The sequence below is a fragment of the Aeromonas sp. R2-2 genome, assembly GCF_040908355.1.
GTDB classification, from domain to species: Bacteria; Pseudomonadota; Gammaproteobacteria; order Enterobacterales; family Aeromonadaceae; genus Aeromonas; species Aeromonas veronii.
Genome location: NZ_JBFODQ010000066.1, coordinates 1 through 57,671 on the forward strand (window position 1 = coordinate 1; position 57,671 = coordinate 57,671).

Below are 57,671 nucleotides of genomic sequence, written 5' to 3' on the forward strand. Positions count from 1 at the left end.
GCCGGCTGGCCGCCAATCTTGCCCGCCACGGCCTGGGGGGGGGGGATACCGCGCTGGTGCAGCTCCCCAACGTGGCCGAGTTCTATCTGGTGTTCTTCGCCCTGCTCAAGGCCGGCATCGCGCCGGTCAACGCGCTCTTTAGTCACAGCCGGCTGGAGCTCCTCTCTTATGCCGAGCAGATCACTCCGCGCCTCTTTATCGGCTCGCTGGCCCATCCGCTGTTTACGAGCAAGGAGCGCGAGAGCGAGCTGCTGACAACCATAGGCGCCGAGCTGGTGCTGCTGGATGGCGATGGTGGGGAGCTGGGGCTGACACGCTGGTTCGGAGAGGGGGATGAGGGGGTCACCCCATCCGTCTCCTTTGCCCCGACCCCGGCGGACGAGGTGGCCTTCTTCCAGCTCTCCGGCGGCAGCACCGGCACCCCCAAGCTCATCCCCCGCACCCACGATGATTACCTGTACAGCGTGCGTCGCAGCAATGAAATCTGTGAATTGGGGCCCCACACCCGCTATCTGTGCGCCCTGCCGGCGCCCCACAACTTCCCCCTGAGCTCCCCGGGCGCCCTGGGGGTGTTCGAGGCGGGCGGTACCGTGGTGCTCGCACCCGATCCCAGCCCCATCAGCTGTTTCCCGCTCATCGCCCGCCACCGGGTCAATCTCACCTCGCTGGTGCCGCCGGCGGTCTCGCTCTGGCTGCAGGCAGCGGAAGCGGATCCCACCGCGTGCACCCAACTGGCGAGCCTCGACTTGCTGCAAGTGGGCGGCGCCAAGCTGGGGGAGGCGGTGGCCAGCAAGATTGGGCCGCTGCTCGGCTGCCGGCTGCAGCAGGTGTTCGGCATGGCGGAAGGGCTGGTCAACTACACCCGGCTGGACGACCCCGACGAGAAGGTGATCCATACCCAGGGCCGCCCCATGAGCCCGGACGACGAGGTGCGCATCCTCGATGAGGCGGGCAATCCGGTTGCCCCCGGCGAGCCTGGCGCCCTGCACACCCGCGGCCCCTATACCTTCCGCGGCTATTACCAGAGCCCGGCCCACAACGCCCGGGTGTTCGATAGCGAGGGGTTCTACTGCTCCGGCGATCTGGTGGTACAGGATGACGATGGTTACCTCACCGTAGTGGGGCGACAGAAGGATCAGATCAACCGGGGCGGCGAGAAGATCGCGGCGGAAGAGGTGGAAAACCAGCTGCTGCACCACCCGGCCATCACCCATGCGGCCCTGGTCTCCATGCCCGACAGCGCCATGGGGGAGAAGAGCTGCGCCTTTATCGTCAGCACGGATCCCGCCTTGAAGCCGCTGGCCTTGCGCAAGTTTCTGCGCGAGCGCGGGGTGGCGGACTTCAAGCTGCCCGACCGTTTCGAAACCCTGGACGCCCTGCCCATGACGGCGGTGGGCAAGATTGACAAGCAGGGGCTGCGGGCGCGCATTGCGCACGCCATCACCGCCAACCAGTCCCTGACAACAGCATAAAACTAAAAGGAATCATGACGTTATGGCTATCCCAACCCTGAACAATTACGCCATGCCCAGCCAGTGGAAGGCCAACAAGGTCAACTGGTCTCTGGATCCCAAACGCGCCACCCTGCTGATCCACGACATGCAGGAGTACTTCACCGCCTTCTATGGCGAAAACAGCCCGCTGATCGCGGCGCTCACCGAGCGCCTGGCCGCCGTGCGCAAGCAGTGCAAGGCCCTCGGCATCCCGGTCTTCTACACCGCCCAGCCCAAGGATCAATCCCCTGAAGATCGCGCCCTGCTTAACGACATGTGGGGCCCGGGTCTCAACAAGCGACCCGAGCAGCAGCAGGTGGTGGCAGCGCTGCGCCCGGAGCGTGACGACACTGTGCTGGTCAAGTGGCGCTACAGCGCCTTCCAGCGCTCCGAGCTGGAGCAGATGCTCAAAGCGCTGGGACGGGATCAGCTGATCATCGGTGGTATCTACGGCCATATCGGCTGCATGATGACAGCCTGTGACGCCTTCATGCGCGACATCCAGCCCTTCTTCCTGGCGGACGGGGTGGCGGACTTCTCCCTGGCCGACCACCAGATGGCGCTCGACTATGTGGCAACCCGCTGCGGCAAGGTGATCCGCTGCGAGGAGGTGCTGGCCCTTGCTCCGGCTTCCGCTTCTGCCGCCCAGCCCACCAATCCCTTGCTGACGTATGAGGGGCTCAAGGCGCGGCTGCTGAGTCATATCGACGAGGACGAAGATGAGTTTGACCCCGACGAGAACCTCATCGACTACGGTCTGGATTCGGTACGGATCATGGCCCTGCTCACCGAGTGGCGCGCCGCCGGGGTGGAGCTCGGCTTCGTGGATCTCGCCAAGCTGCCGACCCTCAACGGCTGGTGGCGCCTCATCGAGGCCAGGCTGGCAGCCCAGGCCCTGGAGGTGACCCCATGAACCGCTTCCCCTTGACCATCCCCCAGCAGGGGCTCTGGTCCGGTCATCTGCTCAATGACGACAAGGCGATGTTCAACACCGCCGAGTGCATCGCCTTCGACGGCAAGGTCGAGGCGGCCGTGCTAGTCGCGGCCCTTGCCAAGGCGGTGGGGGAGTGCGAGGCGCTCAAGGGCCACTTCGAAGACGATAAGGAGGCGGTCTGCTTCGTCTCGCATGAGCTGCCCCTGGCCTATGAAGAGGTCGCCCTCGAGCACGATGACGAGACGCTGGCCCGCGCCTGGGCCTGGGCCGATCTGCGCCGCCCGTTCGAGTTGACCCAAGAGGCGCCCTGCCGTTTCGCCCTGCTGCGCGGCCCCGGCCGCGATTACCTCTACAGCTGCGTGCACCACATCGCCCTCGACGGCTTTGGCACCACCTTGCTGTTCCAGCGCATCTCCGAACTGTATGCACAGGGGCTGGCCGGTGAGATGAACTCCCCATCCCCCTTCGGCTCGTTGGCTGAGGTGCTGGCAGAAGAGGCGAGCCGCGAGCAGAGCGGCAAGAACGCCGCCGCCCGCGCCTTCTGGCAGGAGCAGCTGCATGGCTGGCCTGAGGTGAAGTCCTTTGGCGAGACCCGCGCACCGATTGCCGCCGAATTTATCCGCGAGAGCCGTCCGCTGCCGGCGGCGCTGTGGCAATCCCTGACCGGCTTTGCCGACGAGCACAAGCTGGGCTGGCCCGATCTGCTGCTGGCCGGTCTCTCTGCCCAGCTGTCGCTTTCGAACGGCCAGGATAAGACCCTGCTCGGCCTGATGATGATGAACCGCATCGGGTCTGCCTCCCTGACAGTGCCCTGCATGCAGATGAACATCACCCCGTTGGCGCTGGCGCTCGGTGAAGAACTGGATCTGGCGGGGGCGGCCGGCGCCGTGGCCAAGGCCAAGCGCGGCGTGCGCAAGCACCAGCACTACCGCTACGAGCTGCTGCGCCGCGACCTTGGCCTGGTGGGGGGCGACAAGCGATTGTTCGGCCCCCTTGTCAATATCATGCCGTTCGATCACGCCCGCCGCTTTGGGCCGCTCAGTGCCCATATCCTCAACATCAGCGCCGGGCCGGTGGAGGATCTCACCATAGAGGTGCAGGTCGGCGCCGATGGCCAGCCCAGGCTGGATCTGGATGCCAACCCCGGCTGCTACCAGCAGGCCGAGCTGGCGACCATCGTCGATACTTTGTTCTCCCTGCTGGGCCGCTGGCTCGCCGAGCCCGCCCAGACCCTGGGCAGCCTCAAGGCAGATTGGCTGGCCGGGCAGCGGCTGGGAGCCATGATCACGGCTCCGGCTCACGAAGTGATCAAGGTGCGCCCCGTGCTGGACGCGCTCTGCCACTTCGCCGCCCAGACCCCGGACAAGATTGCCTTGATTCAGAGCACGGTGCAGGGAGAGGTTCGCTTCAGCTACGAGGCGCTGCTGGCCAGAGCCGAACAGATGGCGGCCGCCCTGCAGGCCGAAGGCGTCGCCCCCGGCGACAAGGTGGGGGTCATGCTGGCCCGCACCCCCCAGGCCATCTTCGCCCAGCTTGCGGTACTGCTGGCGGGCGCCGTCTACGTGCCGCTCGACCCCGAGCAGCCGCTGGAGCGTCAGGGCCATATTCTGCGGCTGGGGGAGGTCAAGACCCTGATCACCCAGGCCGAGTACCGTCACAAGCTGGCCAGCCTGTTTGAGGGGCGCACGCTGCTGGCGGGGGATCTGGTGAGCGATGATCGGCTCAACCAGCCGGCCGCCGGCCGTGCCGTCGCCTACCTGATGTTCACCTCGGGCTCGACCGGCCTGCCCAAGGGGGTGGCGGTGAGCCACGGCGCGCTGGATCACTTCGCCGCCGCCGCCCGCTGCCGCTATCACCTGGATGAAGAGGCGCGGATGCTGCAATTCGCCCCCTTCAACTTCGACGCCAGCATCGAGGAGGTGTTCGCCACCCTGAGCGCCGGCGCCACCCTGGTGCTGCGCACCGACGCCCTGCTCGAATCCATGCTCGCCTTTGCGGCCGGGGTGGAGCAGATGGGGATCACCCACCTCGACCTGCCCACCGCGTTCTGGAACGAATGGGTGGTGGCGCTGACGGCGGGTCAGGCCCACATTCCTGCCGGGCTTACCACCGTCATCATCGGCGGCGAGGCGGTCTACCCCGAGCAGCTGGCCCAGTGGCAGCGCCAGGGCCGCTCCGATGTGCGCCTGTTCAACACCTACGGCCCCACCGAGACCACAGTGGTGGTGACCACCCAGGAGCTGCAACAGGAAGACCCGAGCCAGGCCCAGTTGCCCATCGGCCTGCCGCTGCCCGGCATGCAGGCGCTCATTCTGGGGGCGGGGGAGCAACCTGCCGAGGAAGGAGAGTTGGTGCTGCTCGGCCCACAACTGGCCAATGGTTACGTGGGCGGTGTGCAAGGGAGCTTTGGCACCCTGCGGGTTGGAGCGGAGCTGATGCCCGTCTATCGCACCGGCGATCGGGGGCGCTTGGTGGCCGGCCGGCTGGTCTACCTCGGTCGGCGCGACAACGAATTCAAGATAAGCGGCTATCGCATCCAGCCCGGCGAGGTGGAGGCCCAGCTGCTGGCCCTGCCGGGGGTGGACGAGGCGTGCGTGCAGGGGGTGAGCATCGGCAGCGTGCGCCGACTGGTGGCCTTCGTGGCGGGGGCGGAGCGCGACAGCCGGGTCATCAAGGCGCAGCTGGCTAGGGTGCTGCCTGCCGCCATGATCCCCACCGACTATCGCCACTATGACCAGCTGCCCCGCACCGGCTCCAACAAGCTGGATCGCAAGGCCCTGCTCGCCGCCTACCAGGCGGGCGGCGAAGCCCTGACCCTGGGCAGCGAAACCGAGAACCGGGTCGGCGCCATCTGGCAGCAGATCCTGGGGCTCGCCACCATGGCGCCGACCGACAACTTCTTCGAACTGGGGGGCCAGTCCCTGCAGACCATCCAGATCATCAACCGGCTCGGCGCCGAGTTCGGGGGGCAGGTCAAGGTCTCCGACGTGTTCGATCATCCGCGCCTCGATGACTTCTGCCGTTTCCTCGACGGCCTGCTTTCCGAGGACGAAGAGAGTGTGGAGATGCTGTGGTGATTGATAAGGAGCAACAAGCAATGGCCTTTGATTTCACTGGCAAGCGGGTCTGGGTGACCGGAGCAGGGCGCGGCATCGGCCGCGAGGTGGCGACGCAGTTCGTGGCAGCCGGCGCAATCGTTGTGGGGCTGGATCTAGCGTTTCCCGAAGCAAACTACCCCTATGCCACCCGGCTGCTCGATATTGGCGACTCGAAGGCGGTCAACGCCTGCTGCGCAGCGCTGCTGGCGGACGGCGGGCTCGATGTGCTGGTGAACGGGGCCGGGGTCTTGCGCCTCGGCCCCACCGACGCCCTGAGCGATGACGACTGGCACGACTGCATGACGGTCAACGCCAGCGGCGTCTTTTATCTGCTGCGGGCCTTAGTGCCCCACTTCAAGGGACAGCAGCGCGGCGCCATCGTCACCATCGGCTCCAACGCCGCCCATGTGCCGCGCATGCAGATGGCGGCCTATTGTGCCTCCAAGGCGGCGGTCACCAGCCTGACCCAGACGGTGGGGCTGGAGCTGGCCCCCTTCGGCGTCCGCGCCAACCTGGTGTCGCCGGGCTCGACGGATACCCCCATGCTGCGCGGCATGCTGCCAAGCGAGGAGGCAATGGCCCGCACCATTGCCGGGTTGCCGGAGCAATTCAAGCTCGGCATCCCCCTGCGCAAGGTAGCCACCCCGGTGGAGATCGCCCATACCGTCCTCTTCCTGGCCTCGGATCTGGCCAGCCACATCACGCTGCAGGATCTGGTTGTCGACGGCGGCGCCACCCTGAGTGCCTGAGGCTTGAGAAACAGATGAACAATATGATTTTGCTGTTAAAACAGCTGGAACGTCAGGGGGTCAAGCTGGCTCTGAACGACAAGGGCCAGCTTATCTCCCAGTCGAGCAAGGAGGCGGTGACGCCGGCCATCGGCGCCACCATCAAGGCTCACAAAGATGAGCTGGTGCGTTGCCTGGCGGCCCGTGTCGCCTTTGAGGCGCCCATCGTCGCCGAGGGGGCCTTGCAGGGGCCGCTCTCATCGTCCCAGAGCGGGCTCTGGTTTATCGAGCAGTACGAGGAGGCCTCCCACCTCTACAATATGCCGGTCTATTTTCGCGTCAAGGGAGAGCTGGACACGGCGGCGCTGGAGTTTGCCTTCGACCACCTGTTTGCCCGCCACCCCAGCATGCGTACCCGCTTCATCAAGGACGAGGCGGGCAGGGGCGCCCAGGAGATCCTGCCCCACGTGTCCTTCAAGCTGCAGATTGAGGACGTGAGCGCAGAGCCCGCTGCCGAGCGGGAGGCCTATGTGGCCCGCCGGGTGCGCGAAGAGATAGGCCGCCCCTTCTCCCTGACCCAGGGGGATCTCAGTCGGGTGCACCTTATTCGGCTGGGCAGCCACGAGCACGTGCTGCTGATCACCCAGCACCACATCATCTCCGACGGCTGGTCGGTCAAGAACATGTTCGCGGATCTCAAGCGCGCCTTTCTTGCCCACCAGAACCGCGAGCCTCTGCAGGTGAGCGAACTGCCGCTCACCTACATCGACTATGCCCGCTGGTTCAACTCGGACCGTTTTCTCGATTATCACGCCGAGTTCAAGCCGTTCTGGGTCGACCGGCTTGGTGGCAGCCCCGAGGTGCACGGCCTGCCGCTCGACAAGCCGCGCCCGGCCCATCAGGACAGCGGCGGCGAGCTGGTCTTCTCCACCATCGACAACACGCTGTGGGAGAGCTTCAAGCGCCTGTGTCAGCGCCACAGCACTTCCAACTTCATCGGTCTGCACGCCCTGTTTGCATTGCTGATGGTGCGCCAGAGCGGCGAGAAGGAGGTGGTGATCGGCACCCCGCTCGCCTATCGCGAGCGTCACGAAATCGAGTCGCTGGTGGGCTTTTTCGTCAATACCCTGGTGCTGCGCACTCAATTCAGCGGCAAGCCCAGCTTTGTCGATTATCTGCAGCAGTGCCGGGAGGAGGATCTGGCGGCCTTCGATCACCAGCTCTACCGCTTCGAGGCGCTGGCCGAGGCCATCGGCGCCGATCGCACCACCGCCATCAACCCCATCTTCCAGATCATGCTGGTCTATCAGGCCAAGGTGGACTTCAACGATCTCATCCCCGGCTGCCAGCTGGTGGAGGAGACCTCGCCGGTGCTGCCGGCCAAGACCGACATATCGGTCAAGGTGACCGAGCTGATGGACTCCGTCAGGGTGGACTGGCTGTTCGCCACCTCCCTGTTCGAGCGAGAGACCATCCAGGCTTATGCCGATCGCCTGCTGCACCTGATGCGCGCCGTGGTGGCGGCCCCCGAGACCGACATCTGGCAGTTGCCGCTGGAGGCGGGCACCGACCAGGCCGCGCTGGCCGCCGAGCTTGCCGACTTGCCGCCGGATTACCCGAGCCGCGACACCCTGCTCTGTCATATCGAGCGGCGCGCTATTCAGTTGTCGGACGCGTTGGCGGTCAGCGACGGCGCGCAATCGTTGACCTATGGCGAGCTGGAGGTGCGTGCCAACCCGCTGGCCCACTGGCTGCAGGCTCAGGGCGTCACCCCGGGCGCCGCCATCGGCATCCAGGCCAGGCGCGATGTGGCCTTCGTCATCGCCCTGCTCGCCTGCTGGAAGGCGGGGGCGGCCTATGTACCGCTCGATCCTGCCTATCCCGCCGAGCGGCTGGCCCATATCCTTGGCGATGCATCCATCAGCCTGGTGCTGGGTGGCGTGCCGGATCCGCGGCTTGGCGAGGCGCTGGCGGGCACGACTGCCGAGTACCACGATCTGCACGGGCTTGCGCTGGACAAGATGCCAACCAGCACGCCCGCACTGCCTCGCGACGCCGCCATGCTGGCCCAGATCATCTACACCTCCGGCAGCACCGGCTTGCCCAAGGGGGTGATGGTGGAGCAGGGCAGCCTGGTCAACCTGATGGCGGATCACGGTGAGCGCATCGCCCTTGATCAGAATGGGGCCATGTTCAACTGCATGTCCCTCTCGTTCGATGCAGGCAACATGACCAGCTTGCTGCCCCTGTATTGCGGCGCGGCCCTGCACTTCGGCGAGCCGGGCGAGGGGGTAATCGGTGCCGCGATCGCTTGCGGTGCCAGCCATATGATTTTGCCGACCGCCTTGCTCGCGAACCTGCTGCCACCGACGGATCTCGGTTCCCTCAAGGCCATCGGCTTTGGCGGCGAGGCGTGCCCGAGCAGCCTGGTGGAGCGCTGGGGGGAGCGGGTGGCGCTGTTCAACATGTACGGCCCGACCGAGTGCACCGTCACCGCGCTCTGCGCGCGGCTCACCCCGGGGGCGTCCATCACCATAGGTCGCCCCGTCAACAACCTGAAGGCGCTGATCCTGGACGAGGCGGGCAACCTCTGCCCGGTGGGGGTCCCCGGCGAGCTCTGCCTGGCGGGGCTGGGGCTGGCCCGCGGCTACCTCAATCTGCCGGCGCGCACTCAGGAGGCCTTTATCGAGCTGGCCTTTGATGCAACGAATGGGGAACGTACCCATCGCCTCTATCGCACCGGCGATCGGGCCTTGCTGCGCCGCGATGGCAACATCCAGTATCTGGGCCGGATAGACGAGCAGATCAAGCTGCGCAGCTATCGCATCGAGCCGGGGGAGATAGAGACCCGGCTTGCCGAATTGTGCCCGGCCATTCGCCAGATCAAGGTGGTGGTGCAGGAGGGGCGCCTGCTCGCTTACGCCTGTTTGCAGGCCGGGGCGAACGAGCCCGACGGCGATGCCCTGCTGCAGCGGGCCGGCGAGTGCCTGCCCGAATACATGGTGCCGGCGCGCCTCTGCTGGCTGCCCGAGATGCCGCTCACCCCCAACGGCAAGCTGGACTTGCGCCGCCTGCCCGCCATCGTCTGGCAGCAGAGCAAGGGCGAGCCGCAAAACGAACTGGAGCAGACCGTACTCGCCATCTGGCAAGGGGTGCTCAAGCAACCGCTCGGGGTGGAGGATGACTTCTTCCGCTTAGGCGGTGACTCCATCCTCAGCATCCAGCTCACCACCCGGCTGCGGGATGCGGGACTGCACTGCAGCGTGAAGGACGTGTTCGAAGCCAAGACGGTGCGCCGCCTCTGCCGCCAGCTCGGCCAGCAGCAGGCAGTCAGCCACAGGAGCGAACAGGGCAGCCTGACTGGCGAGTTCCCGCTCCACCCCATTCAGCACTGGTTCTTCGAGCAGGGCTTTGCCAAGTCCGGTCACTGGAACCAGGGGGTGATCCTGCGCCTGCCGGCTGGGGTGGACGATGAGGACCTGCGCGGCTGGCTGGGTGCCCTGCGCCAGCACCACGATGCCCTGCGCCTCGCGGTGACCCCGACCGGTCAGCGCTACCTGGCCGAACTGCCATTGCCACCGCTGCCGACCCTGGATGCTGCCAATCTCGATGAGGCCGAGCTGCAGGCCCGCCTGACCGAGCTGCAGGGGGATCTCGACCCCGCCAGAGGCCACACCCAGGCCTGGGCCCGCCTGCGCAATATCTCCCTCAAGGGCGAGTGCGAGACGGTGGAGGGGCTCTTCCTCGCCTTCCATCACCTGGTCATCGATGCGGTCTCCTGGCGCATCCTGGCCGAAGATCTGGCCCGGGTGAGCAGGGGCGAGCCGCTGCCCGCCAAGGGGAGCAGCTATCGCCAGTGGGGCGAGGGGCTGGCGGCCTACGCCAAACGGGAAGAGGATCAGCTTGGCTTCTGGCTGGCTCAGGGGGAGGGCTGCCAGGGTCACCTGCTGGAGGTGGCGCGCGCCGCCGATGGCCGCGCCGCCGCCAGCCTGCTGCAGCTGAGTCAGGAGACCACGGCTCGTCTTATCGACACCGCCAACCAGGCTTACTTCACCCGGGTGCCCGACCTACTTCTGGCGGCACTGACCCGTACCCTGAGCGAGCAGGGTTATGGCAGCCGTCACTGCGTGATGCTGGAAGGACACGGCCGTGAGGCCATCGATGCTGAACTCGACGTGAGCCGTACCCTGGGCTGGTTCACCAGCACCTACCCGCTGGCGCTGGCGGATGCCGGGGCGTGGGATGCGCTGGTGTGCGCCACCAAGGAGCAGCTGCGCGCCGTGCCGGACAATGGGGTGGGCTTCAACGCACTGCGGCTGCACCATCCCCGTGGGGCCGAGCTGCCCAAGGCCCTTATCGTCTTCAACTACCTGGGGGTCAGCCATCAGGGCGAGGCCGCTCAGCCTTGGCAGCCTCTGCCGATGGTACCGGGGGCCCCCACGTCCCCTGACAACCTGCCGCGGGAGCTGGTCAGTCTGCACGGTGGCGTGTTTGATGGCCGCCTCACCCTGCGCCAGGTGGGCGCCCTCCACCAGCAGGCGAGCGACGCCCTGATGGTGCGGCTGGCGGACAACCTGGCGGCGCTGGTGGATCACTGCTGCACGGTGAAGGTGCCGCGTCACACCCCGAGCGACTTCCCGGGGCTTGGCCTCTCGCAAGCCGCGCTCGAGCGGGTGCTGAGCGGACGCGAGGTGGAGACCCTGCTGCCCATGACCTCGCTTCAGCAGAGCATGTTCCATCACAGGGCGCTGCTGCCCCGGGATCACGCCTATCACCTGCAGACCGAGTTTGACTATCACCAGCCGCTGGACGTGGCGGTCTACCGTCAGGCCTGGCAGGGGCAGATCGCCCTCTGGCCGGCCCTTCGCAGCGAGCTGGTGCTGGCGGACGGGGTCGCACTGCAGCGCATCCTCAAGCTCGCCGAGTTGCCATTTCACTATGAGGACTTGTCTGAAGTGGGAAATGCAGAGGCACGGGTCCAGGCCTACCGCCAGCAGGATCTGGCCCGCCCGATCCCGCTCGAGCAGGCTCCCCTGCTGCGCCTTACCTGCTTCAAAGTGGCCCCCGATCACCACAAGGTGATCTTCAGCGCCCACCACAGCGTGCTGGATGGCTGGAGCGGCCCTGTGTTGCTGGGTTCCTTGCATCGCGGCTATCAGGCGCTGATGAACGGCCTGTTGCCACAAGCCGAGCCGGATACCACCTGGCTCGAATTTGGCCGCCATATCGCCAGCCAAGCCCGCAGCGCCGACGCCTATTGGCAGGGGCGGGGCGAACTGCTGGCAACGCCCAACGATCTCGCCTGCCTGTTCGGAGTGACGCTGGACGCTAGCTCAAGCGGGCGCCATACCCAGCAGCGACCGGCGGTGTGCGCCACGGCGTTGCTGGCCGAGGTGGCGACCTTGCTCGCGAGCCGTGCCCGCGAGCTTGGCGTGACCGCGGGCCTGTTGGCCCAATATGCCTGGCACCGTCTGCTGGCACGCCGCTCTGGCGATGCCGTCACCTTGGTGGGCAACGTGACCCCAGGCCGGGATTACCCCATCGAGGGGATCACCGCGAGCGTCGGGCTCTATATCAACAGCCTGCCGTTGGCGCTTGAGTGGCGCACCGAGCTGACCCTGGCCGAGCATATCGCCCGGTTGCAGGCCGACCTGATGGCGCTCAACGAGCACGGCATCCAGTCGCTGGCGGCACTGACCAAAGGCCGGTCGCGTCTGTTCCAGAGTCTGTTCGTGTTCGAGAACTACCCCATGCCGGCGGTCCCTGTCGCCCCCGAACCTCACCAGCTGGTGCCGCGCTTTGGCACCGTGGTGGAGAAGGTGGAGCTGCCTCTCTCCCTGGTGGTCAGCAGCCGAGGTGAGACGCTCCAGCTGCGCCTCGAGTTCGATGGCGAGCAGATCCCCGAGGCACGGGCAGAGGCGGTGCTGGCTGACTGGTTGGCCGAGCTCGACTGGCTGGCGCAGGCGGATCTGAGCCAGCCGGCCAGAGTGGCGGTGGTACAGTCCCCGGTGATGCCGCAGGTGGCCGCCACCAGGGCGGAGCCCGGCCTGGCTCTGCCGCCGGCCGAGGCCCGCGAGCTGGTGGCCCTGTGGGAGCGTCTGTGCGGCGTGCTCGGCATCTGGCAGCAGACCCTGTGTGAACTCGGGGTGGATTCGGTGCAGCAGCTCGCCCTGCTGGCGGCCCTCAACGAGGCATTTGGCCAGGATCGGGCGCCACTTACCCTGCAGATGCTCAAAGCCCACCCATCCCCCAGCCGGCTCTATCGGCATTGGCTGGTGCGCCAAGCGGAGGCCGCGCTATGACGATGACCATCAAGCATGAGGCTCCGCTCGTGCAAACCCGGCCAGCCCCCCGTGAGGGGGCGGCCAACCTGGGTGCGCGGCTGGCGGCCTGTCTGGCCACCAGCCCGCTGGCCCACGCCATCCGTATGGGCGGGGAGGGCATCAGTGAGGGCGGATCAGATGAACAGTGGCTCAGCTACGGCGCGCTCAATGCCAGGGTCGGCGAGATTGCCGCCCGATTGCAGGGGCTTGCGGTGGGGGAGCGGGTCGGTCTCTATCTCTCCCGCGGCCCCGATCTGGTGGCCAGCCTGCTGGCTTGTCTGCGCCTCGGGCTCACCTTCGTGCCCCTTGAGCCGGACTTTCCGGTGGAGCGGCTGCTGGGGATCGCCCGTCAGGCGCGCCTGTCGGCGGTGATCTGCGACGGCGATCGATCGGTGCCCGCTTTCGGCTGTCCGCTGCGTACCCTCGACGGGCCGGCAGCGGCAGGGCCGGTCTCCTGGCCTCAGGTGGATGACGCCCTGGCTGCCTACATGATGTTCACCTCGGGCTCCACCGGCGAGCCCAAGGGGGTGGTCATCAGCCGGCGGGCCCTGCTCTGCTTCCTCGACGGGATCCGCGAGCGGCTCGGCCTCTCACCGAGCTGCCACTGGCTCTTCATCACCACTCCGGCCTTCGACATCTCCCTGCTGGAGATGCTGGGGCCGCTCTGGGGCGGTGGCCGGCTGACGGTGGCCGATAGCGAGCACAACAAGGATCCGCTGGGGATTCTGATGTTGCTGGAGGCAGACCCCTCCATCAACTGGCTGCAGGCCACCCCGGCCTGCTGGCGCATGCTGCTCAAGGCTGGTTGGCAGGGGCGTAATACCCTCACCGCCCTGTGCGGTGGCGAGGCGCTGGACCCAGGTCTGGCCGAGCAGCTCTGTGCCCGCACCCGGCGACTGTGGAACTGCTACGGGCCGACCGAGGCCACCGTCTGGTCGTTGGTGAGCGAGGTGCGCTGGCCACCGACTGATGGTCAGATCACCATCAGCCACAGCCTGCCAGGCTATCGGCACTGGGTGCTGGATGAAGTGGGGCAGCCGGTGGCAGAGGGGGAGTGCGGCGAGCTCTGCATCGAGAGTCCGGCCCTGTGCGAGGGGTACTGGCGCAAGCCGGCCTTGACCAGCGCCGCCTTCCTGCGCCTTGCCACCCATCGCCTCTATCGCACTGGTGATCGGGTGCGGCGGCTGGGGACGGACAACTTCCTCTATCTGGGGCGGCGCGACGATCAGGTTAAGCTGCGCGGTTTTCGCATCGAGCTCGGCGAGGTGGAGGCGGGGCTGCGCCGCCAGTCCGGGGTGCAGGAGGCGGCGGTGCGTCTGGTGGGCGAGGGGGATGACGCCATGCTGGTGGGTTACGTTGAGGCGAAAAGCGGGGTGACCCTCAACCGGCTGGCCTTGCGCAAGGGGCTGCAGGCGACGCTCCCGCACTACATGGTGCCGGCGCGGCTCATGCTGCTGGATGCCCTGCCCAAGACCGGCAGCGGAAAATTGGACAGGAAAGCGTTGCCACTAACTAAATAGGGCGACTTGAAAGCGCCAAACGTCCTGTCCAGAAATAGGCTTACACATTTTCGTCTGGCATTTCTTCACTTTGAATCCCCGATGTACCGCATCGGGGGTTCTGTATTTGATGTAATTGTTCCACTTTGTAAATATTCACCGCTTCACGCATTATTTCTCGCGTATGCACCAGGTCCTGCGGGCTTAGCAACAGCAACTCATCCTTCAAAAAACCGCTCACCAGCACCGCTAACACATTTTGGTAACATACTAGAATGTTCAGAATTGCTCTGAATTCCATATCGAGCTTGTGCCTGTTGGCTGCTGAGCTCGCCTTTTCAATCTGAGCGATCTGCGCCAGTTTAAAAGTCAGAAAGTAATCGCTTCACTCCTTGTTCCATCGAGCTCTCCGTTTACGTGAAGGAAAGGTGTAAACCATATTCAGGCGGGATATCCGATAACAAAAAGCCCACTGCATGCAGTGGGCTTTTTTGATCCCGCCGAGTGAGCTCGGCGAAACACAGCGGCAAGGGAGGCGGCCAGCGCCTCTCTATTTGCGGTATTCGTTGTTGTAGTTCTGGATGAGACGGCGAGTCACCTCATGCTGGGGATCGGCAAACACCTTGAGAGTCTTGCCGCGCTCCACCACTCGCCCTTCGTGCATCACCAGCACCTCGTCGCTGATATGGCTGACGATGCCCAGATCGTTGGCGACCAGCACATAGCTCAGCCCCATGGTCTCCTGCATCTCCAGCAGCAGGTTGATGATCTGGGAGCGCACCGAGATATCCAGCGTGGAGAGCGCCTCATCGGCCACCACGATCTTGGGGTTGAGGATCAGCGCGCGCGCCAGCGCCACCCGCTGCTGCTGACCGGAAGAGAGCATCTGCGGATAGAACAGGGCGTGATCCGGCAGCATCCCCACCATACGCAGGGTCTGCACCACCTTCTCGCGGCGCTCCTCTTCAGTCATCTCTGTGTTGAGGCGCAGTGGGGTTTCCAGGATCTGGCCGACCCGGATCTTGCGGTTCAGCGAGGTGTTGGGATCCTGAAAAATCATCCGCAGCAGTTTGCAGCGAGTCTGGTAATCGCCATGCACCATCAGCTGGCCGTCGATGGCGATGTCGCCGCTGGTGGGCTCGATCATCCCGGCCAGAATGCGGGCGAGGGTACTCTTGCCGGAGCCAGCTTCGCCGACGATGGCGAGGGTCTGACCCACTTCGAGGTCGAACGAGAGGGGCTTGATCGCCTCCACCGCCTGACGACGGAACAGACCGGTACGGTTCTGGTAGGTTTTGCTAAGGCCTCTGACCTGCAACAGGGATGGCTCGATCACAAGCGGGGCTCCTTCATGGGGGCATTAACGGTCATCATTTTTTTGGCTCCTCCATGTTCAGCGGGAAGTGGCAGCTGAACTGATGGCCCTTGATCTTGTTCATCAACGGAGTCTGCACGCACTGCTTCTGGGCGTAGGGGCAGCGCGGCCCCAGACGGCAGCCGATGGGCAGGTGTTGCAGCGGCGGGATGACGCCGGGCAGGGTCTCGAGGCGCGACTTGTGGCGCACCAGCTTGTCAAAGTCGGGGATCGATTTGAGCAGGGCATCGGTATAGGGGTGGTGCGGGGTCTCGAGGATCTGCTCCCGGGTGCCCACTTCCACCATCTGGCCGCAATACATCACGTTGATGGTATCGGTCAGATTGGCGATGGCGGCGATGTCGTTACTGATGATCAGGATGGTGGTGTTGCCCAGCTTGTTCATCTTGTCCAGCAGTCGCAGGATCTGGGAGTGGGTGGTGGACTCCATGGCGCTGGTGGGCTCGTCGGCTACCAGCAGACGCGGCTGGTTGGCAATGGCCATGGCGATCATCACCTTCTGGCACATGCCATCCGACAGCTCGTGGGGATAGGCGCGCATCACCTTGCGGTGATCCTTGACGCCAACCCGGTGCAGCAGGGCGATGGCCTTCTTCTTGCGCCACTGGAAGCGCTGCCAGAATTGTCCCTCGAACGAATCGGTCGGGATCGCCTCTTCCAACTGGGTGCCGATCTCCTCGGAGGGGTCGAGACAGCTGATGGGGTCCTGGAAGATCATGGCGATCTCGCGACCCATGATGCGACGGCGCTCCTTGGGGGCCATGGTCAGCAGATCCATGTCGTTGAAGCGCATCCGGTCGGCACGTACCGTCCAGTTGTCCTTCTCGATGCCGACGATCACTTTGGCGATCAGACTTTTACCGGAGCCGGATTCACCCACCAGACCGCGGATCTCCCCCTCGGTCAGGGTCAGGCTCACCTTGTCCACCGCCTTGACCTTGCCTTGCGGGGTGTCGATCTCGATGGTGAGATTGCGAATGTCGAGCAGCGGCATCAGTCGTTCCCCTCTTTGAGTGCTTCACGAATGCCTTCACCAACTAAATTGGTGACCAGCACGCTGAACAGGATGGCGATGCCGGGCAGGGTGACGGTCCAGGGGGCGAGATAGATAAGGTCGCTCGAATCGGCCAGCATGGTGCCCCACTCCGGTTGGGGAGATTGGGCGCCGAGGCCAAGAAAACCGACTGCCGAGATATCGAGAATGGCCGCCGACAAGGTGCGGGTGGTCTGGGCCACCAGGGTCTCGACAATGTTGGGCAAAATAGCCAGACGCATGATCCGGAAGGGGGGCGAGCCATCGAGGCGGCTGGCGGTGATGTACTCCTTCTGCATCTCGGCATGTACTGCGTTGTAGGTGGCCCGGATAAAAGGCGGGATCAACGCCAGGGTAATGGCTATTAGGGTATTGCCAAAACCCGGCCCCATGATGGCGACCATGATGATGGCCATCAGCAGGGAGGGGATGGAGAGCAGGGTATCGAGCAGGTGGTGCAGCACGCTCGATTTAAGCCCCTTGCTCATGCCGCCGAGGATACCGATGGCTGAGCCCACCACCATGGCGATCACCACCACGACCAGCGCATAGCCGAAAGTGAGGCGCGCCCCCACCACCAGCCGGGAGAGCATGTCACGCCCCAGATCGTCGGTGCCGAGGAAGTAGTCGATGTTGCCGGTCACCGCCCATGAGGGGGCGAGCAGCAGCTTGTCGGTGTGCTGTTCATCGATGCCGTAGGGGACGACCAGCGGCCCCACCAGCGTGATGAGCAGCAACAGCAAAAAGCACCAGAGCCCCGCCATCGCCAGCGGATTGCGGCTGTAGGAGGCCCACGTCTGCTCAAGGGGCGAGAGGATCTTGAGCTCGGGATAGATGTTCGATTTATCTTGCATAGGATACCTGGCTCCTGGTCACGCCATGAGCGCGTTCAATCTTGTTTGGCATAGAGCTCTTTGCGCCGTGCCGGATAGATAAGGGTGGTCAGCAACTCGGTGCTGACGCTGGTCAGGATCACGAAACTGGCCACTACCAGGGTCGCGCCGCGAATGGCGGCGTAATCCTGCAGGGCGATGCTGCTGATAAGCCAGCGGCCGATCCCGTGCCACTCGAACACCACCTCGGTGATCATGGCGGAGGTGAGCACGCTACCCAGTTGCAGACCCAGCAGCGGCAGTACCGGCGGCAGGGCGTTCTTCAGACCATGGCGCCAGACGATCTGCGCCTTGGAAAGGCCCCGGCTCGCCGCCGCCTTGATGTAGTTCTGCTTCATCACGTCGATGAGGGAGCTGCGCACATGGCGGATCACCTCGGTGGTGGGCACCACCGCCAGCACCAGTGACGGGAGAATGAGGTGGCGCAGGGCATCGTGCAGCGCCGCTTGCCGCCAGGGTTCGTTGCTGAGCAGCACATCGATCACCGCGATGCCCGTGATGGGGGGGACGTCGTAGAGCAGGCTGATCTGCCCGGAGGCTGGCAACCAGCCGAGATCCAGCGAAAAGAGCATTACCACCAGCAGCGCCAGCCAGAACACCGGCACCGCATAGCCGATAAGACCGGCAGTCATGATGGATAGATCCAGCGTCTTGCCCTGTGACAGGGCCGCCAGGGTGCCGAGAGGAATGCCCACCAGCAGCGAGATGGCGAACGCCGCCAGACAGAGGATCAGGGTCGCCGGGAAGTAGTGGCGGATCTCGTCCAGCACCGGTAGCCCGGAGACGCTGGAGAGCCCCAGGTCACCTGCGAAAATGCGGCGCAGGAAGTCGGGATAGCCGCTCCAGAAGCTGAGCTGATTGCCGATCAGCCGATAGTCCAGCAGATAGGCGACAAAGGTCAGCGCCAGCAGAGTGATAAGCAGCAGGTTGATGCGGCGCAAGGTGTATAGAAGCATGCTTACTCCCTGTGAGCCTGGTTGAAGGAGGTGCCGCCAAAGGGCATCAGCGTCAGCCCCTCGATGTCGCTGCGGCTGACCTGGGTACGCAAGGCGTGTGCCAGCGGGATCAGCGGCAGCTGTTCGTTAAGCAGGGTCTGGGCATAGTAGTAGTTGCGCAGCCGGAACGAGAGCTGGGGCGTGGTGACCGCATCATCCAGCAACTGATCGAAGGCCGGACTACACCAGCGGCTGTAGTTGTTGCCGCGCTCCACTGCCGAGCAGCTCAGCAGCTGACGGAAGAAGTTGTCCGGATCGGCGTTGTCAGCAATCCAGCCGGAGAGCAGACTGTCGTACTGCCCCTTGGTGAGGCGGCCTTCGATCACCGGCCACTCCCGTTGCACGATCTTGAGCTTGATCCCGACCTTGGCCAGATCGCTGCGGATCAGCTGGGCGGTCTTGACCGCATCCGGGTTGTAGGGGCGGGCGTCCGGCTGTACCAGTACCTGCATCTCGAACCCTTTCTCCAGTCCCGCCTCCTTGAGCAGCTGGCGCGCCCGTTTCAGGTCGGGTTTGCGCTCGGGCAGGCTGGGGTTGTACCCCCATGAGAGGGTCGGCAACAGGCTGTTGGCGGGCAGGCCGGTATCGAAATAGACAGCCTGCAGCAGGTTGTCGATATTGATGGCGCTAGCAATGGCCTGCCGCACCTTGACGTTGTTGAATGGCGGCTTGCGGGTATTGAGGGCCAAAAAGGCGACGTTCATCCCCGACTGGACCGAGAGGCTCAGCGCCGGATTTTGCTTGATCACCGAGAGCTGACTGGCGGAAGGGGTGCTCATCACGTCGCACTCGCCGGTCAGCAGCTTGGCCAGCCGTTTGGCGGATTTGGGGGTAATGTCGTAGACCAGCTGTTCAATCTTGGCATCACCGCCCCAGTAGCCGGGATGGCGCAGATAGCGAATGAACTCGTTGTGGCGATACTCCTTGAAGCTGAACGGTCCGGTGCCGATGGGGCGGCTATCGAGCAGGGCTGGGGTGCCCGCCTGCAACATCTGCTCGGCGTATTCGGCGGAGAGGATCACCGCATAGTCGCTGGCCAGAGTGGCGAGGAAGGAGGCGTTCGGCTGATTCAGCTCGAATACCACCGTCTGCGGCCCCTTCTTGCTCACCCGCTTGATCAGCAGATCTTGCCCCAGGCTGTAGAAGTAGGGGTAATCGCCGCCGGAGACATTGTGATAGGGGTGCTGCTCGTCCAGCTGGCGGGCATAGGTAAAGACCACGTCATCGGCATTGAAAGTGCGGGTGGGCTTGAACCAGGGGGTATGGTGAAACGTCACCCCCTTGCGCAGGGTCAGGGTATAGGTGAGGCCATCCTCGCTGACATGCCAGTTGGTGGCGAGCGCCGGTTCCAGCGCCAGGGTGTTGGGGTTCACCTCCAGCAGGCGGTCGTAGAGCGGACGGGCACTGGCATCCAGTGTCACCCCGGAGTTGGAAACATGGGGATTGAAGGAGAGGGGGGATCCCTCAGCACAATAGATGAGTCCGGTTTTGGAGGCCTCGGGTTGCTTCTGGCAGCCGGTGACCAGTACCAGCATACCCAGCAGCAAGGGTGTGAGCATTCTCATTGTTGAACCATGTTCTTATAGGGGTTTTGTACGCACGTTTTGATACAAATGTGCCAGCGCGAAGGCTGGCGTGTTGCTGGAGTCGGCATCAACCGCACTCCTTCACTCTTGTTCTGCATCGTTATCGCCATCCAGCAGCTGATATTTGCGTAGCATGCCACGGAACTGGTGATAGCTTAAGGCCAGCAGTTGAGCGGCTTTGCGCTGATTATACTGGGATTGCTGCATCGCTTGCTTGAGTAAATTAATCTCGTACTCCGCCACCGCCTGCTTGAGATCGAGCGGCAAGGCGAGGGGGGATGCAGATTGTACCTCGCTTCGGGCCTCTTGCGCAGGTTGCGTGACCTGTGGTCGCCAGGGGGAATCAAACGGGTTGAGCACCAGGGTCGAGAGCGGCAGCTGGGGATTACCCTGACGATAGATACTTCGCTCCACCACGTTCTTCAGCTCTCTCACATTGCCCGGCCAGTGGTAATCCAGCAGCAACTGGGTCGCCTTGCGCGAGAAACCGGCAAACAGCGGATAGCCCAGCTCCCGGGTCATGCTGTGGGCGAAGTGCTCCGCCAGCATCAGGATATCTTCCCGCCGCTCCCGCAAGGGGGGGAGGGTGATCACATCAAACGCGAGCCGGTCGAGCAGATCGTGGCGAAACTGCCCCTTGTCGGCCAGCGCAGGGAGATCCTCGTTGGTGGCACAGACCAGTCGCACATCCACCTTGAGGGGCTTGGCCCCACCCACTCGCTCGAACTCGCCATACTCGATGACCCGCAGCAGCTTCTCCTGCACTCGGGCGCTGGTGGTGGCCAGCTCGTCGAGGAACAGGGTGCCGCCATCGGCCCGCTCGAAGCGGCCCTGATGGCGCTTGGCCGCGCCGGTAAACGATCCCGCTTCGTGACCGAACAGCTCGGTCTCCAGCAGGCTCTCGCTCAGGGTGGCGCAGTTGATGGTGACAAAGCTTTGATCCCAGCGCGCCGAGAGATAATGTAGGCGGTGGGCGATCAGCTCCTTGCCCGTCCCCCGCTCACCGATGATCAGCACGGGTTTGCGCAGCGGGGCGAGCCGTGAGGCCTGCTCAATGATCTCGAGAAATGCGTTGGATTCCCCCAGCAGGCTTTCCGTGGCCGTGGTCATAGTGATCCCTGTCAGTTGTAAAAGCTGGTCAATCTTACCAAAAGTTGGTGATTTTAATCATCTCTTGCGCGAGGCATCTTGCAATCCGGCTATTCTGCCCCATATAAATCAACAAGTTAAATTTTGTTCCAGATTGGCACACAAGTTGCCATTGTCAATGGAGAAACAACGCCATGCCAATAACAGGAGTGCAATCATGAGTATTTTTTCCCGTCTGGCCGACATCATCAATTCCAACCTGACGGCCCTGCTCGACAAGGCAGAAGATCCCCAGAAGATGGTGCGCCTGATCATCCAGGAGATGGAGGACGAGCTGGTCAAGGAACGTTCCAATCTGGCCCGCTTCCTCGCCAGCCAGAAAGAGATTGGCCGTCAGGTCGCCCGCCATCAGGAGCGGGTCGACGAGTGGCAGGCCAAGGCCGAGCTGGCCCTGACCAAGGGGCGTGAAGATCTGGCCCGCGCCGCCCTTATCGAGAAGAAGAAACAGAGCGAGTTGTCAGAGACCCTCTACCGCGAGCAGCAGGCGGTCGACAGCGGCATCGAGAAGCTGGGTGAGGAGATCCGCCAGCTCGAAGCCAAGCTGGAAGATGCCCGTGCCCGCCAGAAAGCAATGGCCATTCGCAGCGAAGCAGCCAGCAGCCGTCTCAACGTGCAGAGCCAGGTTGCCCGTGGTGACAGTCAGGCGGTGGTGAGCAAGTTCGAGCGGATGGAGCGTCGCATCGACGAGATGGAGGCTCGCGCCGATCTGGGTCAGTCCGACAAGGCGCTGGCGCAGCAGTTTGCCGAGCTGGAAGTGGACGATCAGATAAGCCGCGAGCTGGAAGCGATGCGCCAGAAGCTGAGCCAAGGCGACAGCAAAAGCGAAGGCAAACAGGGGGAGTAACAGATGGAAGATCTGCTGGGCGTATTGATGGTTCCCATGGTGGTCTTCATGGTGGTGGTAGCCCCCATCTGGCTGGTGCTGCACTATCGTGCCAAGGGGCGGATTGGCGCCGGTCTTGCCGATAGCGAGCGGGAACAGCTGCAAGGGCTGCTGGCTCGCACCGAGAAGATGCAGGAGCGAGTGGGAGCGCTGGAATCAATTCTGGATGCGGAAGTACCCGGTTGGAGGAACAAGGTATGAGCAGTGTCAGTCGTGAAGGGCGTAACCTCTATCGTGATCCCCAGCGTGGCAAGATAGCCGGGATCTGTGCCGGTTTGGCTGAGTATTTCGGGGTGGAGACCTGGATCGTGCGGCTGCTTGCCATCAGTGGCCTTATCTTCGCCGGTTTCATTACTTTCACCGCCTATATCGCCGCCTGGTTCCTGCTCGACAAAAAGCCGGTCACCCTCTATTCGCAAGAGGATGCCGACTTTGCCGAGGTGCGGATGAAAGCGCGCAGCTGGCAGGCGGGGATCACCCCTCATCAGGCGCTGGGCCGCATCGCGCAGGAACTTGACGCGCTGGAGCCCAGAGTTCAGCGGATCGAGAAGCTGGTGACCTCCAGGGAGTTCACCCTGCAGCGGGAGTTTCGCAAGCTGTAGTGCTTGCTCAAGCACTCAATGTCGATGGTGGAATCTTCTGTGATGATCCACCATCGACGACAACTATCCAGACGTGGATAAGCGGTCGACCTCTCGCACGGCCAATCACGCCGGATGCAACCACCAAGGGAGAACGGGTCAAGCCTTGATACTCAATAAACTGGAACAGAAGTTGACTCGCCTGCAGAGCAAGGCGAACGACGTGGTGAACCGGGTGCGGGATCGCCATATCCGGCTGGCGGTGACCGGCCTCTCTCGCAGCGGCAAAACCGCCTTTATCACGGCGCTGGTCAACCAGCTGGAACACGCGGCCATCGACGGCCGTTTGCCGTTGTGGGATGCCCTGCGTCAGGGGCGCATCCTCGGTGCCCGCCGGGTGCCGCAGCTCAATGCCCACATCCCCACCTTTGCCTACGAGCGTGGCCTCGACTCCCTGTTTGGCGATCCACCTGCCTGGCCCGAGCCCACCCGAGGCGTGGCCGAAGTGCGCCTCGAAATCCGCTATCGCACCCGTCACCCCCTGCGCAAGCATCTGGGGGAGATCTCCACCCTCTACGTGGATCTGGTGGACTACCCCGGGGAGTGGCTGCTCGACTTGCCGCTGCTGGAGATGAGCTACGAGCAGTGGAGCGAACAGGTGCGCGAGCAGCTTCGTCGCCCCGAGCTGCAAGCGCTCGCCGCCAGCTGGCTGACCCCCGGGTGGCAGGCAGAGCAGCGCTTCGAAGAGCGGCCGGTGGCTGAGCTGGCCGAGCGCTACACCGCCTATCTGTATGCCTGCAAACAGGAGCTGGGATTGCACCTTATTCAACCCGGTCGCTTCGTGTTGCCGGGGGAGTATGCCGGTGCCCCCATGCTGCAATTTGTCCCCTGGGTGTGGGAGATGCCTGTCGGCGAGCCCGCCGATGGCACTCTTTACGCCACTCTCAAGCAGCGCTTCGAGCAGTACAAACAGCATCTGGTGCAGGGCTTCTACGAGCAGCACTTTGCCGGTTTTGATCGCCAGATCGTGCTGGTGGATTGCCTGCAGCCCCTCAACGCCGGGGCGGCCAGCTTTGGCGACATGCAGCAGGCCATCGCCCGCATCATGGAGAGCTTTGCCTACGGCAAGAGCAACTGGTGGCGGCGACTCTTTTCGCCCCGTATCGACAAGCTGCTGTTTGTGGCGAGCAAGGCCGATCACGTCACCCCCGAACAGCATGCGCCCATGGTCTCCCTGCTGCAGCATCTGGTACGCAGCGGCCGCGGTCAGGCCCGTTTCGAGGGGATCACCACCGAGTGTCTGGCGCTCGCCGCCATCAAGGCGACCGAGGTGGGCAAGGGGGTGGCCAATGGCCGCGAGTTCCCCGCCATCCGTGGCACCAGTCTGAGCGGTGAGCCGCTGCTGCTCTTCCCCGGGGAGGTGCCGCCCCATATTCCGCCTGCGCAGTGGTGGAACAGTCAAGGCTTTGATTTTCAGGCGTTTCGCCCCATGCCCATGAGCCCCCATCAGGCGCTGCCCCATATTCGGCTCGATGCGGCGCTGGAGTTTCTGCTCGGGGATCACCTCGAATAACGGTGTGCGGCAGGGGTTGTTTCCTGCGCCGCCCGCAGGAGACTGTTTTCAGGAGAACAAGGCGATGAACGATCAGATAAAAGAGCGGCCACCGCTGCAGGGCAAGGTGATCCTTGAGCCAGCCTTGACGGTGGCCAGTGACGAGCGACCGCCAGCACCGGCCCAGCGGCTGGAGGAGGCGAGTTTCGAGCGCCTCGACGAGCTGGACGAGTTCACCGAGGTGGAGAGCGCCCTCGTCAGCAAACCGCGTCGCCGTCATCGGCTGCTGGCGTGGGGGCTGGGGGCAGTCGGTCTGCTCTCGTTGGGCCAGTATGGCGCCTTTCTTTACGATCAATTCCTCACCACCCCGCTCTGGGGCTGCGCTTGGCTGGCGGCCTCGGCGCTGGTCGCTGCGGGGACCACCAGCGTGGTGGGGCGCGAGTGGCTGCGGCTGCGCACTCTCAAGCGGCGTCAGGATGTACGCTCGCGCGCAGAAGATCTGCTTGCTCATCAGGGAGTCGGGCAGGGGCAGGCTTTTTGCGAAGGGTTGGCGGTCAAAAGTGGCGACAAGGGGCGCGAGGGGTATCAAACCTGGTTGGCCCAGCTTGATGAGAGCCACAGCGATCGGGAGGTGCTGACCCTCTATAGCCAGCTGGTACTCGGCGAGCGCGACAAGCTGGCGCAGGCGCGGGTGGCCAAATGGTCGGGGGAGGCCGCCGTGCTGGTGGCGCTCAGCCCGCTCGCCACCGTCGACATGATGCTGATGTTGTGGCGCAACCTGCGGATGATCGAAGATATCGCCGATGTCTACGCCATCGAACTTGGCTACTGGAGCCGCATACGCCTCATCCGTCAGGTGTTTCGCAACATGCTCTACGCCGGTGCCACCGAGCTGGTGACCGAGGTGGGGATGGATTTGCTGGGCGCCGAGTTTGCCGCCAAGCTCTCTGCCCGCGCGGCGCAAGGGGTGGGGGCCGGGCTGCTCACCGCTCGCCTTGGCCTGCGCACCATCGAAGCGTGCCGCCCGCTGCCCTGGTGTGCGGACGAAAAACCCAAACTCGGCGAGCTGCGCAAGCGGCTGATCGGCCAGCTGGCGGGGTATCTCAACAAATCCTGATAGCCCTGTCTGCACCTTGCTGCGATGACCCATGCCCCTGTTGTGCTCGCCAAGCCGCAGGGGCATGGTTTTAATCGGCAGATCATTGAGTTGGCAGCAGTGCCCGGTTTTGGCGAGGCGCCCGTTTACGGTTAAGCTGGCAGTCAATCTTACCAATCACACCAATATTACCAATCGGCAAGGATGCCCGATGAACTTTACCTTTCGCCAGATCCGTTATTTTGTGGCCGTGGCCGACAGCTTCTCAGTGAGTCGCGCCGCCGCCGAGCTGCATATCTCCCAGTCGGCGGTGACCAGCGCCATTCGCGAGCTGGAGACCGAGCTCGGCGCCCCGCTATTCGAGCGCAATCCGCGCGGCGTCACCCTCACCACTCAGGGCCACCAGTTTTTGCTCCACGCCCGCCGTATTCTCGGCGCCATGACCGAGGCGAGCCACTCCCTCAAAGCAGTAGCCCAGCAGGATCAGGGACGGCTCACTATCGGTGTGACCACCTTGGTGGCGGGTTACTACCTCTCAGAGGCGCTCGGCCGTTTTCGCCGCGCCTTTCCGGCGGTACAGATCGAGGTGAAGGAGGATGAACAGCCTTTTCTGGAGCACCAGATCGTCAACGGCGAGGTGGATGTGGGGATCCTGATGACCAACCGCACCATCCGGCAAGAGGCGTTTGATACCGAGTTGCTGACCCGTTCGCCGCTGCGGCTCTGGCTGGCCGCCAACCACCCGCTCTGCGCCGAGTCGACCCTCTCGCTCACCGCGCTGGGGGAGGAGCCGATGATCTCGCTGACCGCCGATCAGCTCGATCAGATCATCGGTGGCGGCCTGCGCCGCTACGGCATCTCCCCCCGTATCGTGCTGCGCACCGCGTCGGTGGAGGCAGTGCGCAGTCTGGTGGCGAGCCAGCTCGGGGTCGCCTTGTTGCCCGATTTTGCCTATCGCCCCTGGTCGCTGGAGCAGGAGCGGGTCGAGGCGCGCGCCATCAAGGAGCCCATTCCCGCCATCGATATCGGGCTGGTGTGGCGCCGTGGTTCTCGGCTGGATTGGACGGCGCGGGAATTTATCGATATTGCGCGGGATCAGAGCCGGTTGCGGGCCCGTCAGGCGCTCCCTCGCTAGCCATCTCTTGCGGGGTAGCCACCAAAAATCAGATTCATCTGCACTCGATATCGATTTAGCTGATACCTGAGCCATCAAAAATTGAAATATTCATCGTATTGCCACTCCCCTAAGCTCATTGCTGGTTAACAGGATGTTAACGCCCATGGCGGCGTTCCTTCACCTGATGCAAGTCAACACAATGCAAGGAGTGCATGATGAAATTGACCCCTCTGATGCTGGCTCTTGTGCCGGCGCTGCTGGCAGGCCAGACCCAGGCTGCCCCGACCGAGCTCGGCAAGGGTGAAGGCCAGCTCAATATCGTGGCCTGGGCTGGCTACGTCGAACGTGGCGAGACCGACAAGAACTACGACTGGGTGACCGGATTCGAGAAAGAGACCGGCTGCAAGGTGAGCGTCAAGACGGCGGCCACCTCGGACGAGATGGTGGCCTTGATGAACGAGGGGGGCTTCGATCTGGTGACCGCCTCCGGCGATGCCAGTCTGCGTCTGATTGCCGGTGGCAAGGTGCAGGCGCTCAATCTGGCACTCATCCCGAGCTACAGCAAGATTGATCCCCGGCTGCAAAATGCCCCCTGGCACACTGTGGATGGCAAGCACTACGGCGTGCCCTACCAGTGGGGCGGCAATATCCTGATGTACAACACCAAGGTGTTCCCCAAGGCACCGGACTCCTGGAACGTGGTATTCGAGGAACAGACCCTGGCGGATGGCAAGTCCAACAAGGGGCGGGTGCAGGCCTTTGACGGCCCGATCCACATCGCCGATGCCGCCCTCTATCTGATGACCCATCAGCCTGCCCTGGGCATCAAGGATCCTTACGAGCTGAACGAGGATCAGTACAAGGCCTCCCTCGATCTGCTGCGCAAGCAGCGCCAACTGGTGGGACGCTACTGGCATGATGCCTTCGTCCAGATCGATGACTTCAAGAATGAAGGAGTGGTTGCGTCAGGCTCCTGGCCGTTCCAGGCCAACGCCCTGATCGCCGACAAGCAGCCCATCGCCACCACTGTGCCGAAAGAGGGGGTCACCGGTTGGGCCGATACCAGCATGGTGCATAGCGATGCCAAGAACCTCACCTGCGCTTACAAGTGGCTGGAGCACTCCCTGAACAACAAGTTGCAGGGGGATCTCGCCGCCTGGTTTGGCTCGGTGCCTGTGGTACCTGCCGCCTGTGAGGGCAATGCCCTGCTGGGCCCGACCGGGTGCAAAACCAACGGTATCGACAACTTCGATCGGGTTCGCTTCTGGCGCACTCCGGTTTCCCAGTGCAAGAGCCAGGGAACTTGCGTGCCCTATTACCGCTGGGTTTCCGACTATATCGCCATTCTGGGCGGCCGCTAAGGCGGGGTGAGCAAGGTGGTCGGAACCGCTGTCACCTTGCCAACGGCAGGGGCGCTGCGCCTCCTCTGCACGACTGCCGAGAGCGGATAATCAAGCGGGCCGGACAGGAGTCCGGCCCATCCCAGCACAGACAAGGATGCCTCATGAACGCCGTACAATTTGACCGGGTCAGCCGCCACTATGGCGAGGTGAAGGCGGTCGATGACATCTCTTTCCAGATCCCCTCCGGGGAATTCTTTACCCTGCTGGGGCCGAGCGGTTCCGGCAAGACCACTTGCCTGCGGATGATCGCGGGCTTCGAGTACCCGAGCGACGGGGAGATCCGCCTGTTCGGCGAGCCCTGCTCCACCGTGCCCCCCTACGATCGCAACCTCAACACCGTGTTTCAGGACTATGCCCTGTTTCCCAACATGGATGTGCGCGACAACATCGGCTATGGCCTGATGCTCAAGGGGGTCGCCAAGGCACAGCGTTACCGCAAGGTGGACGAGATGCTGGAGCTGGTGCGGCTGCCCGGGGTCGGCAAGCGCCGCCCAAGCCAGCTCTCCGGCGGCCAGCGCCAGCGCATCGCCATCGCCCGGGCCCTTATCAACCAGCCACGCATCCTGCTGCTGGATGAGCCGCTGGGGGCCCTCGATCTCAAACTGCGCGAGCAGATGCAGCTTGAGCTCAAGGCGTTGCAACGCCAGTTGGGCATCACCTTTATCTTCGTCACCCACGATCAGCAGGAGGCGCTCTCCATGAGCGACCGGATCTGCATCTTCAGCCAGGGCAAGATCGAGCAGATTGCCGCCCCCGATGCCATCTACGACGCCCCGGCGACGCCGTTTGTGGCCCGCTTCGTCGGCACCGTCAATCTGTTCGAAGGGGAGCAGGCCAGACGGCTGTGCGGCGACGGCAGCCAGATGATGGTGCGCCCGGAGCGGATCCGGCTCGGTGAGGCGGGCGCGCCGGGCTGGTCGGGGGAGATCCGCGAGGTGGAGTATCTGGGCCCCTTCGTCCGTTATCGGGTTGATCTCGGGGAGCAGCTCGAGATCATCGTCAATCACCCCAATGAGGGGCAGGCCCGTCTGGCCCGTGGCAGCAGGGTCAGCCTCAGCTGGCCGGAGCAGGCCATCCATCGCCTGAGCGGCGCCCATCAGGGGGCGCAGCCATGAGTGCCCCTCACAGTGCGAGTCTTGCCATGAACCATCAGCCCGAACCTGCCCGTTTCAGGCCGCTGCGGCGCCTCTCGACCCTGCTCTATGGTCGGCCCGGCCTGCTGCTGGCGATCCTGCTGGGGCCGCCGCTGCTGTGGCTCGGCATCATCTATGTCGGCTCCTTGCTGATGTTGCTCTCCAACTCCCTGTTCGGGCTGGACGAGTTCAGCGGTCAGGTGCGCCACGAGCTGGGGCTGCAAAACTTCGTCGCCCTGCTACGGCCGGAGAATCTGGATGTGATCGGCCGCACCGTCGGCATGTCGCTACTGGTGACCCTGGCCTGCGCCCTGCTCGGTTTTCCGGTGGCCTACTACATGGCGCGTTACACCAGTGGCAAGACCCGGGCGCTGTTCTATGTGGGGATCATGCTGCCGCTCTGGTCCAGCTATCTGGTGCGGGTCTACGCCTGGAAGCTGATCTTGGCCAAGGAGGGGGTAGTAAGCTGGCTGGCAGACAGCATGGGACTGGAGTGGCTGCTCGATGCCATCCTCTCCCTGCCGGTGATAGGTGGCCCGTCGCTCTCCTTCTCGCGGCTCGGCACCTTTATCGTGTTCGTCTATGTCTGGCTGCCCTTCATGATCCTGCCCATTCAGGCGGCGGTAGAGCGTATTCCGCGATCCCTGCTGGAGGCGAGCAGCGATCTGGGGGCGACACCCGCCCAGACCTTTCGCAACCTGATCCTGCCGCTGGCGTTGCCCGGTGTGGTAGCGGGCTCCATCTTCACCTTTTCGCTGACCCTCGGTGATTACATCATCCCCGGCATCATCGGCAACTCGACCATGTATATCGGTCAGGTGGTCTACATGCAGCAGGGAACGGCGGGCAATCTGCCCTTTGCCGCCGCCTTCTCGCTGGTGCCGATCCTTATCATCGCCATCTATCTGGCGATTGCGAAACGGTTAGGAGCCTTTGATGCGCTTTGACTCTATCGCTTTGAACCGGCAGCAAGGAGGCCGTCATGTCAGCTAGCTTAGTGAGCCGTCAGGGAGAGCGCCCTTCGGGCCTGCTCAAGTACGCCGCCATCGGTGGACTCTTGTTCCTGCACTTTCCCATTCTGTTTATCTTCCTCTACGCCTTCACCAGCGAGAGCAAGAGTTACCAGTTTCCGCCCCCCGGGCTCACCCTCAAGTGGTTCGAGGTGACCCTCAATCGTCCCGATGTGTGGCGTGCCATCCAGCTGTCACTGGAGGTCGCGGGGCTGGCGACGCTGGCAGCCATGATCCTCGGCACCTTGGCGGCAGGGGCCATTGCCCGCAGCCGCTTCTTCGGTCAGGAGGTGGTGTCGCTCTTGCTGGTGCTGCCCATCGCGCTGCCCGGTATTGTCACCGGTATCGCGCTGCGCTCGGCCTACGGCCTGATGGAGATCCCGTTCAGCTTCTGGACCATCGTTATCGGCCACGCCACCTTCTGTGTGGTGGTGGTCTACAACAATGCGCTGGCCCGTTTTCGCCGCACCAACCAGAGCCTCATCGAGGCGTCGATGGATCTCGGGGCCGACGGCTTCCAGACCCTGCGCTACGTGATCCTGCCCAATCTGGCCACGGCGCTGCTGGCGGGGGGCATGCTGGCCTTTGCCCTGAGTTTTGACGAAGTGATCGTCACCACCTTTACGGCGGGCCAGCAGACCACGCTGCCCATCTGGATGTATCAGGAGCTGATCCGTCCCCGTGACAGGCCGGTCACCAACGTGGTGGCCCTCATCATAGTGGCCTTCACCACTATCCCCATTTTGCTTGCCTACTACCTCACTCGCGACACCCATGATGTCGCTGGCAGTGGCAAATGATGACTCAACGCGTGCGCAAGGATGCAACCATGAAACTCTCTACCCAACTCTTGATTGATGGCCAGTTTGTGACCGGCGAGGGGCAGGCCGAACCCATTCTCAACCCGGCTAACGGCGAACAGATCGCCGCCGTACCCGAAGCCTCGTTCGAACAGGTGAACCGGGCGGTGAACGGTGCCCAGCGCGCCTTCGCCCAGTGGAGCCGCACCACCCCGGCAAGCCGCAGCAACCTGCTGCTGCGTTTGGCGGATCTCGTCGAACGCCACGCCGAGGAGTTCGCGGCGCTGGAATCCCTCAACTGCGGCAAACCCTATCTGGCAGTGCTCCATGACGAGCTGCCTGCGGTGGTGGACTGCTTCCGCTTCTTTGCCGGGGCTGCCCGCTGCCTGCAAGGGCCGCTGGCGGGGGAGTATCTCGAGGGGCACACCAGCATGATCCGCCGCGACCCCATAGGTGTTGTGGGCAGTATCGCCCCCTGGAACTACCCGCTGATGATGGCGGCCTGGAAGATGGCGCCGGTGCTGGCGGCGGGCAATACGGTGGTGCTCAAACCCTCCGAGCAGACCCCGCTTACCGCCTTGCGTCTTGCCGAACTGGCCAGCGAGATCTTTCCCCGCGGCGTCATCAACGTCATCTGCGGGCGGGGCGAGAGTGTGGGGGCGCCGCTGGTGGAGCACCCGCTGGTGCGGATGGTGTCGCTCACCGGCGATATCGCCACCGGCCAGAAGATCCTGCAAAGCGCCGCCCGCACCATGAAGCGCACCCACCTTGAGCTGGGAGGCAAGGCGCCGGTCATCATTTTCGACGATGCGGATCTGGAGGCGGTGGTGGCGGGCATTCGCACCTTCGGTTTCTACAACGCAGGTCAGGACTGCACCGCCGCCTGCCGTATCTATGCCCAGGGCAAGATCTACGACAAGTTCGTCGCCGCCATGACCGATGCGGTGGCCTCCATCAAGGTAGGTAGCCAGTACGAGGAGGGGGTCGAGATGGGGCCGCTCATCTCGGACAGACAGCGCAACCGGGTCGCCAGCTTTGTCGAGCGGGCTCAGAGCAGCGGTCATGTGGAGGTGACGGCGGGAGGCAAGATCCGCCCCGGCAACGGCTTCTTCTTCGAGCCGACTCTGATTGTCGGGGCCCGGCAGGAGGATGAGATCGTGCGCCGCGAGGTGTTTGGCCCCGTGGTGTCGGTGACCCGTTTCAACGATGCCGAGCAGGTGGTGCAGTGGGCCAACGACTCGGACTATGGCCTCGCCTCGTCGGTCTGGACCAAAGATCTGAGCCTCGCCAGCAATGTGGCCAGCCACCTGCAATATGGCTGCACCTGGATCAACACCCACTTCATGCTCACCTCCGAGATGCCCCACGGCGGCATGAAGATGTCGGGCTACGGCAAGGATCTCTCCCTCTATGCGCTGGAGGATTACACGGTGCCGCGCCATATCATGGTCAAGCTGTAGTGGGGATTGGTTAGCGGGTTGTCACAATTTATTTACAACTGTTTCAGGCAGCCGACTCATGGGTCGGCTGCTTTTTTTGTTGCCATTTCGTTACAGTGAAACCGTGATGAAACGGCAAGGCGCCTGATGTGGCGCCAGAGGATGGAACCACTATGGCAACCTTTTACACCGCCCACCAGCCGGATGCTGACGGGGTGATCCACTACAGCAACGAGGAGCATGGTACCTGGCAGATCTTGATCGAGCGTCAGTTCGCCGCTCTTGCTGGCAAGGGGTGTGACGAGTATCTGGCCGGTCTCGACAGGCTGGGGCTGCCCCGTGATCGCATCCCCCAGCTGGCCGAGATCAACGCCGTCTTGCAGCCTGCGACCGGCTGGTCGGTGGCGGCGGTGCCTGCACTTATCTCGTTCGATCGCTTCTTCGCCCTGCTGGCCAATCGCCAGTTTCCAGTGGCCACCTTTATCCGGCGCCGGGACGAGCTCGACTATCTGCAGGAGCCCGATATCTTTCACGAGATCTTCGGCCACTGCGCCATGTTGACCAATCCGGCCTTTGCTCACTTTACCCACCTCTACGGTCAGTTGGGGCAGCAGGCGAGCAAGGAGCAGCGGGTCTTTCTGGCGCGGCTCTACTGGTTCACCGTGGAGTTTGGCCTGCTGGCCACGCCTGACGGGCTGCGTATCTACGGCGGCGGTATTCTCTCCTCCATCGGCGAGACCGCCTATGCCCTCTGTGGCAAACCGCTGCTGCAACCCTTCGATCTACTGACCGTGCTGCGCACCCCCTATCGCATCGACATCATGCAGCCCACCTATTTTGTGCTGCCGAGTCTCGATCATCTCTACCAGCTGACCGGGGAGGAGATCATGGCTGCTCTGGCCGAGGCCAGTCGGCTTGGCCTCTATCCGCCGCGCTTTGAGGTTCCCGCTGGCAAACAGGCAAGCTGACCAAAAGCAAACAACCCTATTTCATTTTCATTAATTTTTCATTAATTCAAGCAGGAGTAACCCATGTCCGAACTGGCCAGCCAGCAGTGTGAAGCGTGTCGCGCCGATGCCCCCAAGGTGAGCGATGAGGAGCTGCGCGAGCTGATGCAGCTTATTCCCGACTGGCAGCCACTGGTGGAGGAGGGGGCGCTGCAACTGCGGCGGGAATTTACGTTTCGCAACTTCAAGGAGGCGTTGGCGTTTACCAACCGCCTGGGGGAGCTGGCGGAAGCGGAGTTCCATCATCCGGCCATCCTGACCGAGTGGGGGAAGGTGACCGTCAGCTGGTGGACTCACAAGATCGGTGGGCTGCACCGCAACGACTTCATCATGGCGGCGCGCACCGATCAGTTGCTCCGGTAATCGCACCCCACACCAGCGTCATCGGTTGACCCGGGCCTGCCTGCGAAAGCGGGGCAGGCCCGCATTTTTATGGGCTGGCGCTCGCACTGGGGGGATCGAGACTGTATTATCCGCTCATTCATAGAGTTAGCTAGGAAGTGTGTCCCGAATGCGTCTTGAAGTCAGCTGTGAAGACCGCCTGGGCCTGACCCGGGAACTGCTCGACCGCCTGGTGGAGCACAATATCGATCTGCGCGGCATCGAAATCGATACCTCAGGCATCATCTATCTCAACTTTCCCGAGCTGGAGTTCAGTGATTTTCAGCACCTGATGCCGGAGATCCGCCGCATTCCCGGCGTCTACGACGTCAAGACCATCCCCTACATGCCTTCCGAGCGAGAGCATCACGAGATCGAGGCGTTGCTCAAGGCGCTGCCGGATCTGGTCTTCTCCCTCGACAGCAAGGGCAAGGTGACCCAGGCCAACCAGTCTGCCCTCACCACCCTCGGCTTGCCGGTGGAGGAGGTACGCGGCGTGGCGCTCGGTTCGCTGGTCAAGGGTTTCTCCTTCACCCGCTGGCTGGAGGCGAGCGAGATCAAGCCGCAGACCTGCAAGCTCAGTTTCAATGGCGAAGAGTATCTGGCAGATCTGATGCCGCTGTTCGTGGCAGAAGCTCGCGGCAAGCAGGCGCTGGCCGGGGCCGTGGTGGTGCTCAAATCTGCCCGTCGGGTCGGCCTGCACTTCAGCGCGCTTCATGCGGTGGAAGTGGGGGGCTTCGAGCATCTGCAGGCCGAGAGCCCCAAGATGAAAGAGGTGCTGTCGCAAGCGCGCAAACTGGCGATGCAGGACGCGCCGCTGCTGATTGTCGGTGAGACCGGTACCGGCAAGGAGCTGCTGGCCCGTGCCTGTCACGGGGCCAGCCTGCGCTCCAGCCACCCCTTTATGGCCCTCAACTGCGCCGCCATGCCCGATAACGTGGCCGAGAGCGAGCTGTTTGGTTATGCCCCCGGCGCCTTTGGCAACAACACCGAGGGCAAGCGCGGCGTGCTGGAGCTGGCGAGCGGCGGCACCCTGATGCTGGACGAGATCGGCGACATGTCTCCCCATCTGCAGACCAAGTTTTTACGGGTGCTGCAGGATGGGGTGTTCCGCCGGGTCGGTGACGAGCAAGAGGTGAAGGTCAACGTGCGTTTCATCTGCACCACCCAGAAGCAGTTGCTGGATCTGGTGCACGAAGGAACCTTCCGCGAGGATCTCTACTATCGCCTCAACGTGCTCAGTCTGGCGCTGCCCCCCCTGCGCGAGCGCAAGGCAGACATCATGGTGCTGGCCCAGCAGTTTGTCTCCCGCTTTGCCAGCGAGTTGCAGCGACCCCGTCCGCGCTTTACCCGCAACATGGCCGACTACCTGACCGCCTATCGCTGGCCGGGCAACGTGCGTCAGCTGCGCAACTGTCTCTACCGCGCCATGACCCTGCTGGAAGGGGATGAACTGGGGCCCGAGCAGATCGACCTGCCGGTGGCGGCCGATACCATGCCGCTGATCGACGAGTGGTTTGAGGGGAATCTCGACGATGCGGTGAAGCGCTTCGAGAGCCAGCTGCTGGCCCGGCTCTATCCCGCTTTCCCGTCGACGCGCCAGCTGGCCAAACGCCTGGGCGTGTCGCATACCGCCATCGCCAACAAGCTGCGGGAATACGGCATCAGCAAGAAGTGATTTCCGTCTTGTTGCCTGCCACCAGAGAGCCCGTTACCAGACGGGCTCTCCGTTTTCTTTACACGAACTCTGTAGTTGATGGCGGGGTGAGACTTGTCAGGCCAGTGTCAGCCAACTTACTATCTGGGGTCATGTACCCGAACCGCAATGCCATAGCAGCGGTATTGTCAAGGCGACCACCTCCCGATCATGCTGTTACTCTTTTCCCCCCGTTTAACTGCCCGTCTGGCGCTCCTGTTGGTTGCGTTTGGCCTGCTGTTGCCCCGCGCGCTGGCGGAAACGGCCGCGGAGAGCCGGGCGACGGCGGTCAGGGAGCTGGTGCTCGATATCATGAGTTACACCCGCTGGCCCACCGAGCCTGCGGTGCTGCGCATGTGTGTGGCGGCGCCGACCGAATATGCCGGCGCCCTCTTTACCATCGATCGTCAGGCCAATGGCCGTACCGTGCAGGTCCATCGTTACGAGGCGAGCGATCCGGCCATCAGCGATCACTGCGATGTGCTCTATCTGGGGGTACTCGACGAGCCGACCCGGATTGCGCTGTTTGCCCGCCTGCAGGGGCACCCAGTGCTCAGCATCAGCGAATACAACCACGACTGTTCCACCAGCTCGGTGTTCTGCCTGCAGGTCTCGCCGGACAGCGTGCGGGTGCGGTTTAAAGTGAACCTCGATGCCTTGGCCCTGAGCGGCGTGCGGGTGCATCCCGCCGTGCTCAAGCTGGCCCATGCCGACAAGGGGGTCCCATGAGACGACAGGTGAGCGCGGCTCCCCGCCGTCTGACCCTGCGTCAGAGCCTGGGGCGAACCCATCTGGTGGCCGCCATCACAGCCGTCAGCGTGGCGGGACTCTTTTTTACACTGGTGGCCCTGCTGGTAGTGCGTTTTTACGCCGACCACAATCTGGAGCTGGTAGCCCGCGCCATCAGCTACAGCGCCGAGGCGGCGGTGGTGTTCCACGATGAGGAGGCGGCGAGCGAGGCGCTCAGTGGCATCGTTGCCAAGGAAGAGGTGGCCGAAGCCACTATCGTGCTGACCAACGGTCAGCTGCTTGCCAGTTGGGAGCGCCCCAGAAGCAACCCGCTGGTGACGCTCGAAGACTATCTGGCCCAACTGCTGATGCCGGGGCCTGTCAAGCTCCCCATGCTGCGGGGTGGTGAGCAGATCGCCACCATCGAGCTGCGCGGCCACGGTGAATATCTGTTGCTGTTTTTGCTCTCGGCGCTGCTGGCGATGGTGGTTTGCCTGATGCTGAGCGCCATGGTGGCACTCTATGTGGCTGACCGGATGCAGGTCTCCATCACCGCACCGCTGCGCAAACTGGCACTTGTCGCCCACTCGGTACGCCGACAGCGCACCCTGGGGATGCGGGCGCCACCGGCCGATATCGTCGAGATTAACGAGCTGGGGGATGACTTCAACTCCCTGCTGGACGAGCTGCAAGCCTGGCAGGCCCAGCAGGCCCGCGAAAATGCCAGCCTGCTCCATCAGGCGACTCACGATGCCCTCACCGGACTGCCCAATCGCGCCCTGTTTGAAGCGCGGCTCGCGCAGGCCATCTCCCTCGGCGAGCAAGAGGGGTTTGCGCTGCTCTATCTCGACTGCGATCGCTTCAAGCAAATTAATGACACGCTGGGGCATAACGCCGGTGACGATGTGCTGATCGCGCTCTCAAGACGGGTACAACATCAGCTGCGTCCGGATGATCTGGTTTTTCGCCTCGGTGGTGACGAGTTTGCGGTGCTGGTTGGCCCACTCCAGCGACAGCATGAGGTGGAAGAGGTGATTGGCCGCATCCAGCAGGCGATGAGCGAACCGGTGGCGCTGCGTGACGGTCGTCAGCTGGTGGCCGGGGTGAGTGTCGGCTTCGCCGTCTATCAGGCGGGCATGAGTGCCAGCGTGCTGTGTGATCAGGCCGATGCAGCCATGTATCTGGCGAAACGGGCGCGCCGCAGCGAACAGCAAACCATCGCCTGACTGGCAAGAATAACAACATAAACAAGGAGCAAACCATGAAGATCACCCACCTGTTGAAAGTGACCCTGCTGGGGTTGATGTTGTCGCTGCTGGCCGGTTGCCAGAGCGCGCCCAAGGGGTTGACCCCGGAGCAGATCGCCGTGCTCAAGGAGCAGGGCTTTTATCTGACCGATGAGGGGTGGACGCTGGATCTGGCCAACCGGGTGCTGTTTGCCAACAACGTGGGGGCGCTCAATCCCCAGACTCGCCAATCCGTTGAAAAACTGGGTAAAACACTGCTTGGCGTAGGGTTGGACAAGGCGCGGGTGGATGGCCACACCGATAATACCGGCGAGAGCAGCTACAACCAGCAACTCTCCCTGAAGCGGGCCCAGTCGGTGGCCGATGTGCTGGTCTCGGTCGGCATGAAGCCAGCCAATCTGGAGATCCATGGCCGTGGCGAGACCATGCCGCTGGCGGATAACAAGACCAGAGAGGGCCGGGCCGCCAACCGCCGGGTTGCCATCGTCATCAGCGATCAATAACCCTTTCATCGTTTCGTTACCCATAAAAAAAGAGCGCCCGACCGGCGCTCTTTTTGATCGCGACAGTTGGGGTCGCGAGGGCATAGGGTTACTGCGCGCTATTTTGCCCGTTATTGTCGTGATGGCTGCGCAGTCGGATGTTGATCATCTCCACCACCAGCGAGAAGGCCATGGCGAAGTAGATGTAGCCCTTCGGAATATGCAGGTCCATCCCCTCGGCCATCAGGGCGAAACCGACCAAGGTGAGGAAGGAGAGGGCCAGCATCTTGATGGTGGGGTGGCTGTCGACGAAATCACCGATGGATTTGGCGGCAAACATCATGATAAAGACGGCGATCATGATGGCCAGCACCATCACCGGCACGTGATCGGCCATACCGACTGCGGTGATCACCGAGTCGAGGCTGAACACGATATCGAGGATGGCGATCTGGATCAGGGTGCTGATAAAGCCCGAGGCCGCTTTGCTGACGCTCTCCGGCTCGGCCGCCCCTTCCAGGGTGACGTGGATCTCGTGAGCACTCTTGCCGATGAGGAACAGGCCCCCCAGCAGCAGGATCAGGTCGCGGCCGGAGATGGCTTCACCCAGCACGGTGAAGAGCGGATCGGTGAGGCGCATCACCCAGGCCAGCGAGAGCAGCAGCAGGATCCGGGTACCCATGGCGAGCCCCAGACCCAGAATACGCGCTTTTTGACGCTGCGCCTCCGGCAGGCGACCGACCAGGATGGAGATAAAGATGATGTTGTCGATGCCCAGCACGATCTCGAGCAGGGTAAGGGTGGCGAGTGCGACCCAGGCAGAGGGATCAAGAACCCATTCCAGCATGATTGAACCTTGGTTGAAAATTGGTTGGAAAATTGAAGCAGCGCATTCTAGCAGGGGCGCCACTGCTTGTCCCAGAGGGGGGAAAAGATAAAAATGGTGGCCATCGCAAGGGAGGCAGGCATGTTTCGATTAGGGTTCATTATTAATCCGGTCGCCGGGATTGGCGGTGCAGTGGGGCTCAAGGGCAGTGACGGTGTGGTTGCCGAGGCGCTGGCCCGAGGCGCGGTGCCCAAAGCGCAGGAGCGGGCGCGGCAAGCTCTGTTGCCACTGTGCGAGCTGAGCGTCCCGTTTGAACTGCTGACGGTGGCGGGAGAGATGGGGGAGGCGGTGGCCCGCGAGCTGGGGTTGCCCTGTCGGGTCATCTATCAACCGGTCGGGGATAGCACCTCGGCCGATGATACCCGCCACGCCGCCGGGCTGATGCGCGAAGCCGGGGTCGATCTGCTGCTGTTTGCCGGTGGTGATGGCACGGCGCGGGATATCTGCGCCGCGGTGGGGGAGTCCTGCCATGTGCTCGGCATTCCCGCGGGGTGCAAGATCCACTCCGGCGTCTACGGGGTGACGCCCGCTGCCAGCGGGCGGGTGGTGGCGCGGATGATCGCAGGGGAACTGCTCAGCCTGATCGATGCCGAGGTGCGCGACATCGACGAGGAGGCGTTTCGCACGGGCAAGGTGCGGGCCCGCCACTACGGCCAGCTGAAGGTGCCCGGCGATCTGCGTTACGTACAGGCGGTAAAACAGGGGGGCAAGGAGTCCGAAGAGCTGGTGTTGGCGGATCTCGCCGCCGGTGTGGTGGAGCAGATGGAGCCCGATACCCTCTATCTGATGGGCTCCGGCAGCACGGTGGCAGCCTGTATGGCAGAGCTCGGTCTGGAAAATACTTTGCTCGGTGTGGATCTGGTGGAAAATGGCCGACTTATCGGGCAGGATCTCAGCGCCGCCGAGATCCTGACCCGGATCCGCGGCCGTCGCTGCCGACTGATCATGACCCTGATAGGCGGACAGGGACATCTGTTCGGGCGCGGAAATCAGCAATTGAGTCCAGAGGTGATTCGGTGTGTCGGGCTGGAGAATATCCAGGTGCTGGCAACCAAAGCCAAGCTTGCCGCCCTTGCGGGCAGGCCGCTGCTGGTGGATACCGATGATCCCGAATTAAACCGGGCGTTGCGTGGTTATCTGCGAATAACCACGGGATACAAGGATCAGGTCATCTACCCGGTGGCCAACCCGGAATAGGACGCCAAGGACGCTGCTGGCCTGGCGCCAGAGAGCTGCAATCAACCGGATTGCGGTTCCATACTCCCGAATTTTTTGCCGCAAATGAGGCTGCGTTACATGACGATTCACGATTTTGAGCACAAGTTGTTGGGACTGATCGACAGCATGGTTGCCACCGCGACCGATGATGAGCTGTTTGCGGGGGGTTACCTGCGAGGTCATATCTCATTGGCCGTTGCCCGGGCCGAGCTGGAAGGCAAGACCCTGGTGCGGGACGTCAAGAGCTATGTGCTGCGCAGCCTCAACGAGGCGATCTTGCAAGGTGAGCTATCTGAAGAGGATGAAAAACTGGTGCAGGCGATGTGGAGTCGTTTGCAACAAGACGCAGAAGCTTGATCGGATACACAATTCAAACTGAAGTTTGAGTTTATCCTTCCCCTGAAGTTAGTGAAAGGTTAATAATAAGTTTCGCCTTTTGTTTCAGGGATTAAACTATGGCCTCTTCCTCACGCATTGCCAATAAACTGCCGCTCGAGATGCTCTATCAGTGGGAGCGGCAGTGTCCTGATCGAACCTACCTGCGTCAAACCATCAACCGCGAATATGTCGATTTCACCTGGGGTGAAGTGGCCGATGAAGCGCGGCGGATGGTTACGGCCTTGCGTCACCTCGGTCTGGTGGCCGGTGACAAGGTGGCGCTGCTCTCCAAGAACTGTGCCCAGTGGTTTATCGCCGATCTGGCGATGCAGATGGGGCAGTATGTGAGCGTGCCCATCTACCCGACCGCCAACGTCGACACCATCGAATATGTGCTGCGCCATAGCGAGGCCAAAGCGATCTTCGTCGGCAAGTTGGATGACTGGAAGAGTCAGGAGGCGGGCGTACCCGACGATCTGCTGCGCATCGCCTTCCCCTATGACACCATGCCGGCCAGCCACCAGTGGGATGACCTGCTGGAGGCGCACGAGCCGATCCCTGACAGCCCGGTGCAGGCCCCTGACTCCCTGCTGAGTCTGGTCTACACCTCTGGCAGTACCGGCAAGCCGAAAGGGGCCATGCTGAGCGTCGAGCGCTACGCCTGGTCGTGCGAGAAGCTGGTGGAGACGGTGAGCCTGAGCCAGGCCGATCGGGGCTTCTCCTACCTGCCGCTGGCCCATATTACCGAGCGGGTCTACATCTATGGCGGCAGTCTCTATGGCGGCGCTACCATCGCGTTCCCCGAATCCCTCGACACCTTTATCGAAGATGTCAAACGCTGCCGTCCCACCGTCTTTATCTCGGTGCCGCGGCTGTGGGCCATGTTCCGCATCAAGATCCACGAGAAGCTGCCCCAGAACAAACTGGCGTTGCTGCTCAAGATCCCGCTTATCTCCGGCCTTATCAAACGCAAGCTGCAAAAGGGGTTGGGACTGGATCAGGCCCGGGTACTCGGCTGCGGCTCCGCGCCTGTCTCCCCTGCGCTGCTTGAGTGGTATCTGAGCATTGGCCTCAAGGTGACGGAAGCCTGGGGCATGACCGAGAACCACGCCTACTCCACCATCAACTACCCATTCCGCGCCGACAAGATCGGCACCGTCGGCAAGGCGGGGATCGGGGTGACCATCAAGATCTCCGACGAGGGGGAGATCCTCTGCCGCTGCGAAGGGATGATGCTGGGTTACTACAAGGATCCCGAGCACAGCGCCGAGGCCATCGATGCCGAGGGGTGGCTGCACACTGGCGACATGGGCAAGCTGGACAAGGAGGGTTATCTCACCATCACCGGCCGGATGAAGGATGTGTTCAAGACCGCCAAGGGCAAGTATGTGGCGCCGGTGCCCATCGAGGGACTGCTGGGGCAGGAGCCCATCATCGAACAGCTCTGCGTGATTGGTTACGGCATGCCCCAGCCCATTGCGCTGGTGCAGCTGGCCGAGAGTGCCATGAGGGGCAATCGGGAGGAGGTCAACGCCAGACTGGAAGCGGCGCGGGTTCGGGTCAACGATCAGCTGGAATCCCACGCCAAGATCCGCGGCATTCTGGTAGTGAAAACCCCCTGGAATATCGAGAACGGCGTGCTGACCCCCACCATGAAGATCAAGCGTCACCTGCTGGAGCAAAAGTACGCCCAGGTCGGGGATCGCTGGCCCTCATCGCAAGTGGTGGTGTGGGAGGAGTAAATCCCCCATTTTCCACATCGCGACAAACAACAACGGCCCTTGATGGGCCGTTGTTGTTTTTGGGGGTTATCACTCGCCGCCATTTGGCGGGCAAGTGAGAAACGAGCTCCCGGTTAGATCTGCGCCAGCGCGGCGGCCAGATCGGCAATCAGATCGTCGGCGTCTTCCACCCCGATGCTGAATCGAATGAGGTCGTCATTGACCCCGGCGGCGAGGCGGCTCGCCTCGTCCATGGCGGCGTGAGTGGTACTGGCCGGATGGCAGGCGAGACTCTCGAGATCCCCCAGACTCACCGCCTGCACGAATAGCTGCAGGTTGTCGAGCAGGGTAGCGCAGCGCTCAAACCCGCCTTCCAGTTCGATGCTCACCATGCCGCCAAAGCCGCTGGCGAAGGCGCCGAGGGCATCGTGGCCCGGATGGTTGGCAAGCCCCGGGTAGATCACCTTCTTCACTGCCGGGTGGGCTGCCAGAAACTCGGCCACTTTCTGGGCATTGTGCAGGTGGGCATCCATCCGTAGCGGCAGGGTCTTGACCCCACGCTGCAGCAGGTAGGCCTCCTGCGGGCCAATGGGAGAACCGATATGTTTGAGGGCCACGGTGCGGATCGGCTTCATCAGGGCGTGAGATCCCGCTACCACCCCAGCGATGATGTCGCCGTGGCCGCCCAGATATTTGGTGCCGCTGTGCATCACTACATCGACCCCGAGTTCCAGCGGACGCAGCAGGTAAGGGGTGAGGAAGGTGTTGTCACACACTGTGATGGCGCCCACTTTGCGGGCTGCTTCCACCACCAACCGCGGATCCACCACCTTGAGGGTGGGGTTGGTCAGGGTTTCGAACAGTACCACCTTGGTGGCGGGGCGGATGTTGGCCAGCAGATCCCGATCGCTCTCGTAGGCGGTGACTTTTATGCCGGCGCGGCTGAAGGTTTGCTTGAGGAAGGCATCGGTGCCGCCGTAGAGCGGGCCGATATAGGCCACCTCATCGCCGCTGTCGGCCAGGGCATACATGATGGCGCTCACCGCTGCCATGCCGCTCGCCACCACCAGCGCTTCATCGGCACCTTCAAGCGCCGCCAGCTTCTGCTCCAGCTCGGCGGTGGTGGGGTTGCCAAAGCGGCTGTAGATAAAGCCGGGGGCCTGACCTGCAAAGCGCTCCTTGCCCGCCTGGGCGTTGAAGTAGCTGAAGGTGCTGCTCTGGTAGAGCGGGGTGGTGAGGGCGCCGGTCTGTGGGTCGATCCGCTGGCCGCTGTGTACGCTCATGGTCTTGAATTTCATCGTGTTGCTCCGTGATGACCAGGCTCTGGCCATGACTTGTTTTGTTGTTCGTTGCTTGTTGTTTTTGTCAGCGCGGGTATGTGCATGCGGCTTGTGGCTTATGCATATACCCGCCTAGGGATCTTTACGCTGCTTAGGCCGTTATCGCTTCGCTTTCAGTGCGCGGGAGGCGAGTTGGTTCCACCGGCCCATAGTGCCGCGCCGCCACATCCGGGTGGGAGCGCAGCCGCCCTTTCAGCACGTTCTCCCCCACCTGATAGAAGAGCGGATTGGTCGGGTCACTCTCCGGCCCTTGCGCCTGTGCTGCCAGCTCGGGGGAGAGGCTGAGCAGTGGCACGGTGGCATCGAGCCGCGCCGCCATAAAGAAGGCGCAGGAGAGGCGCGATACGCCGGGCGGCGGGCTCACCACCCGATGCAGGGTCGCCTTGAGATAGCCGTTGGAGGCCAGCTCAAGCAGCTCGCCGATATTGACCACCAGCGCACCCGGCAGGGGGGGCGCGGAGATCCAGCCGTTGGCCGTCTCGACCTCAAGCCCCGAATTATTGTCCTGCATCACCAGCGTCAGGTAGCCGGGATCCTTGTGGGCGCCGACCCCCTGACTGCTGCCGCCCGCCTCTTGCCCCGGGTAGTGAATCAGCTTCATGTGCTGGTAGGGGGCGCCGCGGATGCTGTCGTCAAACACGTTGGCCGGTTGCTCCAGCACCTCGGCAAAAGCGGCCAGCAGGGTGAGGGTGATATCGCTCAGCCGATCTTGCCACGCCAGCAGATGGGCTTTCATCTCTGGCAGAGTAGTCGGCCACTGGTTGGGGCCGATCAGCCGCTGCCAGGGTTCACGGATCAGGGCCGCAGGCAGGGCTTGCGCCTCATTCATGATATCGAACTGCTCCCGCAGATCCGGTCGCTGGCGGGTCAGCTCGGCACCGACCCGGTTGTAGCCGCGAAAGTGGGGGCTGTTGACCATCTGCACCGCCAGCTTCTCCTGCTCCGGCAGAGCAAAGAAGCGCTCTGCCAGCGCCAGAGTCTCTAGCATCTCAACCTTGCTCAAGCCGTGGCCGACCAGATAGAAAAAGCCCACATCGCGGGCGGCCGCGGCCAGCCTGGCCAACATAGGGCTACGCACCTCGGGTGCCCCGTTGAGGGCAGCCAGATCGATGATCGGCAGTGGTGAATGTTCCATGTGCACCTCCTCACTCTTTCGTTATCTCTGGCGCCATCTCTTCTGCTGCCTCTGGTGCGGGCAGGTCTGATGAGCGGCAAACGGGATGGCGCGACAGTGTGGCGGTGTGCGCTGCGGTGTGGCGCCATCTGGGATAAAGGGGATGCTACTGTTCGGTGTTATAAGACGGAAACAACAAATTATTCTTAGTTATATACAAAATTCGAAATGGAATTCGGTGCCTGATGGGCTGAAGGTTTTTTGCGCAGCCATTGTGGGGTAAAGGGGCAACGATGAGGGGGAGAGTGATAACCAGAGGCAAGCTGCCAGCAGCAAAAATGACCAAAACAGAAAATGGCCAAAACAGAAGGGAGGCGGATGCCTCCCTTCTGGTTGAGCGGGTGTTCACCTGACCGGAAGCGTAGGTGAGTGACTGCGCATTCTGGCCTTAACCGATTGCTGGCTCTCAGTAACCCAGGGTAAAGCGCTGGCGCTGGTGAGCCGGTTTTTCCACCTCGTTCAGCACACCGTCGGCCAGATCACCGGCGGTGATCCCGGTAGGCTGTTCGCCACTAAAGAGCACCTGATCGCCACCAATCCGATAGCCGCCGCGCTTCTCGCCCGGTTCGAGGAACACCGGGGGAGAGACAAAGCGCCAGTCGAGGGTGGTTTCACGACGCAGGGCGGTGAGACCGTCGCGGGCCGCCAGCGCCCCCTGTTTCCACTCGGCCGGAAACTCAGGGGTATCCACCAGTTGCACGCCGGGGGCAACCTCCAGACTGCCGGCGCCACCTACTACCAGCAGCCAGCTGTTGGCCGCTTTGGCTGCTGCGACGATCGCGTTGGCGCCCTTGAGGTACTGGTCGTAGATATCCGGTGTGGTCCAGCCCGGGTTGTAGGCGCTGATCACCCGATCGTGCCCCTTGAGCACCTCGGCCAATGCCTGCGGGTTTTGGGCATCCACCGCCACGGCGGTGACCTGCGGATGGGCGGCCACCTTGCTGACATCGCGGACGATGGCGGTGACGTGATGGCCGCGGCTGATGGCCTCGTTCAGGATGGCTGAACCGACAAAACCACTGGCACCGATCAGGGCAATCTTCATGGGGAACTCTCCTTCACTGTTGGAATGGGGCTATCCTACGCCGCCATTTATGATTTAATAATCACCTCAAAAATGCATTCACTTATAAGCTGGATTTAATAATGGAACAGCTCAGACGTTACGCCATCTTCGCCGCCGTGGTGGAAGCGGGCAGCATGACGGGGGCGGCCAAATCCCTTGGCATGACCCCCTCCGCCGTCAGTCAGCATATCAGTCAGCTCGAAAGCCTGCTCGGACTGCCCCTGCTCCATCGCTCCACCCGTCGTCTCAGTCTGACCGAGGCGGGAGAGGTGGTGTGGCAAGGGTGTCGGGCGTTGCAGCAGACTCTGAGCGAAACCGAGCTGCGCCTCTCGGAGGTGCGCGACGCCCTGCTCGGGGAAGTGCGGATCACCGCCCCGGTGGGGATGGCGGGCCAGCCGCTGGCGCTGGCCCTCTCACCGCTGCTGCAGGCCCACCCCGGCCTCACCATCCAGATCATCGCCGACGACGAGAAACGGGATCTCATTGCCGAGCGGATCGACGTGGCGCTGCGGGTCGGCACCTTGCCTGACTCGACCCTGGTGGCCCGCAAGCTGGGCCAGACCCGGATGCTGCTCTGCGCCGCCCCCGCCTATCTGGCGCGCAAGGGGACGCCGCGCATGCCCGACGATCTGGCGACTCACGACTGGCTCTGCGGCGACATGCTGGGCAACGGTTTGCTGCTGCAGGATGAAAAGGGTGGCGAACACAGGGTGAGGTTCAAGGCCAAGGTGCTCTGCAACAACGTGTTGCCCCTGCGCCAGTTTGCGCTGGCAGGGCAGGGGATCTCGCTGCAACCGGAGGGAGAAATTGGCGAGGATCTGGCTCAGGGGCGTCTGCTCGAACTGCTGCCCGGTTTTCGGGTGCAGCCGATGGAGATCCACGCCATCACGCCGCAGCGGGAGATCCCGGAGAAGGTGCGACGGGTGGTGGAGGCGCTGCGCAGCTATTTCGGCACGACGATGTCGTCATGAGCTGCGCCTTAATGGTTGAGAAAAGGCGCCCGATTATCCTGAAGGGGGATTATCCATAAGGCGGTTTGTCGACAAGATCGATAGCCCGGATGAGGAGATGGGCATGCTTGACTGTTAAGCATACTTAAAACGAACTGACGGCCCGCACCTGATCTTTGAGCCAATTAAGCCCGGTATCCTGACCGGAGCTCTTGTGCCAACTCATGTAGACGGGGCAATCCTCCGAGAGCCAGGGGAGGGGATAGCTGGCCAGATCCAGCGCTTGCCCCAGCTTCTCCATGTGCCACTGGCTGGCGACGCAGAGCCAGTCGGTACGACTCACCAGATGAAGGGCGGTGAGCAGGGAGTCGCTCTCGTAGGCAATCTGGCGCGGCGGCAGCGGCGCCTTGGTCAGGGTGTTGAGCAGCAAGCTGTCGAGCCGCCTGGTTTGCAATACCACGTGCTTTTCGTTGAAGAAGGTGGCCATGTCGGGGGCCTGGCGGATCCTGGGGTGATCCTTGCGGCAGGCGATGCGCAGGGCCTGGGACATGATCTGCTCGTTTTCGATCCCCTGCTCCGCCATCGGCTTGGTGGCCAGCACCAGATCCACGCTGTGCAGATAGAGGCTGTTCTGGCGCAGGGCTTCGTCCTGCACCTGGGTGTTCCACTCCAGCTGACAGTTGGGGGCTTGGGTCTGCAGCAGGTTGTTGAGCTCCGGCAGGAAGAAGATATCGATATCGGGCACCCCCGCGATGCGAAAGGTGCGCCGACTGGTCTGGGGATCAAAGAGATCGGTGCGCTGCAGGCTGCGCTCCATGTCGTGCAGCGGCACCATGATCTCGTGGTGCAGACTGAGCGCTCGCGCCGTGGGGGTGATGCCGCGTCCCTGGCGGACAAACAGCGGCTCGCCCACCAGGCTGGTCAGGCGGCTGATGGCCTGGCTGATGGCCGAGGGGGTCATCTCCATCATCTCGGCGGCCGTGGTGACACCACCATAGCGGATCACCGCATCGAGGACGCGAAAGAGATTGAGATCGACTTGAGACATGGTGGCTACCGTTAAGCATGATTAAACAGTTAACATACTGAACAGCCTCTTGTCCGGCCAGCATTCCCTGCGATAACTGTGATGTTTCCCTCTCTATTCGTCATCTTCCATCTTGCCGCGAATGCGATCGAGCCTGTTTCGCAGCCATGCTTGAGTCCGGCAGGTGGCCCGCGGCATAGAGCAGCGCGACCAGCAGCAAGCCGCCCAGAAAGAGCCAGCGAGCGCTCCCCCAATGGCCGCTGTCCGTCATCAGGGCCGCCAGCAGCAAAGGCCCCAGCAGCTGACCGAGGTTGGCGAGCTGGACAAAAAAGCCCTGCACGATGGCCAGTTGCACCGGCCCCTGACTCACTCCCTGCGCAGACGAGAGGATCGCTGGCGGCGCCATGCCACCCGAAAGGGAGAGGACGAGGCACAATCCATAGGCCCACCACGGCGACAGGCCGGGCCAGAAGGCGAGCATGTCGCACAGCGCCATCAGACCCAGTGCCCAGCTGATGAGCCGATCTCGTGCCACGCCCCGGCGCAGCAGCAATGCCCCCATCAGGTTGCCGGGAATATTGGCGACCACCGCCAGCGCCGAAAGCAGGGCGATCTGGCTTTGGCCAATCCCGGGGCTGCCTTGCAACATGGTTGGCAGCCAGACAAAGAGCGCCCAGAGCATCAGGCTGTAGAGCGTGAACGCCAACCCGTAGCGCCAGAGTGCCTTCTGCCGGAGCACCGTCAGTTGGCGTAGCGGGTGGCCCGAGTTGATCGAGTTTTGGGATGCCCAGACCCGCAGTTTATCTGCTGAGCGACTGGCGAGCAGAAGCAGCAGGGCAGAGAGTTGCGGGATCATCAGGATCAGCCAGGCCAGTCGCCAGCCACCTTGTGCCGTGAGCCAGGGGGTGAGCAGCATACCCGCCGCTGCCCCGAGAGGCAGGTTGACTGCCCACAGGCTTATGGCCAGCCGTTTATCCTCCTCCCGGGTCACCGCTACGATAAAGGCGGGCATGGCCACCGAGACCAGCAAAAAGCCAATCCCCTCGACAATGCGCGACAGCAGCATCATGGCCAGCCCGGTGGCGGGCAGCGCCAACGCACCGCCTGTGACGATAACCAAAAGCCCGACAACCCCGGTTTGCCGCCCACTCCAGCGGGTCAGCAACAGGCCGAGAAAGAGGCTGAAGAGGATCGCCAGCGTATTGAAAGCTGAGGCGAGATAGCTGGCTTCGACCAGTGTCAGCCCCAGCTCGCTGCGCAGTATGCCGAGTACGGCGGGCACTTTGCCAAGGCAGAGGGCGCCGCTGGCACCGGCAAAAATGGCGAGGAAGACCAGAGGCCAGCGCGTGCTTTGTGGCTGGTAGCCAGCGAGCGTGCTCATGGCCGATATTGGCCGTTGCGCAGCCACTCATCGTTGAGCTGACCAAATTCGCCGCGCTGATAGGCATGCAGCCGATCTGCAATGGCGTCGTGGCTGTTCATGACGAAGGGGCCATGTTTGACCAGGGTTTCATTGAGCGCCTGGCCTGAGAGCAGCACGAAGTGGCAGGGCTCGGTGGCCTCAAGCTGCAGAGCCACCGCCTCGCCGCCCTCGGCAGAGAGGCTGACACCCATCCCGTGACCTGCCGGGATGAGGTGCCGCTCTCCCTCAGCCTGCAAAGTCAGCGACCCGGTCAGGGGATAGATCATGGCATTCCAGCCTGCCGCCAGCAGATGGGTGAAGCGGCTGCCGGGCGCGCAATGGCCATCGAGCAGGGTAAAGGGTTGGGGCAGCTCTGCCGAGTGTGGTGCCGTTATCCCGTTGCTGTGGCCTGCGACCACCCGTACTCGCACCCCTTCGCTATGAAACTCGGGGATGGTGGCAGCGGCTGCGTGGACGGCAAAAGGCGACATCATCTTTTGACGGGCAGGCAGGTTGACGAAGATCTGCAGGGCGTGGACATAGGGCGATGCCCCTTCCGGCTGCTCGGTATGTACGGCCCCGCGCCCGGCCGCCAGCCAGTGGAGCGCCCCCGGTTCGATGGGGCCCTGATTGCCGAGGGAGTCGTAGTTGACGTGGGGGCTCGTCGAGTCCTCGAACAGATAGGTGACGGCAGAGATCCCGGCGTGGGGATGGGGCTCGAAGGTGGGGGCGGTCATCTGGAAGTGATCCACCATCACCACGGGGTCTATCAGACCGTTGAAAAAGTGTTCGCCAAAATGGCTGGCTGCAAAGCCGCTGCCAATGCGCAGCGGTTGGCCCTTGACGGGGGCGGAGAGCGTCAGGCGTCTGGTCATCGATATAACCTCTTGAAGACAAAAGAAGCCTTCGGTCATCTGACCGAAGGCGGGGCGAGTTACGACTTCTTGGCACCCTCTTGCATCTGCCACACCAGAGTGGCGAAAGGCATGTCGAGGGCGCTGTAGACATCGTGCGCCTTGGGGTCGACGTTGCTGCGCAGCATCTCGACCGCGGCGGAGGCGTAGTCGGTGACCGGGATACCGGCCCCCAGCAAGCGTTGCAGCCCAGTGGTGCGCTTGGCTTCGTTGAAGGTGCCGGAGGCATCGAGCACCACCCGGGCATCATAGCCGGCAGCCTTGGCAGAGAGGGCCGGGAAGCTGGCGCAGATCTCGAGGGATACCCCGGCGATGATCAGTTGTTTGCGGCCGGTCTTCTCAATGGCGGCGCGCACGGCGGGATCGTCCCAGGCGTTGATGACGGTGCGGTTGATCACCTTCACATCCGGCAGGGCACTGGTCAGTTCAGGCATGGTGGGGCCCCACATGCCATCGGGCATGGTCGCGGTCACGATCACCGGCACGCCGAGGGCGCGGGCGGCGTTGGCCAGCGCCACCACGTTGTGCTTGAGCTCGCCCACCGTGGTGTCGCGCACGCCGCTCAGCAAGCCGACCTGATGGTCGACCAGCAGCAGTACCGCATTGTCTCGGGAGAGCATCTCCAGATAGCGGTTGGGTGATACAGTCGGATGGCTGGCAGCCTCGGCGGCCATGGCCGGTGTCGCTGTGGTGGCCAGCGTGGTGGTCAGGGTCGCCAGACCGAGCAGGGTGGCAGAGCAGATTTGTCGCAGTTTCATGGTGAACTCCTTGTGATATTGGAACAGTCAAACGGCCCTTGCTGGTGGGGCGGATTGCCCGCGCAGCAACCTTCTGATGGGGACAGGGCCATTATGATGGCTGCAAAAATGGCGACAATCTGGTGAAATAGGTTCTTATCGTTCTATTGGTGGAACGATGTGAATGCACCTCACCCTGACCAAGGCTACTCGATGACACCACTGGAACTTGATTTGAATGATCTCTATCTCTTCACCCATGTGGTGCAGCGACAGGGATTCACTGCCGCCGCGCGGGCGCTTGGCGTGCCCAAGTCGCGGATCTCGCGCCGGATCCGGCTGCTGGAGGAGCGGCTGGATACCCGGCTGCTGCAACGTACCTCGCGCCAACTCAGCCTGACCGATGCCGGTGAGGTGCTCTATCGCCACTGTCAGGCGATGTTGGCCGAAGCGCAGGCGGGAGAGGCGGCTGTGCGGCAACGGCAGCAGGAGCCGAGCGGTCTGGTGCGGATCAGCGTGCCCATTACCATGGCCGATGCGCTGCTTGCCCGCTTGTTGCCCGCTTTTATGGCGCAATACCCCAAGGTGAGGCTCGCCGTGCAAGCCAGCAACCGGCAGGTGGATCTGCTGGAGGAGGGGCTGGATGTGGTGATCCGCGGGGTGGCCTTCGAGCAGGCCCCCTCCAGTCTGGTGCAGGTGCCACTCTGCACGGTGCAGTGGGGCGTGCTGGCGACCCCGGCGTGGCTCTCGCGCCACAATGCGCTGGCGCACCCTAGCCAGCTGGAGGGAGAGGATGCCCTGCTTTTCAGCTCGCTGGAGCGTCAGGCCGATCTGTTGCGGCTGCGGCACGACAGTGGGGAGAGTGAGGAGGTGGCGGTCAATGTGCTGCTGCGCAGCGACAATGTGCAAACCCTCAAACAGGCGGCGCTGGCGGGGCTCGGGATGGTGGGCTTGCCACTTTACGCCTGCGTGAGTGAGTTGGCGGATGGGCGGCTGCAACAACTGCTGCCCGAGTGGCGTCCCAAAGATGGCAAGCTGGTGATGCTCTATCCCGCGCGGCGCGGTCTGTCACCGGCGGTCAGGGCCCTCATCGACTTTATCAAGGTGCAGTTGCCTGCACTGTTGGCAGAGGTCGGTCAGCCACGCTGAGGAGGGTTATCCCTCCATCTTGCGGCGAATGCGCTCGAACAGGCTCTGCAGGCAGGCTTGATCCCGATCGGCGGCCCGCACCGCGCCGTACATATGGCGACGAATACCGCTGCCTAGGGGGCGGGCGCAGAGCATCCCCTGTCTGACAAATTCGTCGCTGGCCCAGCGCGGCAAGGCGGCAACCCCGAGCCCGGCGGCGGCCATCTGCAGCATCACCGAGGTGTTGTCCACCGGCTTGCAGCGGGCGGGCTCCACCCCGGCTGGTTGCAAAAAGCGGCTGAAGATATCCATGCGGCTGCGCTCCACCGGATAGACCAGCAGCACCTCCGGCACCAGATCGCCCGGCTCGATGTGGCTCTGGTGGCAGAGGGGATGATCCGGCGCCATCACCAGAGTCAGATCGAAGGCAAACAGCGGCTCGAAGTGGAGATCGCCGCGGGCCTGCACGTCCGAGGTGAGCAGCAGGTCGAGCTGGCCGCCGAGCAGGGCATTGATGGCATCAAAGCCCGGCACCGACTCCACCTCCAGATCCACCCCAGGCCACTGGCGGCGAAATTCCGGCAACAGCGGCAACAGCCACTGGATGCAGCTGTGGCAATCGAGCGCCAGATGCAGCCTGCCCGCATCGCCGCTCTGCAAGGCCTGCAACTGCTTCTCGGTCTGGGTCAGGGCGGGCAATACCTGACGGGCGAGGGCGAGCAGCTGGCTGCCGGCTGCGGTCAGCACCAGCGGACGGCTTTTGCGCAGGTAGAGCTCCAGATTGAGGCGGGTCTCCAGCTCTTTGAGCTGGTGGGAGAGGGCGGACTGGGTGAGGTTTAGGGTCAGCGCCGCACCGGCCAGTGAGCCCTGCTCGGCCAGCGCGGTCAATGTTTTCAAGTGTTTGATCTCTATCCCTGTATTGCTTGGCACTGCCATAAGATGGCTCCTTGTGAGATTGCGTCTGGCGCTGAGGTTGCGGTCGGCGTTTACCCTGTTGCGCTTCTTGACTGCGGCACCTCTTGCATCTGTAAACATCGGCCTCTGTATCCTCGCGGTGAACCTGACTGGCGGTCAGTTGAGGATTATTTGAGAGCCACTTGAAGAGGATTCAATAGCCAGCGTCACCTTATCTTGTCATTTTGGATGTGTAAACATCTGGATGGCTAAATCATCCAGTTTCCCATCAGATGAATGAGCATAAGGAAATGAACCTATGACACGAGCACACACCCTGGGCTTCCCCCGTATCGGCGCCAAGCGCGAGCTGAAATTTGCCCTCGAATCCTACTGGCGTGGTGAGACCACTCAGGCCGAACTCGTTGCCGTGGGCAAGACGCTGCGTGAGCGCCACTGGCAGGCCCAGCACGGCGCCGGGGTCAATCTGCTGCCGGTGGGCGACTTTGCCTGGTACGATCAGGTGCTCGGTACCAGCCTGCTGGTGGATGCGGTGCCTGCCCGCCACCGCCATGGCGAGACCGATCTCGACACCCTGTTCCGGGTGGCCCGCGGCCGTGCGCCGACCGGCCCGGCGGCGGCCGCCGCCGAGATGACCAAATGGTTCAACACCAACTATCACTATCTGGTGCCGGAGTTCAGCCGTGATCAGCGCTTCAAGCTGGGCTGGAGCCAGCTGTTTGACGAGGTGGAAGAGGCCAAAGCGCTGGGGCTGCCGGTCAAGGCGGTGCTGCTGGGACCGGTCTCTTATCTGTGGCTCGGCAAGGAGAAAGAGAGCGGCTTCTCCCGCCTTGAACTGCTCGATCGCCTGCTCATCGTCTATCAGGAGATCCTGGCCAAGTTGGCCGCCCAGGGAGTGGAGTGGGTACAGATCGATGAGCCGGCGCTGACGCTGGACCTGCCGGACGAGTGGCGGCTGGCCTACCTCAACGCCTACGAGCGCCTTGCGGGCCCTTGCAAGCTGCTGCTCACCACCTATTTCGGTTCGGTGGCCCATCAGCGCGACATTATCACCAGCCTCAAGGTAGATGGCCTGCATCTGGATCTGGTGGCCGCCCCCGAGCAGCTGGAAACCCTGGTGCCGCATCTGCCGGCCCAGTGGGTCATCTCCGCCGGGGTGATCAATGGCCGCAACGTCTGGCGCGCCAATCTGGCCAAGCTGGCGCCGACTCTGAAGGCACTGAAAGCCAAACTCGGCGAGCGGCTCTGGGTGGCCTCATCCTGCTCATTGCTGCACAGCCCGGTGGATTTGACCCTGGAGCAGGAGCTGGATCCCCAGACCCGCAGCTGGTTCGCCTTCGCCTTGCAAAAATGTTTCGAGCTGGGACTGCTCAGAGAGTATCTGGATGGGGGCGAGCTCGACAAAATCACCGCCTACAGCCAGCCCATCGTGGATCGGGAGTCCGACAGCCGGGTGCACAAAAAAGCGGTGCAGTCACGGCTCGCCAGCCTCACCAACAGCGATTTTGATCGCCACAGCCCCTATCCGGTCAGGGCCGAGCTGCAGCGCTCGGATCTCAAGCTGCCGCTGCTGCCCACCACCACCATAGGCTCCTTCCCGCAGACCTCCCAGATCCGGGTATTGCGGCAGGATTGGCGCGCCGGTCGCATCGATGACAGTGCCTACGAGGCGGGCATTAAGGCCGAGATCCGCGATGCCATCGCGCGTCAGGAGGCCATCGGGCTGGACGTGCTGGTTCATGGTGAGGCCGAGCGCAACGACATGGTGGAGTATTTCGGTGAGCTGCTGGATGGCTTTGCCATCACCCGCTTCGGCTGGGTACAGAGCTATGGCTCACGCTGCGTCAAGCCGCCGGTGATCACCCGCGATATTGACCGCCCGACTCCCATGACGCTCGAATGGACCCGATTTGCCCAGAGCCTGACCGACAAGCCGGTGAAGGGGATGCTGACTGGCCCTGTGACCATCCTCTGCTGGTCCTTCCCGCGCGAAGACGTGAGCCGCGAGCAATCGGCCCTGCAAATCGGGCTGGCTATTCGCGACGAGGTGGCAGATCTGGAAGCCGCCGGCATCAAGATCATCCAGATCGACGAACCGGCGATCCGTGAAGGCTTGCCCCTGCGCAAGCAGGATCATCAGGCTTATCTCGACTGGGCGGTGCGCGCCTTCCGTCTGAGCGCGAGCCCGGTGGCGGACAGCACCCAGATCCACACCCACATGTGCTACAGCGATTTCAACCTCATCATCGAGGCGGTGGCGGCGTTGGATGCGGATGTGATCACCATCGAGACCAGCCGCAGCCAGATGCAGCTGCTCGAAGCGTTCGAACGCTTCAACTACCCCAACGAGATTGGCCCGGGCGTCTACGACATCCACTCGCCAAATGTGCCGAGCCAGAGCTGGATTGAGGGGTTGCTGCGCAAAGCCGCCAAGCAGATCCCGGCCGAGCGGCTCTGGGTCAACCCGGATTGCGGCCTCAAGACCCGCGGCTGGGAAGAGACAGAAGCCGCCCTCAAGGTGATGGTTGATGCCACCAAGGCGCTGCGGGCCGAGCTGGCGTAACCGGCAAGCCGTGACAGCCATCGGTAAGGTGGCGTGCTGACAAACGAACAAGAGAGGGGAAGCCACTGCTTCCTCTCTCTTTTTTCGTTGGCCACTTTTTCCACTGGATCCTGAACCTTGCCGCAGCCCGCTTTGCACTAGGCTCAGAGTTGGCAGAAGTGGATGGAGTCGCGGCCATGAGAGTCAGTCTGGGGAGTGCAATCCTGTGGGGATTGCTGATGTGGCAGAGTGTATGGGCGGCGCCAGCGGCCGAGTTGAAGATGGTCTACTTTGACGACTTTGCCCCATATTCGTGGCGTGACGAACAGGGCAGGATGCGCGGGCTGATGATCGACGTGATGGATCGGGTGGTTGTGCAGATGGGGCTGCGGGTGCGCCACGAAGGCTATCCGTGGCAACGGGCGCAAAAACTGGTGCGGATGGCGCAGGCCGATGGTTTTGTCACCATCGCCACTCAGGAGCGGCGCAGCTATACCCTGATTGTGGAAGAGCCGGTCACTACCACTGTGCTAACCATTTTTACCCAGCGCGCCCATCCCCGCATGGCGGAGTTTCAGCGAGCCAGCCGCTTGAGCGACTTCAAATCGCTTACCTTTCTCGACTATTTCGGTAACGGCTGGGGCAAGGAGAACCTGGCGGGCTTCACCGTTCATCACACCATCAATGTCGATAATGTCTTCAAAATGCTGGCGGCGGGGCGGGGGGACCTGATGGTGACCGACCCACTTGTGGCACGCTTCAAACTCAACCAGCTGGGTCTCTCCGGGTTGGTGGTCGAGGTGCCGCTGCAGCTTGACTCTACCCCGTTCAATCTCTGCATCGGCAAGCACTCCCGCTTCAATACCCGGATAACCGAGTTCAACAGTGCCCTGCAACAGCTGCGACAAAGCGGCGAGTTGGCGCGTATCGTCGAACGATATCGTTGATGCGCGGCCGCCATCTGCTGTTTGCCAACGGCGTGTCTATCTTGGCGTCATATCGGCGATGGTTGCCCAGAAGGCATCGATCAAGGGCCCCTTGTTGTGGGGCGGACGGATAAGGCCAATGGTCCAGCAGGCTTCCCCGTCTCTAAGGGGCAGGGTGATCACATCCGGGTGCTCTATGGTGGTGGAGGAGGGGACCAGGGTCCAGGCGATCTCTGCGGCCGCGGTGGCGACGCCCGCTGCAAAGTCGTTGACATACTGGATCCCCTGAAAGCGCAGCCCGCTCTGGGCCAGATAGTTCATCAGGTGATCGTAAAAGGACGGCGCCTTGTCCCGACGCAGGATCGCCAGCGGCTTGTCCACCAGATCCGCCAGCTCCCTCACATCGCGGTAGCTGGCGGGCAGTACGGCGACAAAGTGGGCCTCGACCACCGGCAGGGCGTGCCACCCCTTGGGGGCGGGCAGGCGGCAAAAACCGAGATCCAGCTTGCCTTCACTGAGCGCCAGTAGTTGGTGGTGAGTAGAGAGATCGTTGAGCTCAATGGTCACCTGCGGCCGCTCGGCGCGAAAACGGGCAATGGCGGCGGGCACCAGGATTTTGGTGGCCACGCCAAAGCCGATGCGCAGGGTGCCGACATTGCCCGCCAGCACGTCGCGGGCGGTGCGCGAGAGCTGCTCGCTCTGGATGACTACTGCGCGGGCATCCTCATACAGCGCCCTGCCCAGTCCGGTGAGGCGAGTGGTACTGGCGTTGCGCTCGAACAGTTCACCGCCCAGCTCCTCCTCCAGTCGCCTGATCTGTTTGCTCAGGGCCGACTGGGTAACGTGCTGACGTACCGCCGCCTGGCCGAAGTGCAGTACCTCCCCCAGAGTGACGAAGGCTTTCAGATCCCGTAGCTCCATCAGGGCTCCTTTCATTCTTGTTGGGAATGTTGAGTGGTCAAATTTGTCATTGGACGGAATTTTAGAAGTGATGGATGCTTATGCCAATTCATTTCGGATGCCCCGGCACGGGGGCGCCGAGTTATCAGAGATGGTTGACACCATCAGCGCAGAAGGAGCAACACCAGATGCATCACCACAAGTTCAACGACTTCCCGAGCGATTTTCTGTGGGGCGCCGCCTCCGCCGCCTATCAGGTGGAGGGGGGCTGGAATGCCGATGGCAAGGGGCCTTCGGTGTGGGATCTCTTCACCAAGCTGCCGGGCAAGACCTTTGAGGGGAGCAACGGCGATGTGGCGGTGGATCACTACCACCGCATGGAAGAGGACGTGGCGCTGATGGCCGAGATGGGGCTCAAGGCTTACCGCTTCTCGGTGAGCTGGCCGCGCATCTATCCCACCGGTCGGGGGGAGGTGAACGAGGCGGGTCTGGCCTTCTACGAGAAGCTGATCGACACCCTCTTGGCCCACCAGATTGAGCCGGTGCTGACCCTTTATCACTGGGATCTGCCGCAGGCGCTGCAAGATGAGTACGGCGGTTGGGAAGACCGACGGATCATCGACGACTTCGAGCGCTACTGCGTGACCCTCTATCAGCGCTTTGCCGGCAAGGTGAAGTACTGGGTCTCTCTCAACGAGCAGAACTACAACCTGACTAACGCCTATCAGCTCGGCACCCATCCGCCCGCTGTGCAGGATCGCAAGCGCTTCTTTGCCGCCAACCAT

Annotated in this window: 47 protein-coding genes and 1 pseudogene (1 of these 48 running past the window's edge); 31 read left to right on the plus strand and 17 right to left on the minus strand. The window is 63.0% G+C overall.

Features of this window, described 5'->3' with window-relative positions; all coding sequences use genetic code 11:
- The 6 genes from AB5Z09_RS13245 to amoH all read left to right on the plus strand — a co-directional run.
- A partial coding sequence (locus AB5Z09_RS13245) for a (2,3-dihydroxybenzoyl)adenylate synthase (protein WP_368195471.1) occupies positions 1-1,472 on the plus strand: 1,472 nt, incomplete at its 5' end.
- A gap of 22 nt (positions 1,473-1,494) precedes the next feature.
- The gene (amoB, locus tag AB5Z09_RS13250; protein ID WP_368195472.1) at positions 1,495-2,406 is read left to right on the plus strand and encodes an amonabactin biosynthesis bifunctional protein AmoB; all 912 of its coding nucleotides are present in this window, start codon (positions 1,495-1,497) and stop codon (positions 2,404-2,406) included.
- Positions 2,403-5,504, plus strand: coding sequence for an amonabactin biosynthesis non-ribosomal peptide synthetase AmoF (gene amoF / locus AB5Z09_RS13255; RefSeq protein WP_368195473.1), 3,102 nt, complete (start codon positions 2,403-2,405; stop codon positions 5,502-5,504). Before amoB ends, amoF begins: the two co-directional genes overlap by 4 nt.
- Positions 5,505-5,524: 20 nt before the next feature.
- Positions 5,525-6,274 (plus strand): amonabactin biosynthesis protein AmoA, encoded by a 750-nt coding sequence (gene amoA, locus AB5Z09_RS13260; RefSeq protein WP_368195474.1) that lies wholly within the window; start codon positions 5,525-5,527, stop codon positions 6,272-6,274.
- 14 nt (positions 6,275-6,288) lie between these two features.
- Positions 6,289-12,555, plus strand: a complete 6,267-nt coding sequence (amoG, locus tag AB5Z09_RS13265) for an amonabactin biosynthesis non-ribosomal peptide synthetase AmoG (protein ID WP_368195475.1) — start codon at positions 6,289-6,291, stop codon at positions 12,553-12,555.
- Entirely contained in the window at positions 12,552-14,096 is a 1,545-nt protein-coding gene (gene amoH, locus AB5Z09_RS13270; protein WP_043824960.1) for an amonabactin biosynthesis glycine adenylation protein AmoH, read from the plus strand. The genes amoG and amoH overlap by 4 nt, the downstream gene beginning before the upstream one ends.
- 72 nt (positions 14,097-14,168) lie before the next feature.
- On the opposite strand, the pseudogene AB5Z09_RS13275 reads toward amoH, so the two are convergent.
- The 7 genes and pseudogenes from AB5Z09_RS13275 to pspF form a co-directional block, all read right to left on the minus strand.
- Positions 14,169-14,383 (minus strand): annotated as a pseudogene (locus AB5Z09_RS13275) (IS3 family transposase); the annotation flags it as partial.
- A gap of 242 nt (positions 14,384-14,625) precedes the next feature.
- Entirely contained in the window at positions 14,626-15,411 is a 786-nt protein-coding gene (locus AB5Z09_RS13280) for an ABC transporter ATP-binding protein (protein WP_005333681.1), read from the minus strand.
- Between the two features lie 34 nt (positions 15,412-15,445).
- The gene (locus AB5Z09_RS13285) at positions 15,446-16,444 is read right to left on the minus strand and encodes an oligopeptide/dipeptide ABC transporter ATP-binding protein (protein WP_005333679.1); all 999 of its coding nucleotides are present in this window, start codon (positions 16,442-16,444) and stop codon (positions 15,446-15,448) included.
- Positions 16,444-17,337: an ABC transporter permease subunit gene (locus AB5Z09_RS13290; protein WP_042083325.1), complete on the minus strand. Its 894-nt coding sequence runs from the start codon at positions 17,335-17,337 to the stop codon at positions 16,444-16,446. Before AB5Z09_RS13290 ends, AB5Z09_RS13285 begins: the two co-directional genes overlap by 1 nt.
- Positions 17,338-17,372: 35 nt before the next feature.
- A complete protein-coding gene (locus tag AB5Z09_RS13295) occupies positions 17,373-18,332 on the minus strand; it encodes an ABC transporter permease subunit (RefSeq protein ID WP_021231386.1) in 960 nt (319 codons plus the stop codon).
- A 2-nt stretch (positions 18,333-18,334) separates the two neighbouring features.
- Complete coding sequence (gene sapA, locus AB5Z09_RS13300) at positions 18,335-19,930, minus strand: ABC transporter substrate-binding protein SapA (protein ID WP_040069341.1); 1,596 nt, start codon at positions 19,928-19,930, stop codon at positions 18,335-18,337.
- Positions 19,931-20,038: 108 nt separating this feature from the next.
- Complete coding sequence (pspF, locus tag AB5Z09_RS13305) at positions 20,039-21,067, minus strand: phage shock protein operon transcriptional activator (protein WP_005333674.1); 1,029 nt, start codon at positions 21,065-21,067, stop codon at positions 20,039-20,041.
- A gap of 196 nt (positions 21,068-21,263) precedes the next feature.
- Here pspF and pspA point away from each other — a divergent pair, with 196 nt between their 5' ends.
- From pspA to AB5Z09_RS13390, 17 genes are all read left to right on the plus strand, one after another.
- Positions 21,264-21,950: a phage shock protein PspA gene (gene pspA, locus AB5Z09_RS13310; RefSeq protein WP_368195476.1), complete on the plus strand. Its 687-nt coding sequence runs from the start codon at positions 21,264-21,266 to the stop codon at positions 21,948-21,950.
- A 3-nt stretch (positions 21,951-21,953) separates the two neighbouring features.
- Positions 21,954-22,190 carry an envelope stress response membrane protein PspB gene (gene pspB, locus AB5Z09_RS13315; protein ID WP_005333672.1) on the plus strand — a complete coding sequence of 79 codons (237 nt, stop codon included), beginning with the start codon at positions 21,954-21,956 and terminating at the stop codon, positions 22,188-22,190.
- Positions 22,187-22,591: an envelope stress response membrane protein PspC gene (gene pspC, locus AB5Z09_RS13320; RefSeq protein WP_005333670.1), complete on the plus strand. Its 405-nt coding sequence runs from the start codon at positions 22,187-22,189 to the stop codon at positions 22,589-22,591. Before pspB ends, pspC begins: the two co-directional genes overlap by 4 nt.
- Positions 22,592-22,736: 145 nt before the next feature.
- A complete protein-coding gene (locus tag AB5Z09_RS13325; protein WP_368195477.1) occupies positions 22,737-24,143 on the plus strand; it encodes a YcjX family protein in 1,407 nt (468 codons plus the stop codon).
- 64 nt (positions 24,144-24,207) lie between these two features.
- Positions 24,208-25,239, plus strand: coding sequence for a YcjF family protein (locus AB5Z09_RS13330; protein ID WP_368195478.1), 1,032 nt, complete (start codon positions 24,208-24,210; stop codon positions 25,237-25,239).
- A 190-nt stretch (positions 25,240-25,429) separates the two neighbouring features.
- Positions 25,430-26,353 (plus strand): LysR family transcriptional regulator, encoded by a 924-nt coding sequence (locus tag AB5Z09_RS13335; protein WP_005361174.1) that lies wholly within the window; start codon positions 25,430-25,432, stop codon positions 26,351-26,353.
- Between the two features lie 197 nt (positions 26,354-26,550).
- A complete protein-coding gene (locus tag AB5Z09_RS13340; RefSeq protein ID WP_335865069.1) occupies positions 26,551-27,696 on the plus strand; it encodes an ABC transporter substrate-binding protein in 1,146 nt (381 codons plus the stop codon).
- 143 nt (positions 27,697-27,839) lie between these two features.
- A complete protein-coding gene (locus AB5Z09_RS13345; protein ID WP_368195479.1) occupies positions 27,840-28,853 on the plus strand; it encodes an ABC transporter ATP-binding protein in 1,014 nt (337 codons plus the stop codon).
- On the plus strand, positions 28,850-29,818 hold the full coding sequence (locus AB5Z09_RS13350; RefSeq protein ID WP_005346227.1) for an ABC transporter permease: 969 nt from the start codon (positions 28,850-28,852) through the stop codon (positions 29,816-29,818). Before AB5Z09_RS13345 ends, AB5Z09_RS13350 begins: the two co-directional genes overlap by 4 nt.
- A 35-nt stretch (positions 29,819-29,853) precedes the next feature.
- Complete coding sequence (locus AB5Z09_RS13355; RefSeq protein ID WP_058056951.1) at positions 29,854-30,681, plus strand: ABC transporter permease; 828 nt, start codon at positions 29,854-29,856, stop codon at positions 30,679-30,681.
- Positions 30,682-30,710: 29 nt separating this feature from the next.
- A complete protein-coding gene (locus tag AB5Z09_RS13360; RefSeq protein WP_368195480.1) occupies positions 30,711-32,141 on the plus strand; it encodes a gamma-aminobutyraldehyde dehydrogenase in 1,431 nt (476 codons plus the stop codon).
- 152 nt (positions 32,142-32,293) lie between these two features.
- Positions 32,294-33,088, plus strand: a complete 795-nt coding sequence (phhA, locus tag AB5Z09_RS13365; protein WP_368195481.1) for a phenylalanine 4-monooxygenase — start codon at positions 32,294-32,296, stop codon at positions 33,086-33,088.
- 63 nt (positions 33,089-33,151) lie between these two features.
- Complete coding sequence (locus tag AB5Z09_RS13370) at positions 33,152-33,490, plus strand: 4a-hydroxytetrahydrobiopterin dehydratase (protein WP_042052889.1); 339 nt, start codon at positions 33,152-33,154, stop codon at positions 33,488-33,490.
- 148 nt (positions 33,491-33,638) lie between these two features.
- Positions 33,639-35,186 (plus strand): transcriptional regulator TyrR, encoded by a 1,548-nt coding sequence (gene tyrR / locus AB5Z09_RS13375; RefSeq protein ID WP_005333656.1) that lies wholly within the window; start codon positions 33,639-33,641, stop codon positions 35,184-35,186.
- 189 nt (positions 35,187-35,375) lie between these two features.
- Positions 35,376-35,933: a YfiR family protein gene (locus AB5Z09_RS13380; RefSeq protein WP_368195482.1), complete on the plus strand. Its 558-nt coding sequence runs from the start codon at positions 35,376-35,378 to the stop codon at positions 35,931-35,933.
- Positions 35,930-37,159, plus strand: a complete 1,230-nt coding sequence (locus AB5Z09_RS13385; RefSeq protein ID WP_167569893.1) for a diguanylate cyclase — start codon at positions 35,930-35,932, stop codon at positions 37,157-37,159. Before AB5Z09_RS13380 ends, AB5Z09_RS13385 begins: the two co-directional genes overlap by 4 nt.
- 35 nt (positions 37,160-37,194) lie before the next feature.
- Positions 37,195-37,683 (plus strand): OmpA family protein, encoded by a 489-nt coding sequence (locus AB5Z09_RS13390; protein WP_005333642.1) that lies wholly within the window; start codon positions 37,195-37,197, stop codon positions 37,681-37,683.
- Positions 37,684-37,771: 88 nt separating this feature from the next.
- On the opposite strand, the gene AB5Z09_RS13395 is transcribed toward AB5Z09_RS13390, so the two are convergent.
- Positions 37,772-38,509, minus strand: coding sequence for a TerC family protein (locus AB5Z09_RS13395; protein WP_005333641.1), 738 nt, complete (start codon positions 38,507-38,509; stop codon positions 37,772-37,774).
- Between the two features lie 120 nt (positions 38,510-38,629).
- Between AB5Z09_RS13395 and AB5Z09_RS13400 the strand changes: the two genes are divergently transcribed.
- From AB5Z09_RS13400 to AB5Z09_RS13410, 3 genes are all read left to right on the plus strand, one after another.
- The gene (locus AB5Z09_RS13400; protein ID WP_368195483.1) at positions 38,630-39,745 is read left to right on the plus strand and encodes an ATP-NAD kinase family protein; all 1,116 of its coding nucleotides are present in this window, start codon (positions 38,630-38,632) and stop codon (positions 39,743-39,745) included.
- A gap of 99 nt (positions 39,746-39,844) precedes the next feature.
- Positions 39,845-40,123: a YfcL family protein gene (locus tag AB5Z09_RS13405; RefSeq protein WP_005333639.1), complete on the plus strand. Its 279-nt coding sequence runs from the start codon at positions 39,845-39,847 to the stop codon at positions 40,121-40,123.
- A gap of 98 nt (positions 40,124-40,221) precedes the next feature.
- Positions 40,222-41,886, plus strand: coding sequence for an AMP-binding protein (locus tag AB5Z09_RS13410; protein WP_199427426.1), 1,665 nt, complete (start codon positions 40,222-40,224; stop codon positions 41,884-41,886).
- A 113-nt stretch (positions 41,887-41,999) separates the two neighbouring features.
- Here AB5Z09_RS13410 and AB5Z09_RS13415 read toward each other — a convergent pair whose 3' ends face one another.
- From AB5Z09_RS13415 to AB5Z09_RS13425, 3 genes are all read right to left on the minus strand, one after another.
- Positions 42,000-43,163 (minus strand): PLP-dependent aspartate aminotransferase family protein, encoded by a 1,164-nt coding sequence (locus AB5Z09_RS13415; RefSeq protein ID WP_100645691.1) that lies wholly within the window; start codon positions 43,161-43,163, stop codon positions 42,000-42,002.
- Between the two features lie 133 nt (positions 43,164-43,296).
- Complete coding sequence (locus AB5Z09_RS13420; RefSeq protein WP_120414101.1) at positions 43,297-44,340, minus strand: isopenicillin N synthase family oxygenase; 1,044 nt, start codon at positions 44,338-44,340, stop codon at positions 43,297-43,299.
- Between the two features lie 445 nt (positions 44,341-44,785).
- Positions 44,786-45,424, minus strand: a complete 639-nt coding sequence (locus AB5Z09_RS13425; RefSeq protein WP_120414102.1) for an NAD(P)-dependent oxidoreductase — start codon at positions 45,422-45,424, stop codon at positions 44,786-44,788.
- Between the two features lie 101 nt (positions 45,425-45,525).
- On the opposite strand from AB5Z09_RS13425, the gene AB5Z09_RS13430 reads away from it, so the two are divergent.
- Positions 45,526-46,416: a LysR family transcriptional regulator gene (locus AB5Z09_RS13430; RefSeq protein WP_042052878.1), complete on the plus strand. Its 891-nt coding sequence runs from the start codon at positions 45,526-45,528 to the stop codon at positions 46,414-46,416.
- Positions 46,417-46,540: 124 nt separating this feature from the next.
- Here AB5Z09_RS13430 and AB5Z09_RS13435 read toward each other — a convergent pair whose 3' ends face one another.
- From AB5Z09_RS13435 to AB5Z09_RS13450, 4 genes are all read right to left on the minus strand, one after another.
- Positions 46,541-47,443 (minus strand): LysR family transcriptional regulator, encoded by a 903-nt coding sequence (locus tag AB5Z09_RS13435; protein ID WP_013723653.1) that lies wholly within the window; start codon positions 47,441-47,443, stop codon positions 46,541-46,543.
- Between the two features lie 100 nt (positions 47,444-47,543).
- Positions 47,544-48,803 carry a CynX/NimT family MFS transporter gene (locus AB5Z09_RS13440; RefSeq protein WP_368195484.1) on the minus strand — a complete coding sequence of 420 codons (1,260 nt, stop codon included), beginning with the start codon at positions 48,801-48,803 and terminating at the stop codon, positions 47,544-47,546.
- The gene (locus AB5Z09_RS13445; RefSeq protein ID WP_120414104.1) at positions 48,800-49,699 is read right to left on the minus strand and encodes a pirin family protein; all 900 of its coding nucleotides are present in this window, start codon (positions 49,697-49,699) and stop codon (positions 48,800-48,802) included. The genes AB5Z09_RS13440 and AB5Z09_RS13445 overlap by 4 nt, the downstream gene beginning before the upstream one ends.
- A 59-nt stretch (positions 49,700-49,758) precedes the next feature.
- On the minus strand, positions 49,759-50,496 hold the full coding sequence (locus tag AB5Z09_RS13450; RefSeq protein ID WP_005333630.1) for an isochorismatase family protein: 738 nt from the start codon (positions 50,494-50,496) through the stop codon (positions 49,759-49,761).
- Positions 50,497-50,688: 192 nt separating this feature from the next.
- Here AB5Z09_RS13450 and AB5Z09_RS13455 point away from each other — a divergent pair, with 192 nt between their 5' ends.
- Entirely contained in the window at positions 50,689-51,624 is a 936-nt protein-coding gene (locus AB5Z09_RS13455; protein WP_368195485.1) for a LysR substrate-binding domain-containing protein, read from the plus strand.
- A 6-nt stretch (positions 51,625-51,630) separates the two neighbouring features.
- Here AB5Z09_RS13455 and AB5Z09_RS13460 read toward each other — a convergent pair whose 3' ends face one another.
- Complete coding sequence (locus AB5Z09_RS13460; protein WP_368195486.1) at positions 51,631-52,539, minus strand: LysR substrate-binding domain-containing protein; 909 nt, start codon at positions 52,537-52,539, stop codon at positions 51,631-51,633.
- A 277-nt stretch (positions 52,540-52,816) separates the two neighbouring features.
- On the opposite strand from AB5Z09_RS13460, the gene metE reads away from it, so the two are divergent.
- Positions 52,817-55,081, plus strand: coding sequence for a 5-methyltetrahydropteroyltriglutamate--homocysteine S-methyltransferase (metE, locus tag AB5Z09_RS13465; RefSeq protein WP_201913719.1), 2,265 nt, complete (start codon positions 52,817-52,819; stop codon positions 55,079-55,081).
- A gap of 176 nt (positions 55,082-55,257) precedes the next feature.
- Positions 55,258-56,007 carry a substrate-binding periplasmic protein gene (locus tag AB5Z09_RS13470; protein WP_368195487.1) on the plus strand — a complete coding sequence of 250 codons (750 nt, stop codon included), beginning with the start codon at positions 55,258-55,260 and terminating at the stop codon, positions 56,005-56,007.
- A 36-nt stretch (positions 56,008-56,043) separates the two neighbouring features.
- Here the strand turns inward: AB5Z09_RS13470 and AB5Z09_RS13475 are convergent, their stop codons facing one another.
- On the minus strand, positions 56,044-56,907 hold the full coding sequence (locus AB5Z09_RS13475) for a LysR substrate-binding domain-containing protein (RefSeq protein ID WP_368195488.1): 864 nt from the start codon (positions 56,905-56,907) through the stop codon (positions 56,044-56,046).
- A 167-nt stretch (positions 56,908-57,074) separates the two neighbouring features.
- Here AB5Z09_RS13475 and AB5Z09_RS13480 point away from each other — a divergent pair, with 167 nt between their 5' ends.
- On the plus strand, positions 57,075-57,671 hold the start of the coding sequence (locus AB5Z09_RS13480) for a glycoside hydrolase family 1 protein (protein ID WP_368195489.1). The gene runs 837 nt beyond the window's last position; 597 of the gene's 1,434 nt are visible here — the first part of the coding sequence; it begins with the start codon at positions 57,075-57,077; the stop codon falls past the right edge of the window.

Excerpts from the sequence above, each read along its gene's own strand:
- amoB (WP_368195472.1), top strand. The coding sequence starts at position 1,495 with ATGGCTATCCCAACCCTGAACAATTACGCCATGCCCAGCCAGTGGAAG.
- amoF (WP_368195473.1), top strand. The coding sequence starts at position 2,403 with ATGAACCGCTTCCCCTTGACCATCCCCCAGCAGGGGCTCTGGTCCGGT.
- amoA (WP_368195474.1), top strand. The coding sequence starts at position 5,525 with ATGGCCTTTGATTTCACTGGCAAGCGGGTCTGGGTGACCGGAGCAGGG.
- amoG (WP_368195475.1), top strand. The coding sequence starts at position 6,289 with ATGAACAATATGATTTTGCTGTTAAAACAGCTGGAACGTCAGGGGGTC.
- amoH (WP_043824960.1), top strand. The coding sequence starts at position 12,552 with ATGACGATGACCATCAAGCATGAGGCTCCGCTCGTGCAAACCCGGCCA.
- AB5Z09_RS13285 (WP_005333679.1), bottom strand. The coding sequence starts at position 16,444 with ATGCCGCTGCTCGACATTCGCAATCTCACCATCGAGATCGACACCCCG.
- AB5Z09_RS13290 (WP_042083325.1), bottom strand. The coding sequence starts at position 17,337 with ATGCAAGATAAATCGAACATCTATCCCGAGCTCAAGATCCTCTCGCCC.
- AB5Z09_RS13295 (WP_021231386.1), bottom strand. The coding sequence starts at position 18,332 with ATGCTTCTATACACCTTGCGCCGCATCAACCTGCTGCTTATCACTCTG.
- sapA (WP_040069341.1), bottom strand. The coding sequence starts at position 19,930 with ATGCTCACACCCTTGCTGCTGGGTATGCTGGTACTGGTCACCGGCTGC.
- pspF (WP_005333674.1), bottom strand. The coding sequence starts at position 21,067 with ATGACCACGGCCACGGAAAGCCTGCTGGGGGAATCCAACGCATTTCTC.
- pspA (WP_368195476.1), top strand. The coding sequence starts at position 21,264 with ATGAGTATTTTTTCCCGTCTGGCCGACATCATCAATTCCAACCTGACG.
- pspB (WP_005333672.1), top strand. The coding sequence starts at position 21,954 with ATGGAAGATCTGCTGGGCGTATTGATGGTTCCCATGGTGGTCTTCATG.
- pspC (WP_005333670.1), top strand. The coding sequence starts at position 22,187 with ATGAGCAGTGTCAGTCGTGAAGGGCGTAACCTCTATCGTGATCCCCAG.
- AB5Z09_RS13330 (WP_368195478.1), top strand. The coding sequence starts at position 24,208 with ATGAACGATCAGATAAAAGAGCGGCCACCGCTGCAGGGCAAGGTGATC.
- AB5Z09_RS13335 (WP_005361174.1), top strand. The coding sequence starts at position 25,430 with ATGAACTTTACCTTTCGCCAGATCCGTTATTTTGTGGCCGTGGCCGAC.
- AB5Z09_RS13340 (WP_335865069.1), top strand. The coding sequence starts at position 26,551 with ATGAAATTGACCCCTCTGATGCTGGCTCTTGTGCCGGCGCTGCTGGCA.
- AB5Z09_RS13345 (WP_368195479.1), top strand. The coding sequence starts at position 27,840 with ATGAACGCCGTACAATTTGACCGGGTCAGCCGCCACTATGGCGAGGTG.
- AB5Z09_RS13350 (WP_005346227.1), top strand. The coding sequence starts at position 28,850 with ATGAGTGCCCCTCACAGTGCGAGTCTTGCCATGAACCATCAGCCCGAA.
- AB5Z09_RS13355 (WP_058056951.1), top strand. The coding sequence starts at position 29,854 with ATGTCAGCTAGCTTAGTGAGCCGTCAGGGAGAGCGCCCTTCGGGCCTG.
- AB5Z09_RS13360 (WP_368195480.1), top strand. The coding sequence starts at position 30,711 with ATGAAACTCTCTACCCAACTCTTGATTGATGGCCAGTTTGTGACCGGC.
- phhA (WP_368195481.1), top strand. The coding sequence starts at position 32,294 with ATGGCAACCTTTTACACCGCCCACCAGCCGGATGCTGACGGGGTGATC.
- AB5Z09_RS13370 (WP_042052889.1), top strand. The coding sequence starts at position 33,152 with ATGTCCGAACTGGCCAGCCAGCAGTGTGAAGCGTGTCGCGCCGATGCC.
- tyrR (WP_005333656.1), top strand. The coding sequence starts at position 33,639 with ATGCGTCTTGAAGTCAGCTGTGAAGACCGCCTGGGCCTGACCCGGGAA.
- AB5Z09_RS13380 (WP_368195482.1), top strand. The coding sequence starts at position 35,376 with ATGCTGTTACTCTTTTCCCCCCGTTTAACTGCCCGTCTGGCGCTCCTG.
- AB5Z09_RS13385 (WP_167569893.1), top strand. The coding sequence starts at position 35,930 with ATGAGACGACAGGTGAGCGCGGCTCCCCGCCGTCTGACCCTGCGTCAG.
- AB5Z09_RS13390 (WP_005333642.1), top strand. The coding sequence starts at position 37,195 with ATGAAGATCACCCACCTGTTGAAAGTGACCCTGCTGGGGTTGATGTTG.
- AB5Z09_RS13395 (WP_005333641.1), bottom strand. The coding sequence starts at position 38,509 with ATGCTGGAATGGGTTCTTGATCCCTCTGCCTGGGTCGCACTCGCCACC.
- AB5Z09_RS13400 (WP_368195483.1), top strand. The coding sequence starts at position 38,630 with ATGTTTCGATTAGGGTTCATTATTAATCCGGTCGCCGGGATTGGCGGT.
- AB5Z09_RS13405 (WP_005333639.1), top strand. The coding sequence starts at position 39,845 with ATGACGATTCACGATTTTGAGCACAAGTTGTTGGGACTGATCGACAGC.
- AB5Z09_RS13410 (WP_199427426.1), top strand. The coding sequence starts at position 40,222 with ATGGCCTCTTCCTCACGCATTGCCAATAAACTGCCGCTCGAGATGCTC.
- AB5Z09_RS13415 (WP_100645691.1), bottom strand. The coding sequence starts at position 43,163 with ATGAAATTCAAGACCATGAGCGTACACAGCGGCCAGCGGATCGACCCA.
- AB5Z09_RS13420 (WP_120414101.1), bottom strand. The coding sequence starts at position 44,340 with ATGGAACATTCACCACTGCCGATCATCGATCTGGCTGCCCTCAACGGG.
- AB5Z09_RS13425 (WP_120414102.1), bottom strand. The coding sequence starts at position 45,424 with ATGAAGATTGCCCTGATCGGTGCCAGTGGTTTTGTCGGTTCAGCCATC.
- AB5Z09_RS13430 (WP_042052878.1), top strand. The coding sequence starts at position 45,526 with ATGGAACAGCTCAGACGTTACGCCATCTTCGCCGCCGTGGTGGAAGCG.
- AB5Z09_RS13435 (WP_013723653.1), bottom strand. The coding sequence starts at position 47,443 with ATGTCTCAAGTCGATCTCAATCTCTTTCGCGTCCTCGATGCGGTGATC.
- AB5Z09_RS13440 (WP_368195484.1), bottom strand. The coding sequence starts at position 48,803 with ATGAGCACGCTCGCTGGCTACCAGCCACAAAGCACGCGCTGGCCTCTG.
- AB5Z09_RS13445 (WP_120414104.1), bottom strand. The coding sequence starts at position 49,699 with ATGACCAGACGCCTGACGCTCTCCGCCCCCGTCAAGGGCCAACCGCTG.
- AB5Z09_RS13450 (WP_005333630.1), bottom strand. The coding sequence starts at position 50,496 with ATGAAACTGCGACAAATCTGCTCTGCCACCCTGCTCGGTCTGGCGACC.
- AB5Z09_RS13455 (WP_368195485.1), top strand. The coding sequence starts at position 50,689 with ATGACACCACTGGAACTTGATTTGAATGATCTCTATCTCTTCACCCAT.
- AB5Z09_RS13460 (WP_368195486.1), bottom strand. The coding sequence starts at position 52,539 with ATGGCAGTGCCAAGCAATACAGGGATAGAGATCAAACACTTGAAAACA.
- metE (WP_201913719.1), top strand. The coding sequence starts at position 52,817 with ATGACACGAGCACACACCCTGGGCTTCCCCCGTATCGGCGCCAAGCGC.
- AB5Z09_RS13470 (WP_368195487.1), top strand. The coding sequence starts at position 55,258 with ATGAGAGTCAGTCTGGGGAGTGCAATCCTGTGGGGATTGCTGATGTGG.
- AB5Z09_RS13475 (WP_368195488.1), bottom strand. The coding sequence starts at position 56,907 with ATGGAGCTACGGGATCTGAAAGCCTTCGTCACTCTGGGGGAGGTACTG.